Raw genomic sequence first — 57,671 nt, forward strand, 5'->3', positions numbered from 1 at the left:
ATGGACCGTGTTCATGAACTATTAAACACAGTTGGTTTAAATAAAGAGCACGCAAACCGTTTCCCACACGAATTCTCAGGTGGACAACGTCAGCGTATCGGTATCGCTCGAGCGCTTGCTGTAGACCCAGAATTTATCATTGCCGATGAGCCGATCTCAGCACTTGACGTATCGATTCAGGCGCAAGTTGTAAACTTACTGAAAAAGTTACAAAAAGAAAAAGGTTTAACATACTTATTCATCGCCCATGATTTATCAATGGTAAAATACATTAGTGACCGTATTGGTGTAATGTACCGTGGCCAAATCGTTGAGTTAACAACAAGTGATGAATTATATGCGAATCCAATTCATCCATATACGAAATCACTATTATCAGCGATTCCACTTCCAGATCCAGATTATGAGCGCAATCGTAAACGTATCGTATATGATCCATCACAGCATAATTATGGTAGTGAAGCACCAACAATGCGTGAAATTCGCCCAGGACATTTCGTACTATGTTCGGAAGCGGAGTACAAGAAATATAAAGAGATTTATCAATAAGAAAAAGAGCCATTCTTCTGTTATGGAAGGATGGCTCTTTTTCTACTATATAAAAGAATTGTATACATTTGTCGGTCAGTCGATATATTTAAAGAATCGCCGATATAAATCTCATGTATCATTAGTGATATCCATATGCAAAATTACTGAACTTGAACAGAAACATTCTCCTCTTGTTCTTCAGGTTTAACAAGCGCATAACGCTCCCATGCTCTACTTTTCCAGCGGAAGAACATAATAATGGCACGTGTCCATTCATCGATGGCGATTGCTAGCCAAATACCAACGAGCCCCATATCTAAATGAAAGGCGAAAAAGTAACCTAGTGGTAAACTCATTAACACCATAGAGAATGCACCGATTAAAACAGGATATTTTGCATCACCAGCTGCACGAAGCGAATTAATGATGACGATGTTCATCGTACGTCCCGTTTCAAGTAGTACACTTAGTAAAAGAACACTTGCGCCTAACCCGATAATGTGCGGATTATCTGTAAACAGTCCCATTAATTGTGTACGGAATGTAATAACGAGAGCGACCATACATAAAGTTACACCAATTGCCCATTTTACACTTTTCCATAAGCGTTCGTATGCTTCATCTTTTTCGCCACCACCAACGAGGCGGCCAATAATAATGGCTGTTCCCATACCAATTGCAATTGCAAATAAATAAGTGAACATGGAAATGTTAGTAGCGTATTGTCTAGCAGCTAATGATTCCGTTCCTAAGTACGTTGCGTAATAAAGGAAGACGATTTGACAAGCTTGATACATCACTTGTTCAAATGCAGATGGAATGCCAATTTTTAAAATTTTCCCAATGTATTCTTTGGATAAAGTGAAGTAATATTGTAATTTCACACGATATTCCATAACGCGGTATAGTAACCAGAAGAAAACAATAAGTGCGATCAATCGACTGATAGCGGAAGAAATTGCAGCCCCTTGTACACCGAGCTCAGGGAAACCAAATTTCCCGAAAATGAGTACGTAGTTTCCAGCGATATGAATCATATTCATTCCGAGTGAAATAAACATCGCTTGCTTTGTAAAACCGTGTACACGGATAATTGCGGCTAATGAGTTAATAATAGCTTGTAGGAAGATGGCTCCTCCGACGATAGATAAGTAGTTTTGCGCATACGTTAGTACATCGCCTTGTAAGTTCATTGCGAGCATCATATGTTTCGAAAATAAAAGAAAACCAGCGCTTATAACGAGCCCAACTATTAAATTTAATGTGACGGCTAATGCTGATATTTTAGATGCTTCCATAAAGCGTTTGGAACCGAGGTATTGAGATACAACGATAGCAGCGCCGTTCCCGATGACTTCTAATACCAAAATCGCAATATGAAGATATTGATTCGCTGCACCAACCCCAGATACAGCATCGTCTGATAATGCACTTAACATGAAAGTATCAGCGATCCCCATTAACATAAAAAGAAAAACTTCTAGAAAAATAGGCCATGTTAATAAGAATAAACTTAATTTCTCAGTAGGCCCGTTTTTTGCCTGAATTGCTGCCATGTCCGTCCCCTCTTTACCGATATCTATTTTTAGCAAAATGTATCGTAACATACTTTCTTAACCTTTGCACTCATTTTAGCCTACATATTTTTATTATGAAGAGAGTGCTATTTTATGATAAAAACAAAAGGATAATTATACATAAAATATTATGAGATATAAAATTCATTTTTCTCTGATAATTTAGAAAAGTATAAAAAATATTATTTTTAACACTTTAGTATGAATAATCAGCAATATGAAACGTTTACAAAGGTATATTTTTTAACGAAAAATTTTAATGAAATAGAAATATAAATATACAAAAAATATATTTGTGTGTATAATATGAATTATTAGAACATATATATATTTCTTTTTGTTTGAAAATGAAAGGGTTAACATTTTTTTGGAGGGTGGAAGTATGAAAAAAAAGATACCAGTTTTTGTAGCATCAACAGTAGCGATGAGCATGATGTTAGGGGCATGTAGCTATCAAAAAGATGAATCGCAAGCAAACGCTAAAGGGGATAGCGGAAAAAGCGGCGCGAAGCAAGTTATTAACTTAATTGAAACACAAGAAATTCCAACGATGGATCCAGCGTTATCAGCTGATGCAGTTTCTTCAAGAGTAATGACTAATACGATGGAAGGCTTATACAGTTTAGGAAAAGATGATAAGCTAGTTCCTGGTGTAGCGAAGGAATTCAAAAAATCAGAAGATGGTAAAAAATATACATTTAAATTACGTGAAGACGCAAAATGGTCAAATGGTGAGCCTGTGACGGCAAAAGATTTCGTATATGCATGGCAAAGAGCGATTAACCCAGATACAGCTGCGAAATCAGCGTACATTATGTATGATATAAAAAATGCAGAGAAAATTAATAAAAAAGAGATGAGTCCGGATCAATTAGGGGTAAAGGCGATTGATGACTATACATTAGAAGTGGAATTAGATAATTCAATTCCATACCTTGTAGATTTAATGGTATATCCAATCTTCTATCCTGTGAATGAAAAGTTTGTGAAAGAGCAAGGTACGAAGTTTGGTTTGGAAGCGAATACAACGCTTTATAACGGGCCATTTACATTAAGTGATTGGCAACATGAACGTAGCTTTAAAATGACAAAGAGCGCGTCATATTGGGACAATAAAGAAGTGAAGATTGAAGAAGTAAACTTTAATATTGTAAAAGATACATCTACGCCAATTAACTTATATGAAACAAATGCAATTGATCGAGCGTCGTTATTAGCGGAGTTTATTGATAAATATAAAGGAAAACCAGATTTCCAAACAGTAGAAGATACATCTGTATTCTTCCTTCGTTTAAATCAAAAAGATCCAGCTTTAGCAAATAAAAATATTCGTAAAGCAATTTCACTTGCTTTTGACCGTAAGCCATTCGTGGATACATTATTAAATAACGGTTCTAAGCCAGCGACAGGATTAATTCCTGATAACTTCATTAAAGGACCAGATAAAAAAGATTTCCGTGCTGTAAACGGGGATATTGTAAAACCAAACGTGAAAGAAGCGAAGAAATATTGGGAAGCTGGTAAAAAAGAACTTGGTAAAAATGAAATCGAATTAGAATTATTAAATGAAGATGTAGAGTTATCAAAGAAAACTGGTGAATATTTAAAAGGTGAATTAGAAAAGAATTTACCAGGTTTAACAGTAAAAATTAAACAACAACCATTCGCACAAAAACTAAAATTAGAAGATGCGGGCGATTATGTCATGTCATTCTCTGGATGGAGTGCGGACTTCCCAGATCCAATTACATATCTTGATATGTTTGTAACAGATGGGTCACAAAATAAGATGAAGTACTCTAATCCAAAATACGATGAAATCATTATGAAGGCGAAAAAAGATGGAAGCGATGTAAATGCTCGTTGGAAGAACTTATTAGAAGCAGAAAAAATGTTACTTGATGATGCTGCGATCGTTCCAGTATATCAACGTGGTAGAGCATATTTACAAAGAGATTCAATTAAAAATATGTATAACCATAAATATGGCGGCGATTTAAGCTTTAAATGGGCGTCAGTAGAGAAATAAGAAAAAAAGCAGGTGATCACCTGCTTTTTTTAATACGTTCGTTTCTTATAAATGCCTTTTCCGCCAACTTGGTTCCAGCCAGATTGTACATCCAAACTTTTGTTAACAAACTTCATTTTTTCTTTTCCACCAAAGAGCTTTTCGCCGATGCTATTTGTAATGACACCAATCAATGCTGTTATTCCGATGATGAGGGCAGCAACCGTAATAAAATCAATAAAAAAAGCAATCATTTGAAAACTCCCCCTTTGCCTGTCTGTATGTTTATTGTATGAGATAAAAAATGAAAAAGAAAGAAATGTCAGAAAAATATTTAATTTACTTTAGAAATCATGTAGACAGGAGGGAGGATATTTGTTAAAATAAGAACAAATGTTCCTTTTTATTCTCATTTGTATAGTCTTACATTTCTTAATTGATTTATCAAGAAAAAGTAAGAAAACGTTCTCTTTTTCATAGGGAAGATTATAGATAAATAACTATATATTATATGAAAAATCTATGGGAAGTGAGTAGTAAAAGGGTTGAAAGTTATTGTTAAAGTACAGCTGAAATGAGCGTAATCATGTTACATAGCAGTGAAATACACGGGAGAGTTTTCTCAACTAGCAGGAAATTTACTGTATATTTCTTGCAAAATCTATTGTATAATGATTATAGAAGTTACTTATTAAAAGTAATTGTTGTTTATTATAAGTTGTTGCTTACATGAAATGTGATTTTTGTACTTTTCAATAAGACAAGTTATCACGAAAAATTGCTGAAGTTAGAAATTAAAACTGTATTTAGTACAGAATTTGTACTCTTTAAGGAGAGTGAGCTTTGTATGGTAACATTATATAGTTCTCCAAGCTGTACGTCTTGTAGAAAGGCGAAATTATGGCTAGAGGAAAATCATATTCCCTATACAGAACGTAATATTTTCTCAGATCCATTAACGATTGAGGAAATTAAAGAGATTTTACGTATGACAGAAAGCGGAACGGATGAGATTATTTCTACTCGTTCGAAAGTTTTCCAAGAATTGAATGTAAACTTAGAGTCTTTACCACTTCAAGATTTATATAAGATGATTCGTGACTATCCAGGGATTTTACGTCGTCCAATTATGATTGACGAGAAACGCCTTCAAGTTGGTTACAACGAAGACGAAATTCGTCGTTTCTTACCACGTACAGTAAGAACGTTCCAATTACGTGAAGCACAACGTCTTGTAAATTAATTATAATAATATGAAAACCTTCTACCTATTATATAGTAGAAGGTTTTTTTTAATGTTTCACATTGCGTAATCGAACTTGTTGTACAATAAAGCCGATGCATAAAATAGTGAAAATGAACAAATAAGGAATGCTTGCAGTGAAACTTGGATTGTTATGAAAAAAGGTTGCAAGTCTGTCTTCATGTGTAACCATTTTTCCTGCAGTATAGGCAAGAATTGCTGCACCGCAATAAATGAGGAATGGAAATCGCTCCATAAGTATTAAAATAAGTTTGCTGCCCCAAATAATAATCGGGATAGAAATGAGTAAGCCGATTATGACGAGTAAAAATCTCCCGTGAGCTGCACCTGCAATGGCAATAACATTATCAAACCCCATAACGAGATCCGCGAAAACAATTGTCCGCACAGCTTGAAATAAAGTTGTTTTTCCTTGAATAGAAGAAAGATCGTTGCTATTATCGGTTAATAAATTGACTGCAATTAATGTAAGTAAAACCCCGCCAATCAATTGTAGAAATGGAATGTCGAGTAAATAGACAGCTAGTATAGTAAGGACAATTCTTAGTACAATCGCTAAAAGAGTACCGATCAAAATAGCCTTATTTCGTTTCGATTCAGGTAAATTTCGGCTAGCTAGTGCGATGACGATTGCATTGTCACCACCTAATACAACATCGATACCGACAATCATTAGTACGGATGTTAAAAACTCTAAGTCCATTCGTCTGCCTCCATTTATGATGTTTTAATAAGCGAACTATATGTATGTGATGAAGAAAGTTGTTGTTAAATAATCTCTTCTAATAGAAGTTTCACTTTATTACAGTGTACGGGGGAATGTGGAAATGTATGTCCAAATTTTTTGTAAGTAAGAAATCGCTATAATAATATATTTACGTAGTTGATCGAGTAAAGATAGGCATATAACTATTTTTGTAAAATAAATCGATTTTATTTCCATTCTGGAGAATCTTATCATAAAATGAGAGTACAAGAATCTATTGATTTGTCATATGAGTGGGGAATCCCTTCATAACAATTCTAAGCAGGAAGGGAGAGTTGTATTTTGGATATTGAAAGAATTAATGATCATACGATGAAATTTTTTATTACGTACATTGATATAGAGGATAGAGGATTTAATCGTGAAGAGATTTGGTATGATCGCGAACGAAGTGAAGAGCTCTTTTGGGAGATGATGGACGAAGCTCGTGATCATGACGATTTCTTTATTGATGGACCGTTATGGATTCAAGTGCAAGCAGTCGATAAAGGGATTGAAGTACTTGTCACGAAAGCAGAGCTTTCAAAAGACGGGCAAAAGCTGGAACTACCGATAGGGGTAGACAAAATTATAGATATTCCTCTAGATGAAGGCATCGAATCATTATTCCAACAAGAATTAGTCGAAGAGGTAGAAGAACAAACAGGAACAAACTTTAATGAAGATGGTACGTTTGGCTTTTTAATTAAGTTTAATGATTTTGAAGATGTCATTTCATTAAGTCATCGTCTTATCTTTGAAGATATAAAAGATGAGCTGTATTCATTTGAGAACCGCTATTATGTATATGTGGAATTCGATGAAGTGCTACATGATGAAGAAGAAATCGATCGTATTTTAAGTATTATTTTAGAATATGGGGAAGAATCAACTTTAACAATTCATCGTGTAAGTGAGTATGGAAAACAAATTGTGAAAGAGCATGCTCTTGAAACGATTCGCAATAATTTTCCTGCTAAAACGTAGGCCGATTTCTGTAGTATGAAATCGGCTTTTTATATGAAGAATAGGAAAGCTTTCTTAGTTAGGAGGTAAGAGATGAAAAATACGTTAAAGCTGATTTTCTTTATACTGCTATTGTTCGCATTATTTGTTTCGTTACGTATGTTTATTGATGTAGCATTTTATTCAGATGTGATTGGGATAAAAGATGTTTCGATTTTAGGTATTATCAGTATTTTATTTACAGTATCTGCGTTTTTAATTGGTTGCGTTATTTTCTTAGAAAATCGACATCCATCTAAAACACTTACATGGTTAATTGTTTTAGGAATTTTTCCGGTATTTGGATTCTTCGCTTATTTATTATTCGGACAAAATTTTCGGAGAAAAAGAATGTTCCAAAAGAAGGCGTTACTTGATGAACAAGCGTTTTTACAATATAAGGGGCATGAAGATTACGAAGAACGGATTTTACGCAATCATAAGCATCAAGAGCTGTTATTTCGTTTAGCGGATCGATTAGGTGCTTTAAATATTTCATTTCAAACTGAAACGAGGACATTAACAAATGGAGATGAAACGTTTCGGGCTATTTTAAATGGGTTAAAACGAGCGAAACATCACATTCATATGGAATATTACATTGTGCGTGATGATAAGTTAGGAACAGAAATTAAAGATATTTTAATACAAAAATCGAAAGAGGGCGTAGTCGTTCGTTTTTTGTATGATGCGGTTGGAAGTTTTAAATTATCAAAATCGTATATTGAAGAATTAAACGATGCAGGAGTCGAAATGATTCCGTTCTTCCCTGTACGCTTTCCGATTTTAAACGATAAAATTAATTATCGAAATCATCGAAAAATCGTTATTATTGATGGAAATGAAGGCTTTGTAGGTGGATTAAATATTGGTGATGAATATTTAGGGAAGGATAAGTACTTCGGCTTTTGGCGAGACACACATTTATATTTGCGTGGTGAAGCTGTACAAAGTTTGCAGCTTATTTTCCTTCAAGATTGGTTTTATATGACTGGTGAGGCTGTGCTAGCCCCTGAATATTTACAAGCAAAAGCAGTTGAGGGTGATCATTGGGGAGGAGTGCAGCTAGTTGCAGGTGGCCCCGATAATAAGTGGGAAACGATTAAGCATTTATATTTTGCAATGATCGCTTCTGCTCGAAAATCTATTTGGATTGCAACGCCGTATTTTATTCCGGATGATGATATTTTATCCGCATTAAAGGTTGCTGCACTTGCTGGTATTGATGTTCGTTTATTAATGCCGAGTAAACCGGATAAGCGGACTGTCTTTTACGCATCGAGATCGTACTTCCCAGAGCTTTTAGATGCAGGTGTAAAGATATATGAATATGAAAAAGGTTTTCTTCATAGTAAAGTTGTCATCGTCGATTCTGATTTAGCTTCAATTGGGACAGCTAATATGGATATGAGAAGTTTTCATTTGAATTTTGAAGTAAATGCCTTTTTATATGATACAGAGAGCATTAGAAGACTTGTTCAAGACTTTAAAGATGATTTAGAAGAATCAAGTGAAATTCATGTTGATCATTTTCATAAAAGACGTCTTCATAGACGAATTGTTGAATCAACGTACCGCTTATTATCACCTTTATTATAAAAAGAGATGTCCGAAATTGGGACATCTCTTTTTTTAAAAGGAATTTGTAACAAATTGTAGAATATAAGGAGCTGAAAGGGTGTGATTACGATATTTATCGCTAAAAGAGAAAACGGAGAAAAAATTCATTTACTCTATAATTGTAATGAAGAGCTTTTGCGCCGTATACGTCAACAAGAACGATTCTTTTGTGTAGCTTGTGGAAAGGAAGTGCAAATGAAATTAGGGAAACAAAAAAGTTGGCATTTTGCTCATAAAAAAGTGAATGCATGTCTTGCCTTTTATGAAGCGGAATCAACGTATCATATGCATGGTAAAGAATTGTTATATAGATGGTTTAAGCGTCAAAACTTTCAGGTGGATATAGAGTACTACCTTCCAGAAATTAAGCAACGACCAGATGTTTTTGTAGAGAGGGCGGGCAGAAAAATTGCAATTGAATACCAATGTGCAAACCTCGCTATAGAGCAGCTGTACAAAAGAACATATTCGTATTGGCAAGCTGGTATACAGGTCATTTGGATCGTTGGTGGAAATCAATTAAAAAGGCAATCTGCATATTGGATGAAATTTTCCTCACTTATGGCTTTCTCCTTACAATCTTATCCTCAGCCACTTCTTATTTTCTTCTGTCCGAAACAAAAATCATTTATGAAATGTGCATTTGTCACTCCCTTTTCTACAAATGTCTTTTTCTCGCATACTATATATTTACCAACTGATACGACTACTTTTGAAATTCTTTTTTCTCCCGTGCCTTTCGGGAAAGAAAGATTGGGTGAAGAGTGGAAGAAGAGAAAGAACTACTTCCGCAAAAATGCCCTGCCGATTTGGAATTATAATTATAAGTCATTATTACGCCTCTTATATCAATTTAAATGTACCCCAGCAAGCTTTCCTTCTGAAATTGGTGTTCCACTCCCTTCTGCATTTGCTTTACAAACAAACCCATTTATATGGCAAGCTTTCCTATATATGAAGTGTGTAGGGGAGCTTGCAGTAGGAGAGTGTATTTCTCTTCAATACGTGTGTAGTTATGTAAAAAGGTATACGAAAAGGCGGATACTTCCGTACTTTTCAAAGCACATATGGAAAGTGGCAGTTACTGAATATATGACATTTTTATGCTATATAGGTGTTTTGCGTAAAGTGGGAACTTATACATACCGGAAAATAAGGGATATCGTGATGTTAAAAACAGAGGAGGAAATTATGAAACATGATGAGATTTGCTTAATACATGCGCTATCTTTATTTGAGGTGAATTTTAACATGAGAGGAGGAAAAGGGGATATAATAAAGAATGATTGTGAAGGAATTACATAAGAAAAAAACGAATTGTACTTAAGTAGAGATATTTAAAGGAGGGCTTAAAGAATGTCTGAACAAAACAAAGCGAAAGCATTACCAGATCGCAACGAGATTGAAGAAGCAAGTACGTGGCGATTAGAAGATATTTTCCAAACGGATGCAGAATGGGAAAAAGAATTCCAAGCTATTAAAGAGCTATTGCCGAAGTTAACTGAATTTAAAGGGAAACTTGGTGACTCTGCGGACAATTTACTTGAGGCATTGCAATATGAAGATGAAATTTCAATGCGATTAGGTAAGTTATATACATATGCTCATATGCGTTACGATCAAGATACAACAAACTCTGTATATCAAGCATTAAATGATCGCGCAACAAATTTATATTCACAAGTATCTAGCAGCACAGCGTATATTGTGCCTGAAATTTTATCGATTTCAGAAGATACACTGCAAACATTCTTGAAGGAAAATAGAGATTTAAGTGTATATGAACATGCATTAGAAGAAATTACACGTCAACGCCCGCACGTATTATCAGAAGCTGAGGAAGCTTTATTAGCGGAAGCATCTGAAGTAATGAGTTCATCAAGCAATACATTCGGTATGTTGAATAACGCGGATTTAAAATTCCCATCTATTAAAGGGGAAGACGGAGAAGAAATAGAAATTACACATGGCCGTTACATTCAGTTTTTAGAAAGTGATGATCCTCGTGTTCGCAAAGATGCATTTAAAGCTGTATATGAAACGTACGGAAAATTTAAAAACACATTCGCGAGTACGTTAAGCGGAGCAGTAAAACGTAATAACTTCAATGCGCGTGTTCGTAAATATGATTCTGCTCGCCAAGCTGCACTGAGCAATAATAATATTCCGGAAGCAGTATACGATCAACTCGTTGAAACAGTAAATGACAACTTACATTTATTACACCGTTACATCGATATTCGTAAGCGTGCACTAGGACTTGATGAGCTTCATATGTATGATTTATATACACCACTTGTACCAGAAGTGAAAATGAATGTGAAATACGAAGAAGCGCAAGACCTTTTATTAAAATCTTTAAACGTACTTGGTGATGAATATGTTGATATTTTGAAAGAGGCATATGAAAATCGCTGGGTAGATGTGTATGAGAATAAAGGAAAACGAAGCGGTGCATATTCATCTGGTGCATATGGAACAAATCCGTATATTTTAATGAACTGGCATGATAATGTAAATAATTTATTTACACTTGCTCATGAGTTTGGTCATTCGGTGCATAGTTACTATACAAGAAAAACACAACCGCACGTATATGGTGATTATTCCATCTTCGTAGCAGAAGTGGCATCTACTTGTAATGAAGCGCTTCTAAATGATTATTTATTAAAAACGACAGAAGATAAGAAAGAGCGTCTATATTTATTAAATCATTATTTAGAAGGGTTCCGTGGTACTGTATTCCGTCAAACGATGTTTGCAGAGTTTGAACATATTATTCATAAGAAAGTACAAGAAGGACATGCTGTTACGCCAGACATGCTAACGGAAATTTACTACGATTTAAATAAGAAATATTTCGGTGACGCTTTAGTAATCGACGAAGAGATTGGTTTAGAATGGTCTCGTATTCCACACTTCTACTACAACTATTACGTATATCAATACGCAACAGGATTTAGTGCAGCGACAGCTCTATCTAAACAGATTTTAGAAGAAGGACAACCAGCAGTAGAACGTTATATTAACGAGTTCTTAAAAGCAGGAAGCTCTGATTATCCAATTGAAGTGCTGAAAAAAGCAGGAGTAGATATGGCATCTCCTGAACCAGTAAAAGAGGCGCTACAAGTATTTGAAGAGAAATTAAATGAATTAGAAGCATTATTATTTGAAGAAAAGTAATGAAAAAAGACGAGGGATTGTATCCTCGTCTTTTTTGTTGAATAGATTTAATGTCGATATTTGTTGAAGAGAAAGGTGGATTTCTTTGTTTTTTCTAACTGAAAGGATAGCTTTACGGCTGATTTTTGAAATTAAAACCCTTTGAATCGTTTTTTATAATTGAAATAAGAGAGTGTGATAACGATGATTCCGAATAAAAGAGGTAAGGCAATAATTTTAGGAAAAGCTTGTAGTAGAGAGAGGATGTACAAGGAAAAAGAAACGATGACAGCTAGAAAGAGAAGAGCAATATAAGATTTTTTCATAAATAAACCCCCTAAATGACCTTTTTTATAGCTTATTCAAAAATGAAAACGTTTAGAATGTGACAAAAGTGTGAAATTCGACAAAAGGGGTTGTCATCTGACGTCGAATCTTGTAATATAATAAGCGTGAACGAATTCACATACAAACATATACCCCTTTGTTTGAACGTGAAAATTTCTCCCATCCCCTTTAATATTTTTATAAGCCGTAAAGAAAAAGACCTGGTGTTTACACCGGGTCTTTTTCTTTTGCTATCCATTTCCAATAACGTTCGCATTTTACTTCTATCATTTGTACTTTTCGTTTCAGTTGTAATTTTTTTAGTTCGCGTTCAATTTCTTGTTGCGGACAGTCATAAATAAATGCTACTTCTTTTGAAGATATAAATTGTGTTGCTTCTAGTAGCACTTCTAAAGGTGGTAATGGTTCTGGCTCAATTTCACATTTTACAAGTTCTTTCAATAATTGTACGTATACATCGTAGGAATAATTTCCAGCGATTTTAATACCTTCTTCATCTGAGTTCGCATGAAAAAAGACGAGGGAAGGTATTTCTGTAATATGCATTTCATTCGTGAATTTCAAGTCACATTGGAAAGCTTTTTTTGCACTAGCAGAATGTAGATCTTTTTTAAATTCTTCTACATCAATATTGCTATCTCTCGCACATGCAAGTAATAGTTCGCAGTCAGGGTTTGATACATTTTCAAGGAAAATGTATTCTTGGAGTTTTCGCAAAAACTTCGAACCTGCTTTTCGGCCTTGCAACTCCGCTGCCTTAATTGCCATCGAAACTAAATATGGTGTTGACGATGCTTCTTGCATATGTACCTTTCCATCACATGAAAAACCTTGTAAACTGGTTGTCTTTTCCCACACAAATCGAATATTAGCAGGTTTATTCCATTTGTGTGAGGAAGCGTTCGTTCCATCCACTTTTCCTGTTACGATATGACGAATAGAGAAGTATTTTCCGTATTCAAGCCATAGTTTAATAATAAAAGGCTCAATTTCCCAGCAATCTTTACAAAGTGGATCAATAAATAAATATGCTTCTACAGACTTATGCTCACATGCGGAAGGAGATGGCATATTTATATGCTTTGCTTCCTGCTTATCCATTACACTTCACCTGTTTCGTTTGGAGTATTAACCATATGCTGAGCGGTTAATGCTAAACGTTCAAAAACAAACTCTCTTATATGACCATGCACTCCAGTATCATCCATTGCTTGCTCCATACATGATAGCCAAGCCTCTGCTCGTTTCGGGGTAATCTCAAACGGGAGATGGCGCGCTCTTAACATAGGATGACCATGTTCTTCAGTGTACAAATTAGGACCACCTAAATATTGTGTTAAAAATTGCTTCTGCTTCCTAGCGGTTTCTGTTAAATCTTCCGGGAAGATGGGAGATAAGTCAGGGTGTTTACTGACATAGGAATAAAATGTATCTACTAATATTGCAATGCATTGTTCACCGCCAATTGCTTCAAATGGTGTCATCGGTTGCTTGCTCATCCTTTATAAACTCCTTTTTCCATGAAATGTATATCTATTGTAGCAATGGAATGTTCGAGAGGGCAAATAAACAGCCTTCTCAAAGACTCTTTGCTTATTCTACGGGTGTAAACTTTTTTAGTGAGATGTATCCACTAGTGAAACATATTCACTAGTGGAATTTTCACTTTAGCGTGCTTTGTTTTGTTTGGCAAGGAAAAAGCGTTTTACTTTGTTATTTGTATGGCGAATAGGTATGTTATGTTGCGTTAATAAATCAATAAATGCAGCTTTTCCTGTTTCTTCATCTTGCACTTCAAATTCAATTTCATAATCATCGTGATTGTAATAGAAACTATGATCAAAGACAAGCGTTCCGCCTTTAAATAATGTTTCTGCTCTTTCTGTTGTTAAACTACCCATATATGTTAAAGCAGAAACAGGAATTTGTAATTTGTGTAATTGATCTACTACTGCTCCTTGAATGATTGTGTTTGTTTCCATCATCATTTTTGCTTCGTCTTCTGTTAAGACTTGATGCGTTTCTAATAAACCGATTTCTGCAGGTTGTTTCAACGTTAACGTATAAGTTTCTCCTTTATGACGAATACGAAGTGCAGAGCCAGCTTCTTTTAACGAGAAGTCAGGTGTTTCAAAGTAGTGATTCACTTGTTTTGTAAATGCTTCAATAGAAAACGATTTACATAATGTATCGAATTCTTCTTTTGTAACGATATTTTTGAATTCAATTTCAATTTCTTGTGTCATTGTATAATCTCCTTTTGAAAAATAATTCTTTACACATTATCGCTTTTTCATAAATTTGGTTCAATGTTTTATTTGTTTGCGTCCATGTTATGATACAATAATACTGTTAAGTAAGACAGGAAGTTGAGATGGAGGAGTTAGAGCATGCAAAATAAAATCCAAGTTAAGAGCGTAGAAAAGAGAGAGAATGCTCTTATTTTTTGTGCGGAAAATAGTGAAATAGAGGTAAAGGAGTTAAGTGCGCGTAATCACGTACTTGTAGACTCAGACAATTTATCATTTTTATATATCTTAGAAAATGAATCATCTTTCATTTATGTAAGTATTCCGCACACATGCTGGGAAGCAATGCATGAAGCGATGAATAACGATGTGGTTATGTTCGTTCGCGTGAATGACATTGAAATGGAATTAGAAGGATTAAAAGAAGAAGTAGAATATTTAGTTGAAAATATTGAAGGTAATGCAAATTACGGAGAAGAACTAGTAACTGCTGTAGAAAAAGTATTTCTATAAGCAAATGGATTGATTTTGGTGGTGGTTGAAATGAATCGAAATTGGGAAGAATTTTTAGCACCTTACCACCAAGCGGTGGCAGAGCTGAAAGTGAAACTAAAAGGAATGCGTACTCAATTTGCAATGTTAACAGAGCATTCTCCAATTGAGTTTGTAACAGGAAGGGTAAAGTCGGTTGCAAGTATTATTGATAAAGCGGAGAAGAGAAATGTACCGCTAGACCGATTGAGAGAAGATATGCAGGATATTGCTGGGCTTAGAATGATGTGTCAATTTGTTGATGAGATTAAGCCTGTTGTAGAATATCTTCGAAAACGAAATGACTTTGAAATCGTGGAAGAACGTGATTATGTTACGCAAAAGAAAGATAGCGGTTATCGTTCTTATCATGTTGTCATTAGTTATCCTGTTCAAACGATTCAGGGTGAACAAAAAGTATTGGTAGAAATCCAAATACGCACGCTAGCAATGAACTTTTGGGCAACAATTGAGCATTCTTTAAATTATAAATATAGTGGACGTTTTCCTGAAGATATTAAAATAAGGTTGCAACGTGCAGCTGAAGCGGCGTTTTTATTAGATGAAGAAATGTCTTCTATTCGTCTTGAAATTCAAGAAGCGCAAAAGGCTTTTTCAAGAAAGCAAGAAACGAAAGATTCTGAATCATAAACTAAAGGGTGTTGGGCGATGAAATTTACAATTATGTCAAAGGGAGATCAATCATCAGATACACTGGCAAGCACGATGAAAGAGTACTTGCTAGATTTTGGATTTATAATGGATGAAAAGGAACCCGATATTGTAATTTCTGTTGGGGGAGATGGAACGCTTTTATATGCGTTTCATCGTTATTATAATCGATTGGATGAAACAGCATTTGTTGGTGTACATACAGGACATCTAGGTTTCTATGCAGATTGGTTACCGACAGAAGTAGAGAAATTAGTAATTGCAATTGCGAAAACACCATTCCAAGTGGTGGAATATCCGCTTTTAGAAGTTATTATTCGCTATGTGAATGGAAGTAAAGAGTCACAGTATTTAGCGATGAATGAGGCGACTGTAAAAAGTGCAGAAGGTACATTAGTAACAGAAGTAGAAATACGCGGAGAATATTTTGAAACATTCCGCGGAGACGGCCTTTGTATCTCTACTCCTTCAGGAAGTACCGCGTATAATAAAGCGCTTGGCGGAGCGATTATTCACCCATCTATTGAAGCGATTCAAATTGCAGAAATGGCGTCCATTAACAATCGTGTATTTCGTACTGTAGGATCGCCACTTGTATTGCCGAAGCATCATACATGTGTGTTAAAGCCAGCTGCAGGAATGAACTTACAAATCACAGTGGATCATTTAACGATGGTTCATCAAGATGTGAAATCAATCCAGTATCGCGTTGCAAACGAGAAAGTACGATTTGTTCGTTTCCGTCCATTCCCGTTCTGGAAACGAGTTCGTGACTCGTTTGTTGCAGATAAATAGAAAGGGTTATATATTTGAACAGATTTACATTGAAATGGGATATAGGGCCGGCTGAAGAGGGAACTTTAGTTAGGGAATTTTTGAAAACGAAAGGTATTTCTAAAGCCGCTTTAACGGATATAAAGTTTCACGGTGGGGCAATTGAAGTAAATGGTCACCATGCGAGTGTTCGTCATCAGTTGCGTGCTGGTGAAGAATTACGTGTCTTTTTTCCAGTTGAGGAAAGAAGTGAAGGGATGATGGCAGAAGATATCCCTTTAAGCATTGTATATGAAGATGACGCGGTTCTTATCATTAATAAAGAGGCGAACATGTCAACGATTCCGTCTAGAGAACATCCGACAAGGAGTGTTGCCAATGCGCTTTTATCTCATTATGATAAGCAGCACCTTGCAAGTACAGTGCACATCGTAACACGTTTAGATCGTGATACTTCGGGGCTTATGCTTATTGCAAAAAATCGTTTCGTGCATCATCTTTTATCGAAGCAGCATCAACAAAAAGCTGTGAAACGAACGTATGAAGCAATTGTTCACGGAAAGATTGTAGAACGAGAAGGAATGATTGATGCACCAATTGGTCGAAAATCTGATAGCATTATTGAGCGAACGGTTTGTGAGGATGGACAAAGGGCAGTTACTCATTTTAAGGTAATTGATAGTACATATCATAAGACACATGTAGCGCTTGAGCTTGAGACAGGAAGAACGCATCAAATTCGTGTGCATATGGCTCATATAGGACATCCGTTACTTGGTGATAGCTTATATGGAGGGGGAAGGGATGAAATGAAACGGCAAGCACTTCATAGTAAATCTTTGACGTTTTATCATCCTATTTTAGAGAAAGAGATGTCTTTCACTATAAAGCTTCCAAGCGATATGCAAGAAGTGTTGCGGCATACTTAAAAAGGGAACAAAATTCTTATATTATAAAGAATTTTGTTCCCTTTTTTCTTAGCGGAATAATATTAAAATTTGATTTTCACCCGTACGCTTTATAACGAAAAATCCATTTTCGGCTTTTGTAGCAATGCCATTGTCATTTGGACGACAATATCCATGTGCTTCGCAAGTGCCGTCATCACGTACTAACATTTGTCCAATTAATCCGACAGGAAGCCACTCGGCGCGATCCTTTCTTGCTACATATTTGCAAGTTGGATCCCATTCTGTATTTAAAAGAGGTTGTATTTCTTCGGCTTCCGTCCATACATATTGGCGTTTTCCAAAGTTATCTGTTTTATAACGTTTTTGCCAACTTAAAGCCCCGCTATTTCCTATAAGGGCAGGGGTTGCACTAGATATTCCTAAAATGAACGAATCGTGTGAAGTAGCTATCCGAATTTTTTCTTCGCTACTAAATGTAACGAAATAACCGACATCAATAGGTTTATGACCTTCGGTTTCAAACATTTGTGCAAAATCCGTTCCGCTTGCATTGTAAGACGCGCCCTCAATGTACATTTCTCCATTATGAGCAAGCCATTTAGCCCCGATATTATGGTCGGTGTCGCTTACACCATTTGCAATAAACCAAGAATAAGCTTCTTCTGCAGTGCCGAAGCGCCCCATAATATGGCTACCTGCAAAATGAGCTGTTGATGTATGATGACCTTCCGCATGAGAAGAGGATCCGTTAGCGATAGTTGCGGTTCCTTCTGCGTGTGCTGCTTCGCCTAAAGCAATCGTCTGTTTACCCTCCGCATGAGAATAAGCCCCGCCTGCTGTCGTTTCACTTCCCTCACTATGTGAACTATGTCCAGTTGCTTTTGAGTTTGATCCTTCTGCATGAGAGAAAGAACCTTTTGCGTGTGTTAATAAGCCTTCCGCATGTGCTGCCATGCCCTCCGCATGAGAGTGAAGCCCCTCTGCATATGCATATCGGCCGCCCCTTTTAACTTTTGTATTTTCAGGTGTAGGTGTCTCAATTATGAGTGGTTTTTCAATTTGTATATCATTTGATGAAGCTAATGCTTCTTTTATTTTTTTTACTTTGTTTATAATAGCAGCTGGAATTTCTGGTTCCACTTTTTTATTCATTGCTACAGAAATATTTTCTTCCGTCTTTTCTTCTGTTTGGTTAGAATGTAGTATCTGTTCATCTTGATTTGAAAGCTGTTTATTTTTTTGTTGCATCTTTATTTTTCTGCGATCGATTATGCGGCTCATCACAGCATTTTCTAAAGAGACATATGTTGGTTTTACTTTGCTTTTTTTTGATGACTCTTGTTCTTCCAGTTCTTCTATCGCTGCAGCCCGAATACTACACCAGTTGTTAATTCCGTACATGGGCAGATATAAAGGGGGGAATTTTCTTTTTTGTTTAGAAGATTTTTTCTTCATTCTGTCACCTCCTGCGACATTATATGTAGGGTAATTAAAAAAAGATGCACTTTATTGCATCTTTTTTTAATTACTTTACCTAGTTTTATATGAAATCTGCCTAAATAATGCTAAGTAAGGTAGTTATGAAATTGGACGGAATTTCTCAGCGACAAAAGGTAAAGAAGAAGGGACAGAGATAGTCTCCATTTCAGGATAACGTAATCCGGTTAATTTGCCACCAAATACAGCACCAGTATCAATATTGACTGTCTGATTGACGAATCGAGGTTCTGCTACTGGTGTATGTCCATATACAATCCAAGCTTGTCCCTTGTATTCTTGCGCCCAATCGCGACGGACCGGTGAGCCATCGGCATGCTTTTCTCCTGTAATATCGCCATATAATACAAAGGTTTGTACTTTTTTATCTCGTCTTCCTATGTAATCTTGCCGAATCCCAGCGTGACATACGATTACTCTTTTTTCGTCTAGTATGTGGTAGAGTGGTGATTGTTCATAAAGAGTGATAAACTTTTCTTTTATAATGTTTTGCTTATGAGAAGGAAGTGCCTCATATTCAGCAACAGTTGTTTCAAGTCCGTGAGCGACTGTTACATTACGCCCAAGGAAAAATCGATATAGTTTATTACAGTGATTTCCAGGAGCGTAATAAGCTTCTTTTTTATGTATGACAAGTTCCCATACAATTTCAATCATACGTAATGAATGAGGACCACGGTCTGTAATATCGCCAACGAATGCAAGTTTGCGTTGGTCAGGGTGAACCGGTAGACCGCTACTCCAGTTATATCCTAGCTTCTCTGTTAAATTTTGAAACTCTTGGAAACATCCATGAATATCTCCTATAATGTCATATTTCATATTTAAACCTCCATCGTATTTTTCATTAGTATATCTAAAAAAGGATAGAGATAAAAATATAGCGTTTTTGTGTTGTTCATTTAAACATAAAGATTTTCGTTCTTGAGCGAACATTTAAAATGAACCCAATCGCAATCATATATGTAAGCAGTGAACTTCCTCCGTAGCTCATAAGAGGTAATGTTATCCCTGTAATGGGAAGTAATCCGATTGTCATCCCGATATTTTGGAATACTTGGAAAGTAAACATTCCGATTGTACCAGCGCAAATGTAACTACCAAAAGGGTCATTACTTTCTAAAGCAATATGAATCATTCGAAAAATGAGTAAGAAAAAAAGAGAAATAATGACACTTGCGCCTAGAAATCCAAATTGTTCAGCGACATTAGTGAAAATAAAATCTGTATGTGGTTCTGGAAAATATACTTGTCCATTTTCCCACCCTTTTCCTTGCATTTCTCCGGATCCAGTCGCTAAGAATGCTTGTCTTAATTGATATCCTTGTGCATCATATTTGTAAGGTGCTAACCATCCGTAGAAGCGATTTAATTGATATTCTTTTAAAATATGTGCTTTAAAGAAATCTGTGTGAGTAAAAAAAATATATATTAATGTAGATCCAGCCACGAAAGTAGCTGAAACTAATCCGAAAATAAAACGCCATCGTATGCCAGAAACTAGTATCATTGCTGCAAGCATCGCTGAAATGACCATTGTATTTCCTAAATCTGGTTCCTTTGCGATGAGTAGTAGTGGTGGCAAACTTGTTGCAAATATTTTTCCAAGTAGTAAAAAATCGTCATGTATTGTTTGGAGAAAATATTTCTCATTATGGTTTGCTATAATTCGTCCAATGACGATAATTAAAAATAATTTCATAATTTCAGAAGGCTGAAAATTTCCGATGCCTGGGAGCCTGTACCAAGCTGTAGCGCCTTTAATTGTAACGGCACCTGGTACTTGAAGTTCTAGTCCAATAAGTAGTACCATTGCAAAGCTGTACAAATACCAAGCGATTTTTTGATAACGGTCGAAATCGATAATCATAATAACACCAATGGCTATAAATCCAATGAAATACCATTGGATTTGTTTTAGTACAAAATTGACGTTTTGTAAAAATGGCGGTAAAGAGGCTTGCGCACTTGCAATAGCACAACAACTAACAATCCCAATGGCAAATAAAATAAATAGTAATACGTAGTCTATTTGATATTGAGAATTTGGATCTTTCAATGTAGGTATTCCTTTCTACTGCTCTTTATAGTAATGGATTTTATCCCGCATTAATGGGCAGTAAGACCCCCACCTCAAAATTCAGCGAAAGCGAAGAAGTTCGGTGGGGGATCAACTGCCCGTAAAAGCCCGATTGGTGAGAGCTGATTAAAGTTTCACTTTATAGTATGAGAAAGAATGTATGAACTATACAAATAATTCACATATAGTCCATACACTTTTGATTTTGCAGAGTAGTTTAATTGTTTAACTCTTTAATAATTATATCCAAACAATGGGAAAGACGTACATGTGCGTCAGGAAAAATATCTAGTTGATGAAGATAGTATTTTAAGGAACTTTTACACCATTGGTAAGCACTAAGTAGAGCTGCTCTATAGTCTGTAGTATTTTGTAAAAAGCCATATTCTTTTGCTGTTATAACGAGGTGTGTGAAATCTTCACAACCTTGAAGGAGCTTATTGTGTATTTGTTGTCCAGCATGGTAGCGAAATTGACTTAAAGGCTCAGAAATGTATATTGCATTTCCTTTAGAAAGTAAAGAAATCCATGAGGCCATATCAACACTACAAGAATATTGTCGCTCTTTAAGGGTGCCAAAAGGTTCAGTGAGCAATTCCTTTCGGAACAAGGTAGTTGTAGGCTCACCGATAATGTTGTGTCCACCCTTTAACATCCAATTACCTAAAAATATCCCGTTTAATGGGGTGTCTTCACTATATAACCTTTGTGTTGGATGGGAATCACCTATTAGATTTCCATGATCATCAATGCGTACTCGATAAGAAGTAACAAGAGCAAGATTTTTATTGGGATCTTGCTCAAAATAGGTCATCATTTTTTGTATTTTATGCTTATAAAACACGTCATCGTCCATTAAAAAATTTATATACTCACCATTTGATTTTTCTATGAGCATAAGGTCATTGTGAAATTGTCCTAGAGTAGGGATATTTCGAATGTATGTTATATTTTTATAATTTGGTAAGTATTGTTCGCGTATTAAAGTTGCTGTTTCATCATTTGTACTATCATCTCCGATGATGATTTCAATATTAGAATAAGTTTGTGCCAATGCACTTTCTAGAGCAATTTTGAAATAATGAGGCCGATTATAAGTGGGAATAAGGATGGAAACGAGAGGTGGATTTTTTTCATTCATCATACATAACTTCCTTTCAGAAGCTTTTTTTTGTAAGAACAATATCTTGGTAACTTGTATATTCATGTCTGCCGCACCATAAACCGTAATGCGGCTTATTGATTATTTCTAGGCCGTACTTATTCAATAGATTGCAAATATCTGTCTCAGGATAAGCAACTGCGAAATTCGGAATATCTTTATTTACAACGTAGCAATTTTCGATTCGATGATAAAAACCTAATGTACTTTGTCCTGCATTTAAATAATAGGACGATTCAGGATTTATAAGAAAGAATGTAATGAAACATCTCCCGTCTTTTTTTAATACACGTACAATTTCAGATACGTAATGTTCTAATTCTTTTGGGAGAAGATGCGTAAATACAGAAGTTAAAAAGATAAAATCGAATGTCCCGTCTTCATAGGGAAAACGATATTGAGAGGCATCTTCTTTTCCTTCTGGATTATAGAATTGATTGTATATGTCAACATGTTCAAAGTGAAAATTATTACGCATAGTTGAAATGTTATTTTGACACCAAGTAATTCCATCTTTAAACAAATCAAATCCATAATACGCTCCATCATCATGTAAGTAATTCAATAATGGTACAGCCATTCGGCCGACGCCGCAGCCTACATCTAATACTTTTTCATTTGGTTTTAAAGCGCCAATTTGAATAAAATGCTTTAGGAACTCTTTTCCAACTTTTTTGAAGTCGCCACCTACATATTGGACGAGTTCAGGAGGGGGGAGTAAAGTCATTTCTTTGTTAAGTTCGCTCATGAGTATACCCCTTTCTTGTATGAGAAGATGCAGTAAATCTATTAATAAAATTTTCAATTTGTAGTGAGAGAACACAGGAAAACAATTGTTATATGTAGGGAGATTCCGAAAAAGAATACTTAATTGGATTAGAAGTAAGAGAAGAATGAGTGAAAATGGAATCTCCTATAGATTAAATCTTTTTTATTCTTTTCTCCAATAAACACCAAATACATCAATTTTAGTAATAGGGGCTTTTAAATTCCGTTGATTTCTAAAGTCTGTCACAGCCTCAGCGCATGGTGGTAGCCCGTAGTCATCGATAATTATATAGCCACCTTTAGAAACTTTATCATATAAGTTCACGAGACCATCCATTGTGGATTCATACATATCACCATCAAGCCGTGCAATTGCAATTTTTTCAATTGGTGCTGTTGGTAAAGTATCTTTAAACCAGCCTTTTAAAAATTTCACTTGATCATTTAGTAAATCATATTTTTTGAAATTCTCTTGTACTTGTTCTAAAGAGACGCGTAAGTAATCGAATGTGTGTAAATAATCACCGTAATCTTTTGGATATTGTTCTAGATTCGGTGCTGGCAAACCTTCAAATGAATCTGCAACCCACACATTACGATCCGTAATGTTGTTTGCTTGTAAAAAACCATTCATAAAAATGCATGATCCTCCGCGCCATACACCTGTTTCAATAAAATCACCTTCTATATTTTCACGAACAACGGTTTCCATCGCCTCTTGTAATTGGTTCATACGTTCTCGACCAATCATGCTATGTGCTGCTCTTGGCCAATCCATTCCATCATGGCGTTCAATTTTTGAAACATTTGGTTTTACAATTTTTAAGTTATGGTTTTCAGCATATTGCTTAATGAATAAAGGGAGGGGGACTGTAACTGGTTCGAATTCTAGCTCTTTCGAAATATGTAGAGATGCGGGTAAGTATGCCTCATATTCTAACCATATTTCAAATAAAATTGTCTTTTTTAGCAATTCGAGGTAAAGCTGAACAGCAGATTTACTTTCCATATTTGTGCCTCCTGCAAAATGTCATACAACAATATGATTATGTACATAATGAACGTTTCATGATTGAATTTGAAATTGAAAAAGCAGTAAAACTGATATCAGTTTTACTGCTAAGTAAAAAATTAAGCAATTTTTTCAATAATAATGGATGCACTCGTGCCAAGAGCTAATGATAACCCAAGTCCTGTAACAATTACTTCAACTAATGATGGAGTTGTCGTAATTTGCGTAATGGCTTGAACAACGATAGGTGATCCAACTGAAATTAAACTCGTTCCAGTACCTGGTACAGGTACTCCGTTCACTTGGATTGTAAGACCTCCTAATAGACTTACTGCTGCAGTGTATACGATAACAGTAATTTTATAGAATCCAGTTTCACTAATTACGAAAGTATCAGCATCTAATTGAGAAATTGCTGTACCAAACTGAGATCCAACAGTATTAAATGGTACTGGAGCATTAAGTCCAAGATCCAAAGAAATCCCAGCGGAGTTAAATGCATATAGTCCTGCTGGAAGTCCTAGTCCTGATGGTCCAGTAGGTCCCGTAGGTCCAGTAGCCCCAGTTGGTCCAGTAGCCCCAGTGTCACCAGTCGGCCCCGTAAGTCCAGTAGCCCCAGTGTCACCAGTCGGCCCCGTAGGTCCAGTAGCCCCAGTGTCACCAGTCGGCCCCGTAGGTCCAGTAGCCCCAGTGTCACCAGTCGGCCCCGTAGGTCCAGTAGCCCCGGTGTCACCAGTCGGCCCCGTAGGTCCAGTAGTCCCAGTGTCACCAGTCGGTCCCGTAGGTCCAGTTGGCCCAGTCGGCCCAGTCGGTCCCGTAGGTACAGTCGGCCCAGTCGGTCCGGTCGGTCCCGTAGGCCCGGTCGGCCCAGTCGGAAGGGTAAACGGTGGTATCGGTGGTAATGTAGGTCCTACAAGATTAGGGTCAAATGCACTAGCTGATAAAGATTCATCGGGATTTAATCCATTTGAATAATTATTATTTGACATAAATTCACCTCCATAAAGCGTTCATTATATAGTAGATGCAAAACCGAAAGAAAATGACACGGACATTTGAATTATTGAAAAGAAATCTTAAACTACTTGAACAATTTAAAAAAATGGAAAGTTTAGTATATGTATAACATATGATTGATTTGGAAGAGGGTGATTATGTTGAACAAGCAAGGAATTACAATTAGTTTATGTATGATTGTTCGAGATGAGGAGGAGACAATAGCCCGTTGTTTAGACACAGTTGAAAAAATTGTGGATGAAATTATAGTGGTTGATACAGGCTCCGTCGATCGAACGAAAGAAATCGTAGAGAAATACACTTCTAACATATATGATTTCCAGTGGATTGATGATTTTGCAGCAGCAAGAAATTTTTCTTTTTCAAAAGCGACGCAAGAGTATATATTGTGGCTAGATGCAGATGACGTCTTATTAGAAGATGCTCAAGAAGCATTGAAACTTTTAAAAAGAGAATTAGATCCTAAAATTGATGCTGTTTCGATGCCTTATCACCTTGCAATGGATTCTAACGGGAAACCTTTATATTGTACAAAAAGAAATCGACTTGTAAAGCGTGAAAAACAATTTCAATGGTTTGGAAAGGTTCATGAGTATTTAGCTATTTCTGGTGAGGTTTTTAGTAGTAATGTTGCTATTACACATAAAAAAGAAAAAAAAGTAACAAATCGTAATTTGAAAATTTTTCAAAATACTGTAGCGGCAGGTGAAGAATTAAGTCCGAGAGATTTATTTTATTACGCAAATGAATCTACGGATAACCAAAAATATGATGATGCAGTTCTTCTATATGAAACATTTCTTAATCAAGACGAAGGATGGTATGAAGAGAAAATTTATGCATGTGGTAAGTTAGGAGATTGCTATGCAAAGCTCGGAATGTGGGAGAAGGCAATCGAATCTTGTGTGAAGTCGTTTCGGTATGACGTCCCTAGAGGAGAGAATTGTACAAGAATAGGATATATATATATGGAACAAGAAAAATATAATGAAGCGATATTTTGGTTTAAACTTGCTACGGAAGTACCAATGGCAACGGAAAGTCCTTTCCATAGTCCAGCTAGCTACACATGGCTACCCTATTTACAAATGTGTATTTGTTATAGCAGGTTAGGAGAGCAGGATAAAGCATATTATTACAATGAATTAGCAGCTTCTTATGTTCCGAATAATGCTGCAATTGAATATAACCGTAAATATTTTCGTGGAGTTTTTGATAAACCATATAAAGCGTAATAGGTTTCGTTTTTTGTAGAAATGATTTATCGTTATTCTAACTCTAATAGATTGGTTATATATTAGAGTATCAGTAACGTAACCAATATAGATAAAAAATTTTATACTGCTATTTGCGGACTAATAATCAATGGGGAGGAACAAAAACTGCACTTTATAGAATTCATATGAGATTTATATTTCTAATTCAATTTGCATAAGGAGTGTGTGAAATGAATCGCGAAAAAAGTTCTTTATATGAAGAAAAATCCGAACATTATTATAATGCAGCGAATCCGAATTTATTAAAGCATATAAAAAAGGAATGGAAAGAAGTTCTTGATATTGGTTGCTCGAGCGGTGCATTGGGAGCGGCTATTAAAGAAAATGGTACACGTGTATCAGGAATTGAGGCGTTTCCAGAGGCGGCAGAAAAAGCGAAAGAAAGACTAGATCATGTTATTTTAGGGGATATAGAAAAAATAGATCTTCCTTATGAGGAGGGGCAATTTGATTGCGTCATATTTGGGGATGTATTAGAGCATTTATTTGATCCGTGGGCTGTAATAGAAAAAGTAAAGCCATATATAAAGCAAAATGGTGTGATTTTAGCAAGTATACCAAACGTTGCTCATATTTCAGTATTAGCTCCCTTACTTGCTGGAAATTGGACGTATACAGAATATGGTTTATTAGATAAAACACATATTCGTTTCTTTACATTTAATGAAATGCTAAGAATGTTTTTAAAAGCAGGATATGTTATTAGTAAAGTAGATCGTGTATATGTTGATCATAAAATGTATGAACCGCTTATTGAGGAGTTATATGGAATTTGTAAAAAATATCGTCTTGGAAGTGGCTTCATGGCTGAGACAGTTGTATTTCAGTATATTATTGAAGCTGAAAAATCACAATTATGAGTGCTGCAGACAAAACAATATTATTTGTTACATGTATAAATGATCGGAAATTGTATGCAAACTGCGTGCGTCATATATTGCAATTGTTAGTACCGCCAGGGTATATTGTACAATTTATGCCGATTCGAAATGCGAAAAGTATGACGAGTGGATACAATCAAGCCATTTCGCATCCAGCGAAGTATAAAGTTTATTTACATCAAGATGTTTTTATTATAAATAGGGCTTTTTTATACGGATTACTTCAATTATTTGAGGAACATGAACACCTTGGGATGATTGGGATGGTTGGAGCGCAATATGTTCCTCCGACTGGCGTATGGAACGAAGGGCGTGGAATTGTAGGAAAGGTCATTGGTTATATGAATGATTTGTTTTATATGGCAAGTTTAGAACAACCGTATCATGAATCAAAAACATTTATTCCTGTAGAATGTATTGACGGTTTATTAATGGCGACACAATATGATGTTCCGTGGCGAGAAGATTTATTTGACGGATTTGATTTTTATGATGTATCTCAATCATTTGAATTTAAAAAAGCAGGATATACAGTCGGTGTACCTGTACAGCGCGATGCTTGGTGTATCCATTATCATTTTGATGTGAATATGACGAACTATGAAAAGTATCGGAAAATATTTGTGGAACACTATATGTCAGATGTAAATAAGGAAGAATAAAAGGGGGGACAAAAATGAAAGATCATACAATATTAGTCGTTGTTTGTGTAAATAATGAGGAGCTTTTCAAACAATGTGAGAGCCAAATAAGAAACATTTTTGTTCCCCCAGGTTACACAGTACAAATTTTTCCGATACGAGATGCACAAAGTATGGCAAGTGCTTACAACCGAGCCCTTTCATATCCAGCGAAATACAAAGTGTATATACACCAAGATACATATCTTATTAATCGAGACATGTTTTCTACACTTATATCTCTTTTTAAAGAAAATGAAAAGCTTGGTTTAATAGGAGTCGCTGGGGCTCAGTTTTTACCGAATAACGGGATATGGTGGGAAGGGAAAAATTTAGTAGGGAAAGTGATTGAGTATAGAAGACGGAATTATCAATTATTAAATTTAGATCAGGTTTTTTATGGTAATCAACCATTTTTGTCAGTTCAGGCAATTGATGGTTTATTCATGGCAACGCAGTATGATATTCCATGGCGAGAAGATTTGTTTCAAGGGTTTCACTTTTATGATGTGTCACAGTCTTTAGAGTTTCAAAGGGCTGGTTATTTAATCGGTATCCCAAATCAAGCAAATTTATGGTGTATTCATTACAACGGGGATGAGTTTGATGCGGATACATATGAGAAGTACCGGAAAGTGTTTGTAGAACATTACAAAGATATATTATCTCCATCATAAAGGAGAGATGCAAAGTGAAAGGAATTATTTTAGCAGGTGGTACTGGATCGAGATTATATCCAATAACGAAAGTAACGAATAAACATTTACTTCCTGTTGGTCGGTATCCGATGATTTATCATGCGGTATATAAGCTAAAACAATGCGATATTACAGATATTATGATTATTACAGGTAAAGAGCATATGGGGGATGTTGTTAGCTTTTTAGGGAGTGGTCATGAATTTGGAGTGTCCTTTACGTATCGTGTGCAAGATAAAGCGGGCGGGATCGCACAGGCGTTAGGGCTTTGTGAAGATTTCGTCGGGAATGATCGTATGGTAGTTATATTAGGGGATAATATTTTTTCAGATGATATTCTTCCGTATGTTGAAGAGTTTGCAAACCAAAAAGAAGGTGCGAAAGTGCTATTGCAATCTGTAGAAGATCCCGAAAGATTTGGCGTAGCACATATTCAAAACCGAAAAATAGTTGAAATTGAAGAAAAGCCGAAAGAGCCGAAAAGTTCTTATGCGGTTACGGGAATTTATTTGTATGATTCGAAAGTCTTTTCTTATATTAAAGAATTAAAACCTTCTGCACGGGGAGAACTTGAAATTACAGATATAAATAATTGGTATTTAAAGCGAGGGGTACTTACTTATAATGAAATGAGAGGCTGGTGGACTGATGCGGGAACTCATGCTTCGCTTCAAAAGGCGAATACGTTAGCACGGGATATTAATTTTGGGAAACAGTTTAACGGAGAATAGGTGAGAATATGAAAGTTGTAGAAACAAATTTTACCGATGCAAAATTGTTAGAACCGAGGTTGTTTGGAGACGATCGTGGCTTTTTTTCAGAGAGCTATAATAAGCAGGTGCTAGAAACATTAGGGATAACGTATTCATTTGTACAGGATAACGTATCTTATTCGGCTAAGGCAGGAACGATTCGGGGACTACACTTTCAAAAAAATCCGAAAGCACAAACGAAACTCATTCAAGTTATGCAAGGGGCAATTTATGATGTTATCGTTGATTTACGAAAAAAATCACCGACATTTAAACAATGGAAAGGATATATTTTAAGTGCAGATAACCATCGGCAATTACTAGTGCCAAAAGGGTTTGCACATGGATTTTGCACGCTTGTCCCGCATACTATCGTTATGTATAAAGTAGATGAATATTATAGCGCAGAGCATGACTCAGGATTACTTTGGGAAGATAAAGATTTAGCAATTCCTTGGCCAGTAACCGATCCTATATTGTCCGATAAGGATCAGATATTACCATTACTAGAGGAATATGAAGATAGTTTTTAAGTAGGAGAGTTGTTTATGAATATATTAGTAACAGGTGGGGCTGGATTTATTGGAAGTAATTTCGTTCATTACATGCTACAAAGTTATGAAACATATAAAATTATTAATTACGATGCATTAACATATAGTGGGAATTTAAATAACGTAAAATCTCTTCAGGATCACCCGAATTACTCTTTTGTAAAAGGAGAAATTCAAAATGGAGAGCTATTAGAACACGTTATAAAAGAGCGAGACGTACAAGTGATTGTAAATTTTGCAGCTGAATCACATGTGGACCGTAGTATTGAAAATCCGATTCCTTTTTATGATACAAATGTAATTGGAACGGTCACTTTATTAGAACTAGTTAAAAAATATTCGCATATAAAACTTGTGCAAGTGTCAACGGATGAAGTGTATGGCTCTTTAGGAAAAACAGGGAAGTTTACAGAGAAAACACCGTTAGCTCCAAATAGTCCATATTCTTCAAGTAAGGCGAGCGCGGACATGATAGCTCTATCTTACTATAAAACATATCAATTACCGGTTATAGTAACGCGTTGTTCTAACAATTATGGACCGTACCAGTATCCTGAAAAATTAATTCCATTAATGGTTACGAATGCACTAGAAGGAAAAAAACTACCGCTATATGGTGATGGTTTAAATGTAAGAGATTGGTTACATGTAACGGATCATTGCAGTGCGATTGATGTTGTTCTGCATAAGGGACGTGTCGGAGAAGTATATAATATAGGTGGAAATAATGAAAAAACAAATGTAGAAGTTGTGGAACAAATTATTACTCTTTTAGGAAAAACAAAAAAAGACATTGAATATGTTACAGATCGTTTAGGGCACGATCGTCGTTATGCGATTGATGCAGAGAAAATGAAGAATGAATTTGATTGGGAACCGAAATACACGTTTGAACAAGGATTACAAGAGACGGTGAAATGGTATGAAAAGAATAAGGAATGGTGGAAACCACTAAAAGACCAGTAAGGGGCATGTTAAATGAAAGAGAGGGTTATCATAACAGGAGCAAACGGTCAATTAGGAAAGCAACTATTTGAAGAGTTAGACTCTGAAGAATATGATATATATCCATTTGATAAAAAGTTATTAGATGTGACAAATATATCCCGAATACAACAAGTGGTACAAGAAATAAAACCACATATAATTATTCATTGTGCTGCCTATACGAAAGTAGATCATGCGGAGAAAGAACAGGATTTTGCGTATAGAATAAATGCAATCGGAGCTCGAAATGTAGCGGTTGCTTCACAATTAGTAGGGGCGAAGCTAGTTTATATTAGTACTGATTATGTATTTCAAGGTGCCAGACCAGATGGATACGACGAATTTCATAGTCCAGCGCCGATAAATATATATGGGGCCTCTAAGTATGCGGGGGAGCAGTTCGTCAAAGAGTTACATAATAAATATTTTATCGTTCGCACATCGTGGCTATATGGTAAATATGGAAATAATTTCGTGAAAACGATGATGCGATTAGGAAAAGAAAGAGATGAAATATCCGTTGTAGCGGATCAAGTTGGCTCTCCTACGTATGTGGCGGATTTAAATATGGTTATTAATAAGCTCATTCATACTTCTTTATACGGTACATACCACGTATCAAACAGTGGTTCATGCTCTTGGTTTGAATTTGCACAAAAGATATTTTCGTACGCCAATATGAAAGTGAATGTATTACCTGTTTCAACGGAAGAATTCGGGGCTGCAGCTGCGAGACCCAAATATTCTGTTTTTCAACATAACATGCTACGATTAAATGGTTTTTCACAAATGCCGTCTTGGGAAGAAGGATTAGAGCGCTTTTTTATAGAAACCAAAAGTCATTAACAAATTTCTGTTAATGACTTTTTTGTTTGCCTTTAAGCGGTTTTATGTTACTATAATTATAGTATCAGGTACTAATAACAAGTATAAGTATTTCTGGGAGGATATATCATGGAACTATTACAAGGGAAAACATTTGTTGTTATGGGCGTTGCGAACCAAAGAAGTATTGCATGGGGAATTGCTCGCTCTTTGCATAATGCAGGTGCAAAATTAATATTCACATATGCAGGAGAACGTTTAGAAAGAAACGTTCGTGAATTAGCGGACACATTAGAAGGACAAGAATCACTTGTATTACCTTGTGATGTAACGAATGATGAGGAACTTACAGCTTGCTTTGAAACAATTAAACAAGAAGTAGGTACTATTCACGGTGTAGCACATTGTATTGCTTTTGCAAATCGCGATGACTTAAAAGGTGAGTTTGTAGATACTTCTCGCGATGGATTTTTACTTGCACAAAATATTAGCGCATTCTCTTTAACAGCTGTAGCAAGAGAAGCAAAAAAAGTAATGACAGAAGGCGGAAATATTTTAACGTTAACATACCTTGGCGGCGAGCGTGTTGTGAAAAATTATAACGTTATGGGTGTTGCGAAAGCTTCATTAGAAGCGAGCGTGAAATATTTAGCGAACGATTTAGGTCAACATGGTATTCGCGTTAACGCTATTTCTGCAGGACCAATTCGTACGTTATCTGCAAAAGGTGTAGGTGATTTCAATTCAATCTTAAGAGAAATTGAGGAGCGCGCACCACTTCGTCGTACAACAACGCAAGAAGAAGTTGGCGATACAGCAGTATTCCTATTCAGTGATTTAGCACGCGGTGTAACAGGAGAAAACATTCACGTTGATTCAGGGTATCATATCCTAGGATAAATATAATATTAATTTTTAAAGGACAATCTCTAAATGCTGAGATTGTCCTTTTTATTTGTTCTGAGAAAGAACGATTTTTAACGAAAGTTCTTACTACGTGATGAATATAACTATAATAGTACACGATTTATTTAGCTACGTATGGAAGTGGGAGGGACGAGTGTGAAGAATAAAAATAAAAGTTCAACAGTTGGAAAACCGTTGTTATATATCACGCAAGTAAGTTTAGAACTTGCTGCACCGAAAATAAAAAGAATTATCCTGACAAACTTTGAAAATGAAGATCAAAAAGAGCAAAGTAATAAACAAGAAAATATTGTAAGTAGTGCTGTGGAAGAGGTAATAGAACAAGAACAACAAGAAGAGCAGCAAGTGGAAGAAAAAATAGAAGAAGAAAAAGAAGAACACATAGAACAAGAAGAGCAAGAACCAGAACCAGTAAGAACTGTCCCGTATAATAAATCATTTAAGGATATGAATAATGATGAAAAAATTCATTTTTTACTAAACCGCCCTCATTACATTCCGAAAGTAAGATGCAGAATAAAAACAGCTACAGTTTCTTATGTTGGATCAATCATATCGTATCGTAATGGCATTGTATCTATTATGCCGCAAAATAGTATGAGAGATATTAGGTTGTCTATAGATGATATCCAATCGATTAGTATGGCCGGCTTTTAAATATGTAAAGGTGGTAGAAAGCTTCTACCACCCCAATAGTTTTTAGTTTACTTTACGATAGAAACGTCGCGTAAGCATTGAATCGCACAGAAACAGCTTAAATCAACAGTAATGCAAGTAGTTGTCGATATTAATCTTGCATTTGGTACAGCTAAAAACGTACAAATTGGATCGTCACCAGGTGGTACCGGAGAACTGTCACCTAATACTACAGTTAATACACGTAGCACAGCACAGCTATCATCATCTACACTTTCCACACGGAAAATTGGAGATCGGCAGCTAGTAAGGCTTGCTGATGGTGCGAATGCTTCAAAAGGTTCTCCAGTTTTTGTGTATAAAATAAAAGGGCGTGTATTTGCTACTGATGCAGTATTGTGTGCACCTAAAAATGGGATTTCACAACCAGATCCACATGTTGTTGTAGAACAATCTTGTAATTCATTGATGAATTTTACAACGTCAACTACACAATGAGAAGAGCCATGGTGTTTATTTTCGTTACAACTCATTAATGTCACTCCTTATCTTCTTGTTTGTATTTACATTAATAAGATATTGGAGTCGAGGAGATTTGGTCACAATCTCAAGACCTTTTTTTTTAAATAGGCGAAAGAGGATAAGGGAAGGTGAAATTATGCTGTTTACAAGCTGGCTTTTATTTTTTATTTTCGCGTTAGCAGCTTTTAGGCTCACTCGTTTAATTGTATATGATAAAATAACAGCCTTTTTGCGAAGACCATTTATTGATGAATTAGAGATTACGGAGCCGGATGGAAGTGTATCAACGTTTACAAAAGTGAAAGGTAAAGGATTAAGAAAGTGGATTGGCGAATTATTAAGCTGTTATTGGTGTACAGGTGTATGGGTTAGTGCTTTTTTATTAGTTTTATATAATTGGATCCCTATCGTTGCGGAGCCGTTACTTGCATTATTAGCTATTGCAGGTGCAGCAGCAATCATTGAAACGATTACAGGATATTTTATGGGAGAATAATATATTTTCATAATACGAGAAAAAGCGGAGTTTAAAAGAATGAGGGAACGGAAATAAAAAGTTGTTCATATAGTAAATAGACAGAATTGACAGTAGAGGAGATGTTTGCTGTGAGCAATAATCCAAGGCAAAATTCATATGACCTGCAGCAGTGGTATCAAATACAGCAACAACACCAAGCACAACAACAGGCATATCAAGAACAATTACAACAACAAGGATTTGTGAAGAAAAAGGGATGCAATTGCGGGAAAAAGAAGAACACAATAAAACAATATGAAGAATGAAACACTCATGCTACTGTGAGTGTTTTTTATTATGTATAAAAAGCGGTATTTCTGTATTAGAAATACCGCTTTTTACTAGCTAATTTGTGCAACTGTTAATGCTGCCGCACGGATGTCTACAGTTCCAATTAACTCAACTGGCACAATTTGAATTAAGTCACCAGGATTTAAGTTAATAAGAATGACACCACTGGATACATCTACTTCACCAGTACCAATAACGTTAGAACGAACTGCTGTACCTGATCCAGGAATAATATTAGCTGGTGTATTTAATGATAAGAAGAAACGACCAGCTTCTGGTGCAGTAGGTACGTTATCAAGACTAATTGTTAATGTATAACTAATTTGATAAATACCAGCTCGTAGAATTCGAATGCCATCTCCGACACTTACTGTATCGTTGATTACAGGAACAGTAATATTTGGGTTTGGACTTACACTAGGTAATAGTAGTGGTGTAAATAGTGAAGCGAACTGAGGTGCAGAAGCATTGAAAGCAAAACCAAAGGCAGGTAGTGTACTAGCTGGTTTTGCCTCGCAATCGATTTTAGTAAATTCGCAATCAGAAGAGAACATGTTTTTCACTCCTTTATCTGTTTCTACTTTCAGTTAATGAAAAGGACAGGTTCTATGTTCTAGACAAGTTCCCAATTTTAAGAAATTTACATAAGAATACTCTTTAAGCATGGATTGGGTGGCAGAATTATCTGCCACCCAATCCATGCTTAACTCATTATTTAGTTTTAAATAGAAACATCACGTAAGCATTGAATAGCGCAGAAGCAACTTAAATCAACAGTAATGCAAGTGGAGGTTGATATTAGTCTTGCATTTGGTACAGCTAAAAACGTACAGATTGGGTCGTCACCAGGTGGTACAGCGGTACCATCACCTAAAACTACAGTTAATACACGCAATACAGCACAGTCGTCATCATCTATACTTTCTACGCGGAAAATGGGAGATCGGCAACTAGTAAGGCTTGAAGATGGTGCAAATGCTTCGAAAGGTTCTCCGGTTTTTGTGTATAAAATAAAAGGACGTGTATTCGCTACTGATGCATTGTTATGTGCACCTAAAAATGGAACTTCGCAACCAGATCCACATGTTGTCGTTGCACATTCTTGTAGTTCATGTATAAAACGAACGACATTCGATACACAGTTGAAATCACACTCATGTTGATGATCTTCATTACAATTGCAGCTCATTATGTTCACTCCTTCTCGTGAGTTCTGACATACACTATTACAATATGAGTGGGATATGGCTGATATTACGTTAATTCTCACGATAAAAACAAGGAATTTATATAGGAGGGATGTACATAGCGTGATATAAAAAAAGACATCCTTATTTAGTGGATGTCTTTTCAGGTAAATCTTTTCGCACAGTATATAAAAAACGAGATATATCTAATTTCTTTCCTCTGAAAAATTGCGGAGAAGAAATGTAAAGTTCTTCTTTCGCACGTGTAATGGCGACATACAGTAACCGGCGTTCTTCTTCTAACGCTTCAGAAGTTTCCGTAACACGATCATTTGCATCTTTTAAAGAAGAAGTATGGGGCAGGATTCCATCACTCGCTCCAAGTAAAAAGACACATGGAAATTCAAGGCCTTTTGCGTTATGAATTGACATAAGTGAAACGGCATCTTTTTGCGGCATTGTTTTTAATGCTTCCATTTCTTTTTGACCTTGAATCGCCTCGTCGATAAATTGTAAATAAGCTGGAATATCGGTGAAACGAGTGGCAGACTCCATTAATTCTTCCAACATTTCTTCTTGTATGTCTTTATGCATTGTAAAGGAAGAACGATCGTTACTTTGCAAGTACTCTAAATATTTTCCTTTACCATGAATGATTTCTTTTAATGCTTTTTTCGGTTCTAATTCTTTAATAAACTTAATAAAATCGATGCGCTCATTTACCTTTTTCACTTGAAAAGGTTTTAAGCTTGGATTTAATAGTAAGAAATGAAGAAGAGAAGGGAAGCGCCCCTCACCATATTTCCATTGTTCACGTTCAATAAATGAAATACAATCATCACGTCCGATATACATCGTCGGCAATATGTTTGAAAGGGATTCTAGTCGAAACGGCTCAATCACGAGTCTTAAATGATCTAATACAGGCTTAATTAAAGAATGTTCATAAAATGATTGGCTCGCCCCGTGTTTAATAAACGGGATTTTATGAATGGTAAGCTGATCAAGTAACGAACGACTTACAGAATGTGTGCGATACAGTAAACAAAAATCTTTATAGTTTCGTTCACCGCTATCTACTTTTTCTTGAATGAGCTGTAAAATTTGATTTGCTTCATCAAGAGTCGTAGCAGGTCTTGAATAAAAAGGTTGTACACCTTCCTCACGAACGGAGTATAGCTCTTTATCAAAACGTTCTTGATTTAATTTTATAACTTCATTTCCAAGCCCGACGATAAAGGGATTGGATCGATAATTCGTATTTAGTGCAATGATTGTTGTGTTATCAAATTCTTTTGGAAAAGATAAAATAATTTGGTGACTTGCTCCTCGCCAGCCGTATATCGCCTGGTCGTCATCACCTGCGATAAATAAATTATTTCTTGGCGTGGCTAACAATTTTACAATTTCATATTGTGCATAGGATGTATCTTGAAACTCATCTACTTCAATGTAGTGAAAACGTTGTTGTAATTGAGTTAGTAAAGGAGCATTATTTTCTAACATATAATATGTTTCCAATAAGATGTCATCGAAATCAATATAATTGTATCTTTGTTTTACCTCTTCAAAACGTTCGTATACTTCTTTAAATTCTTGTTCGACTGGTGTTTTCGCTTTTACATCTTTCGGACGATTTAATTTGTTTTTCTCAAGTGAAATCATCGCGAGCATCGTTTCCGCATCGTAATCGTCTTTTAAACGCAATTCTTTTAAAATTTTTTTTATCATAATTTGTTTATGTTTTTCATTTGCTAAAATTTGCTGATTATACCCTTGACTACGAAGCAATTTTAAGAAAACAGAGTGGAATGTACCAGCAACAACGTAGCTACTTGCTGCATGATTCATACCTGGTAACTTCGCAACACGACTTCGGATTTCTTCAGCTGCTTTTTGTGTAAATGTAAGTAATAAAATATTTCGTGGATGAACTTGTTTTACATTTACTAAATAACCAACGCGAGTTGTTAAAACAGATGTTTTCCCGCTTCCGGCACCAGCTAGTGTAAGAACAGGACCTTCTGTTGTGCGCACGGCTTCTAATTGTTTTTCGTTTAAAAAAACATTTTGTTGCTCGAGAGCGCGGAAATAAGCCGCATCTACATCTTCTTCCATAATTAAATGGGTAGATGTTTTTGGAATATGAAATGTCGCACGCGGAATATCAGCGTGTGTTAACGATTTTTGTGAAAATTTTTCTTGTGTCATATGTTCACCTTCAAAACTATAGCATCAACATTTAACTTTAGCGGAAGAAAAAGAAAATAGCAATGTAAAAAAACAGGAGGGGTCACCTCCTGCTTTCAAATTACAATTCTTTTATCATTACGACGTGCGGGATATTTGCTTCCATAAATACATCAGAACTTGTTACATATCCAAGTTTTTTATAGAAATCTTCAGCATGTGTTTGAGCGTGAAGTTTCAATTTCGGTAGCGAATTTTCTTTTGCATACGCTTCAAGCGAATCCATAACAATTTTTCCGATGCCTTTTTTACGATGGGAATTTAGCACGCAAATGCGTTCCATTTTTCCGATACCATCAAGGGTGCGAAAACGTCCAGCACCAACTGGAACATCATTGTCATATATAACAACGTGTGTTGAAGTTTCTTCAAACTCATCGTACTCTTCTTCAGCAGAGACACGTTGTTCATTTACAAACACTTGTTTACGTACAGAGAATGCATCTCTTAGTTGTTCGTCCGTTTGTACAATCTGTGCGTGCAAATTAGTTGTTCCCCTTTCCAAGACGGAATGTTTCGTGTACAGTCCATGTTCCATTTTCTAATTGATATAGAAGATGGAAACGATCAATTGGTTGTTCGTAATAGAAATCTTTCATACGTAATCGGCCCAACACATCAGCATGCTCTGCATCTGATAAGCCTTGTCCGATTGTTAAATGAGGTACGAAAGCATATTCGCGTTCTTGCGTGAATAACCCGCTATGCATTTCTTCATTTAAGAAAGTAAGTTCAGGTGTTTTTTCTACTTTAAAGTAAAGGACGTTATTAACAGGTGCGAATGAACCAACTTTCCCAACATGAAGGGTGAAAGGGTTCGTTTTACTTGCGATTGTATGTAACTCGTTTACAATCGACTCTAATTGTTCATCTTGCGCCTCAAAGGGTGTTTTCAATGTAATATGTGGCGGAACTAATGCGTAGTGCGGGTCATAACGTTTACGCAATCCGTTCGCTTTATCTTGAATCATTTTAGATGGAAAAATTACAATGCCTAATTTCATGTTCCAATTCCTCCCTTTGTAAGTCTAGTTAGATTTTGAGATAAATAAATCTCTTTATCTATTATATCAAATTATTCTGAATACTGCTCTCTATTATTTCATTGATAGAATATGAGAGAAGGCTTTCGGTAAATCAGTCTGCCAATATTTCCAAGTATGATTGCCTTCAAATTCCTCGTAATGCGTGATGAAGTTTCTAGCTGTAAGAAGCGTATTTAACTCACGGTTCGGCCCTACGAAATCAGATACTTGTCCATCAGTACGCTTTACAGCCGTTTCTTCTGTACCGATGACGTGATACAGTTCTAATGCCTGTGGATCTTTGAATTCTTTTGCTAAGTTCATCACTGTCTCATCCACAAATGGTGATTGCATAACGACTTTACCGAATGTATGCGGATACATAATTGCAGTCATAAAGGAAACTGTTCCGCCAAGAGAATCACCAATTAACACACGACCTTTCCCCATTTGGTACGTTGGATAATTTTCATCAATATATGGTGCAAGCTCGTGAGCAAGGAAACGAATATATGCAGCATTTTTTACTTCATTTGGGAAATATTTTTCTTTACGATCATGTACATTTTTATATGGAATACCGACAATAATTGTACGGTCAATTTCTTCGGTTTCACGAAGGCGCTCAATTACACGGTGCGCTTTACCGAGCTGAAAATAATCTCTACCATCTTGTGCAATTACAACTGTATGTTTGTGCAGTGGTGTGTAATTTACTGGTAAATAAACGAGAAGTGTAACGTCTTCTTGAAGTGATGCGCTATAAAATGAAATTTCTTCAATTCTCCCTATTGTTTGACTCATGTAGATCCCCCTAAATAAAAATTTACTGTAACGATTGTAAGAGCGACGCTTGTAGTGAAAAGGAAAGAAATATTCACTAATTGGTGCCTTAATTTCTATTTTACCATAATGGTACGAAGAATCTAAAAAATTAGTATTTAAGTTACGAAAGAAAACGGATATAATGAAGTGGGATTTTTGACAGGTGAGAGGGGAGACAGGATTTGAAACAAGAAAAATCAATCGCACTACCATTGGCTATTTCTATAATTGCCATTTCCTTTGCAGCAGTTTTTGTAAAGATGTCCTCAGCACCATCTTCAATATTAAGTATGTACCGCTTATGGATTATCGTACTTATTATGCTGCCTATCGTATGGAAAAAAAGAGAGGAATTTAATAAGATTCAAATGAAAGATTGGGGCTTTTTAATTGGATCTGGTTTCTTTTTAGCACTTCATTTTCTTTTATGGTTTGAATCTTTAAAGCATACAACAGTTGCTAGTTCAACAATTATTTTGGCACTTCAACCGATCGTATCTTTAGTTGGAGGTTTTTTTCTATTTAAAGAAAGAACAACATATTCAGCCATTGCAACGATGGGAATCGCTATTTTAGGAGTAATGTGCATTGGTTGGGGAGATTTAGGTTTAAGTAAGCAAGCAATTTATGGTGACATATTATCCTTTCTAAGTGTAATAGCAGTTGTCGGTTATTTATTTATCGGGCAAACGACAGTGAAGAAAGTATCACACTGGATTTATAGCTTTACAGTCTTTGCGTGCGCAGGTCTTTTTATGGGGATTTATAATGTCATATTACAAGTACCCTTTACAGGTTATACGAAGTGGGATTGGACTGTTTTTCTTTTACTTGCGGTTGTGCCGACAGTGTCACATGTAATTAATAATTGGCTGTTAAATTATGTGAATGCAACGACAATTTCAATGAGTATTTTAGGAGAACCTGTTGGAGCATCTATACTTGCGTTCTTCTTACTTGGAGAAAAATTAAATGCAATGCAAATTATCGGTAGCATGCTCGTATTGTTTGGTGTATCTGTTTTCTTACTGCAGCAACAAAAGCGAATAGCAAAAAATGTCGTAAACGAGCCGGTGTATACACAGGAATTATAATGTTGGAGAAGAAAAGAGAAGTTATGATACTTCTCTTTTTGTTTTATAGAAATGCGGGCGTAGAAGGGGGAGGAAAATGGAAGAGATGTTAAAGAAGTATATGAATAGATTTACAACACTAAGTGAAGAAGAGTAGCAAATGATCCTCAGTGAATTACAAATTGAAGAATATAAAAAAGGAACAGTATTCCTAAGACAAGGAAATGTTCCGTTAAAATGTTATTTTGTATTAAAAGGATGCGTTAGGCAACATAGTATAGATCAAGCAGGGAAAGAAGTTACATCAAATTTTTATACAGAAGAACAGGCAATTTCGAATTTCAACCATCATAAACAAGATAAATCTTCATCTTTTTTTATTAATCTTGTAAAAAGTAAAAACTCAAATATTGAAATCAAGTAAAAGAGTGGCTACGAAGCCACTCTTTTACTTTGGATTTGTCATATAAGGTTGTACATGAATGACACATAGGTCACGGAATTTGCCTTCAGCAGTTGTGACAATTACGACTGCTTTACCTGCACTTTTTCCAGTAATCGTTACGGTGTCATCTTTTGGATATATGGTGATGATATCAGAATTCATATTTGACCAAATAAGCTCTTTATTCGTTGCTTGTATTGGTAAAATGGAAGCTGATAACACAATGTTTTGTCCCGTTTTTATTTTTAATTTATGTTTTTCCATATGAACACCGATGACTGAAATAACAGAAGGAGCAATTGAAATTTTAGGCGGATTAGGTTGCATGTTTAAACAAGACGCAGAAGTATTTGTGATAGGTGAAAATTTTCGTGTTTGTTGTTGCTGGAAAGCTGCTAACATGTTGAAGTCCCCTTTCTGTATAAGTGCTGATACTCATACTATAAAGGAGTAGTGTTATGTTAAATTTAACGAAACATAAAGAATTTGTTAAATTTGATAAGAAGATTGTCGAACTGTAAAAAATCTCTGCTGTTATGATAACAGCAGAGATTTTTTTATAAATTATGAAGATGTTGTTTTTCGAAATCCTCAAATTGCTCTTCAACTTCTTTTGAAGGTTGTGTTAGTAAACTAACAATTACGATGGCTAGTAAACTAATAGCGAAGCCTGGAATCATTTCATATAAGAAATCTTTTAAGAATTTGAATTGAGTCCATATAATAACAGTAGCGGCACCAGAAATCATACCGGCAAGTGCGCCCCATTTCGTCATACGTTTCCAATATAAGCTTAATAAAATAGCAGGTCCAAATGAAGAACCGAACCCAGCCCAAGCGTATCCAACAAGAGCTAAAATTGTATCATTTTGTTTAAACGCTAAAGCGCATCCAACTAATGCAATAACAAGTACAGCCATACGACCGACAAATACAAGCTCTTTATCAGAGGCAGAGCGTTTAAAGAATGTACGATATAAGTCTTCCGTTACTGCACTTGAAGTAACGAGTAACTGAGATGAGATTGTACTCATAATCGCTGCTAAAATAGCGGCTAATAAGAATCCAGTAATAAGTGGATGGAATAAAATTTTTCCTAGTTCAAGGAAAATTGTTTCCGGGTTAGATAATGTTAACTCTTGTTGTGAATAGTAAGCAATACCGATAAGACCAGTAAACATAGCTCCGACAACAGAGAAAATCATCCAGCTCATACCAATTCTTCGTGCGCTTTTCAGTTCTTTTACGGACGAAATCGCCATAAAGCGTACGATAATATGAGGTTGTCCAACATAACCAAGCCCCCATGCGAATAAAGAAATCATTCCTAAAGTAGAGGCACCTTTAAAAATATCTAAACGTGTTGGATCTACAGAGCGGATTGTATCAAATGCAGGTCCAAGTCCATTCGAATTCATAATTGTTACGATAGGAACAAGAATAAGAGCGACTACCATAATGATTCCTTGCACGAAGTCTGTCCAACTTACTGCTAAGAACCCACCAAATAATGTGTAAGCTACAACAACGCCTGCAACAATGAATAATCCAACGTGGTAGTTCATACCAAATGAATTTTCAAATAATACAGCGCCTGAAACTAATCCTGAAGCTACATAGAAAGTAAAGAAAATCATAATAACAAGTCCAGATACTAAACGTAGCATATGAGATTTGTCGTGGAAACGGTGTTCCAAAAATTCTGGAATAGTAATAGAGTTATTTGCAATTTCTGAGTAGGTACGTAAGCGAGGAGCAACATAAAGCCAGTTTGCGTATGCGCCTAGTGTTAGGCCGATCGCAATCCAACTACTACTTAATCCAACGCTAAACATTGCACCTGGTAATCCCATTAAAAGCCAACCGCTCATATCGGATGCTCCAGCACTTAATGCCGTTACTGCGGGGCCTAGTGTACGCCCGCCAAGCATATAATCTGTTAAGTTGGACGTTCGTTTATAGGCGAAATAGCCGATTACTAACATCCCGAGCATGTAAATAGAGATTGAAGTTAAAGTTAACATCTGCGTACTCATGAAGTTCCCCTTCCTTTTGTCATGTCTTTTGATGCGTTAATACCTGATTGATTAAAGTTTCACTTTATAATCTATCATGATTATTCTGAAAAATCCATATAGAAATACGAATTTTCAGAAATGTAAGCGTTTTTTGATGTTATTTTACTTTTTTAATATATAATATTCATACAAAAAACCTTATTTTTAATAGAGTATTTATTATATTTACATAAAAAGAGGTTGTTTTGTCAATATAATATTGAAAGGAAAGAAAAATAAAATTTTTAAAAAAGTATTGACTTGTAAAAAAAGTCAGGTCTATAATGAGTGCAACTTAAAAAAATGCAAGCGTTGATGAAGAAGAGTACACATGATGAACATGTCAGAGAGCTGATGGTTGGTGCGAATCAGTATGGAATTGATGTGGAATGGGCTTCGGAGCTTCCAAACCGAAACGAAAGAAGTAGGCTTTGGCGACATGATCTCATCGATACAAGAGACACGTATTGTTTTTGATACGGTAAAGTGCGTTACATTTGTAACGAATTAAGGTGGCACCACGGGAGTACCCGTCCTTTCTATAGGATGAGTACTCCCTTTTTGTGTATAAAAAATTAAATAAATGAAATCGTTTAAGTAAGAAGAGTACGTATATTGGAGACGTTACAGAGAGCCGGGAATAGGTGGGAGCCCGGTACGGTGCCATATACGGAATGGGCTTACGAGAGGTATGCTGAACAATTATTTTCAGTAGGCAACCCGGGTTCCGCCGTTACAAGGATAAGGTATAAATTTTGTACCTGAACAAAGCGGGATGCTTTTGCATCCAACACGAGGTGGTACCGCGGTATATTTATCGTCCTCTACATATTTTCGATATGTAGGGGACTTTTTTATTTTTCAGAGTGAGGTGAAGGACATGATGACGAAAGAAGAATTTATAAAACAAAAAAGAGCGAGAAAGACATTTTTAGTAATCACTGAAGAAGAAGGAGATAGCATTACGCCAATTTCTTTATATAGACGTATGAAAGGGAAGAAGAAATTTTTATTAGAAAGTTCACAGCTTCATCAAGATAAAGGGCGTTATTCTTACTTAGGATGTAATCCTTATGGAGAAGTAAAAAGCGTTGGTACGGAAGTGGAACGAACGATTTACGGCCGGGCAGAAAAGTTACAAGGTAACGTACTACAAGTGTTAGAAGAAGTAATCGCACCATCACAAGTAGACAGCCCATTTCCATTTTGCGGAGGAGCAGTTGGTTATATTGGATATGATGTCATTCGGCAGTATGAAAACATTGGAGCGGATTTACACGACCCATTAAATATTCCGGAAGTACACCTTGTACTATATCGTGAGTTTATCGTTTACGATCATTTACGCCAAAAGTTGTCGTTTGTATATGTATGCAGGGAAGATGATTCAGCAGATTATGAGGAAGTATACGAAAGGCTACGAGTATACAAAGAGGAAGTGCTACAAGGAGAAGAAGCTGAAGTAAATGCAATACAATCCACATTATCATTCACTTCTTCTATAACGGAAAAAGAGTTTTGTGAGATGGTAGAAATTGCGAAAGAATATATAAGAGCGGGAGACATATTCCAAGTCGTACTATCACAGCGTTTACAAAGTGAATGTATTGGGGATCCATTCTGGTTATACCGAAAACTTCGAATTGCAAATCCATCACCATATATGTTCTATATCGATTTTCAAGATTATGTTGTACTCGGTTCTTCGCCGGAAAGTTTACTATCAGTAAGGGAGGATAAAGTGATGACGAATCCAATTGCTGGTACAAGGCCGAGGGGGAAAACGAAGAGGGAAGACGAGGAAATCGCAAAAGAACTGTTAGGCAATGAGAAAGAGCGAGCAGAGCATATGATGCTTGTAGATCTTGGGCGAAACGATATTGGTAGAGTGAGCGAAATCGGCTCGGTTACGATAGATAAATATATGAAAGTAGAAAAATACTCTCACGTTATGCACATTGTATCTGAAGTTTACGGAACATTGCGAAAACAAATGGGCGGATTTGATGCGTTAGCGTATTGCTTACCAGCAGGAACGGTTTCTGGAGCTCCGAAAATTAGAGCGATGGAAATTATAAATGAACTAGAGAATGAAAAAAGAAATGTATACGCTGGTGCAGTTGGATACGTTAGTTTTTCAGGAAATCTTGATATGGCGCTCGCTATTCGAACGATGGTCGTAAAGGATGAAAAAGCATACGTTCAGGCAGGAGCAGGAGTCGTTTACGATTCAGATCCAGTAGCTGAATATGAAGAAACATTAAATAAAGCGAGAGCGCTTTTGGAGGTAATGAAATGATTGTACTTATCGATAATTACGATTCGTTCACATATAACTTGTATCAACTGTTAGGCGAACATGAAGAAGAAATTGTAGTTGTAAGAAATGATGAAATAACGATAGAACAGTTAGAAGAGATGAATCCAAGAGGAATTGTACTTTCACCAGGACCAGGAAAACCAGAGGATGCTGGCATTTGTATCGACGTCATCCGTCATTTTTATAAGAACGTTCCCATATTAGGGATTTGTCTTGGTCACCAAGCGATCATAGCTGCATTTGGAGGAGACATTGTTAGAGCAGAACGTATTAAACATGGAAAAACATCGCGTGTGAAACATAACGGAATGTCAATCTTTTCATACGCTACACAGCCGTTAACGGCAATGCGCTATCATTCCCTTGTTGCAGAGCAAACGAGCTTGCCAGAGTGTTTTGACATATTAGCGACAGCGATGGACGACGGAGAGATAATGGCAGTCCGTCACAATTATTATCCGCTCTTCGGATTACAGTTTCATCCGGAATCAATCGCAACAGAAGAAGGCGGAAAGTTAATACGTGCCTTTTTAACAGAAGTAAAAGAGGAGGAAAGAGTATGAATAACTATCTTCGTAAATTAGTGGAGGGTCAACATTTAACAGAAGAGGAAATGTATAAAGCAGGACTACTTTTATTAAGTGAAAACATATTAGAAAGTGAAATTGCAGCTTTCTTAGTCTTACTGAAAGCGAAAGGTGAAAATGCAGAAGAAATATACGGTCTCGTTCGAGCTCTTCGCGAAAAGGCACTACCATTTTCGAACCATATACAAGGAGCAATGGACAATTGCGGGACGGGTGGTGACGGTGCTCAAACGTTTAATATTAGCACAACATCAGCATTCGTACTGGCAGGAGCTGGCGTAAAGGTTGCAAAACATGGTAATCGTGCTGTTTCTAGTAAAACAGGAAGTGCAGACTTATTAGAAGAACTAGGTGTAAATATTAGTAGTACGCCAAACGAAATTGATTATTTACTAGAGCATGTGGGCATTGCATTTTTATTTGCACCAGTGATGCATCCAGCACTAAGGCGCATTATGAAAATAAGAAAAGAGTTAAACGTGCCGACGATCTTTAATTTAATTGGTCCTTTAACAAATCCAGTGAATTTAGAAACACAATTTGTCGGTATTTATAAACGAGATATGTTATTACCAGTTGCACAAGTATTACAAAAGTTAGGCCGGAAACAAGCGCTTGTCGTAAATGGAAGTGGTTTTTTAGATGAAGCGTCATTACAAGGGGAAAATCACGTAGTCATTTTAAAAGATAATGAAATAGTAGAAATGAGTATTGATCCAGAAAAGTATGGTTTTTCAAGAGTGAAAAATGAAGAAATTAGAGGGGGGAATTCAAAAGAAAATGCAAAGATTACAGTCGGCGTATTGAGCGGAGAAAAGAGTGTTTATCGTGATACCGTTTTATTAAATGCAGGTCTAGCTCTTTTCGCAAATGGAAAAACGGAAACGATTGAAGAAGGAATTAAACTCGCGACACATAGCATCGACTCTGGAAAAGCATTAACCAAATTAAACTTATTAATTGCAGCAAGCAACGAAAAATTAGAAAGGGTGAACTAAAGTGGGGACGATTTTAGATAAAATTGTAGAACAGAAGAAAAAGGAAGTTACGGAGTTATATGAAATATATACACCAGTAAAAGCAAAAAGAAAGACACATTCACTTGTAGAAGCGTTACAGCAGTTTACTATCATTGCAGAAGTAAAGCGAGCATCACCATCAAAAGGAGATATCAATTTACACGTTGATGTACGAAAACAAGTGGGAACATATGAGGAATGTGGTGCAGGAGCAGTTTCTGTTTTAACAGATGGTCAATTTTTTAAAGGATCGTTTCACGATTTACAAACAGCACGAGAAGAAAGTAACATTCCGCTTTTATGTAAAGATTTCATAATAGATAAGATTCAAATCGATAGAGCATATGAAGCGGGAGCCGATATTATTTTACTAATTGTAGCAGCGTTAACGAAAGAGAAGTTAAAAGAGTTGTATAGCTACGTGTTAGAAAAAGGATTGGAAGCGATTGTTGAAGTTCATGATGTACAGGAATTAGAAACTGCGATTGTATTAAATCCGCACGTTATTGGCATTAATAATCGTAATTTAAAAACGTTCGAAGTAGATTTAAGCCAAACTGAAAAGCTTGGAAAAAGATTGAATGAGGAGAAACTACTTTGGATTAGTGAAAGTGGCATTCATTCAAAAGAAGATATTATTCGTGTTAAAAGAGCTGGAGCAAAAGGTGTATTAGTTGGAGAGGCGCTTATGACATCATCTTCTATTAGTAGTTTTTTTGAAGATTGTAAGGTGAATATATGAAAGTGAAAATTTGCGGCATCACTGATATGGAAACAGCAAAACGTGCGTGCGAATACGGCGCAGATGCACTCGGATTTGTTTTTGCAGAAAGTAAGCGGAAAATCACTCCAAAGAGAGCGGAAGAAATCATTGAGGAGCTTCCAGCCAACGTGTTAAAAATCGGTGTTTTCGTAAATGAATCAGTAGAAGTGATCCGGAAAATTGCAGATGAGTGCGGGTTAACACATGTACAACTACATGGGGATGAAGACAATCATCAAATTAGAAGATTGAATATTCCGTCTATAAAGTCGCTAGGAGTAACTTCAGAGAGTGATATGAAAAACGCTCAAAGGTATGAAACGGATTATATATTATTTGATAGCCCGAAAGAAAAGTTTCATGGAGGAAATGGAAAGACATTTTCATGGGAACTACTTGGGCATATGCCAAAAGAATTGCGAAAGAAAACGATATTAGCTGGTGGATTAAACGCTCTTAATATAGAAGAAGCAATTCGAACTGTTCGGCCTTATATGGTTGATGTGAGCAGCGGAGTAGAGACAGAAGGAAAGAAAGATGTAGAGAAAATAAAACAATTTATTATAAAAGCGAAGGAGTGTTCCAAATGAACTATGCATATCCAGATGAAAAAGGACATTACGGTATATACGGAGGACGATACGTTCCAGAAACGTTAATGCAATCTGTACTAGAACTAGAAGAAGCATATAAAGAAGCGATGCAAGATGAAGCATTTCAAAAGGAATTAAATCATTATTTAAAAACGTACGTCGGAAGAGAAACACCGCTATATTATGCTGAAAATATGACGAAGTATTGCGGTGGTGCAAAGATTTATTTAAAACGTGAAGATTTGAACCATACAGGAGCTCATAAAATTAACAATACAATCGGTCAGGCACTACTTGCAGTGCGAATGGGCAAGAAAAAAGTTGTCGCTGAAACAGGAGCTGGACAACACGGAGTTGCAACAGCTACTGTATGTGCTCTTCTCGGATTAGAATGCGTCATTTTTATGGGAGAAGAAGATGTAAGACGTCAAAAATTAAATGTGTTCCGAATGGAATTACTCGGAGCGAAAGTAGAAAGTGTAGCGGCAGGTAGCGGTACATTAAAAGATGCGGTAAACGAGGCGCTTCGTTACTGGGTTTCACATGTGCATGATACGCACTACATTATGGGATCTGTTCTCGGACCACATCCATTCCCGCAAATTGTACGTGATTTCCAAAGTGTAATTGGGAATGAGACGAAGAAACAATATGAAGAATTAGAGGGGAAATTACCAGAAGCAGTTGTTGCTTGCATTGGTGGTGGGAGTAACGCGATGGGAATATTTTATCCATTTGTACATGATGAAGAAGTTGCTCTTTACGGCGTAGAAGCAGCTGGAAAAGGCGTTCATACAGAAAAGCATGCAGCAACTTTAACGAAAGGAAGCGTCGGTGTCCTGCACGGATCAATGATGTATCTTCTGCAAAATGAAGAAGGGCAAATTCAAGAAGCACACTCTATTTCAGCAGGACTTGATTATCCAGGTGTTGGTCCAGAACATAGTTTGCTAAAAGATATTGGCCGCGTTTCTTATCAGTCGATAACAGACGAAGAAGCATTAGAAGCATTTCAATTATTAACGAAAAAAGAAGGCATTATCCCGGCGTTAGAAAGTTCACATGCTGTCGCATACGCATTAAAATTAGCGCCGCAAATGAAGACAGACGAAGGGCTTGTCATTTGTTTATCAGGCCGCGGGGATAAAGATGTAGAGAGTATAAAACGTTATATGGAAGAGGTGTAAAAAATGGGAGTAGAAAAAATTAAAGCAGCGTTTGAAAATGGCAAGAAAGCATTTATTCCGTATGTAATGGGCGGAGATGGCGGCCTTGAAAAATTAAAAGAAAGAATTCGTTTTCTAGATGAAGCTGGAGCAAGCATCGTTGAAATTGGTATTCCGTTTTCGGATCCAGTTGCAGATGGGCCAACGATTCAAAGAGCAGGAAAGCGAGCGCTAGATAGCGGCGTAACATTAAAAGGCATTTTTCAAGCGTTAGCAGAGGTAAGGAAAGAAGTACAAATGCCCTTTGTTCTTATGACATATTTAAATCCTGTACTTGCATTCGGAAAAGAGAGATTCATCGAGAACTGTATAGAAGCAGGTGTAGACGGCATCATCGTTCCAGACTTACCGTATGAAGAACAAAATATTATTACGCCGTTACTTCGAGAGGCAAACATTGCGCTCATTCCACTCGTTACCGTAACGAGTCCTATTGAAAGAATTGAAAAAATTACGAGTGAATCAGAAGGGTTCGTTTATGCTGTTACAGTAGCGGGCGTAACGGGAGTACGTCAAAACTTTAAAGAGGAGATTCATAGTTACTTAGAAAAAGTAAAATCACACGTCAACTTACCAGTAGTCGCAGGATTTGGTATTTCAACAAAGGAACATGTAGAAGAAATGATTACAATATGCGACGGAGTTGTCGTTGGAAGTAAGATCATTGAGCTTTTAGAAAATGAAAAGCAAGAAGAAATATGTGAATTAATATATGCAACAAAACAAAAAGAAGAGGCGTAGTCTCTTCTTTTTGTTTTGCGTAATAAATGTTAAAATATACAGAAAATACATATAATTTAGAGGGTGAGAAGGCATGCTAAGACGTAAACTACTATATCTATTTTTAACTGTACCGCTATACGCTTGGCTTATTAGCATGACGAAAATAGAGTTAATGGCTCTATTTTTAGGGTATGTATTCATCTTTTCCAATTTAAATCGCATTCAAGAACAGTCTATTTTAGAAATATGTCTATTTTCGATTAGTATAGAATTATTTAGTATCGTTTCGATTGTATTATTAAACGAATTATTTCTACGGATTCATTCATTTGCATTAATGAAATTTTGGAATATTATATTGCAAGCAATATGTACTTACATTGTGTTTGTTGTGTTGAAAGAAATAGTCGGAAAGCAGACAGTTTTTCAGGATAATAGAAAATGGGAGTGAATAAAAAGGAGCCGTTGGGTTCCTTTTTTGAATCTGTTGTAAAAACAATTGAAAATTATGACATCTGTTATATAATAGTTAAAAATTGTATTTTTAATGAAAAGAGATGATAACATGGCCATATTGTTGGCACTTATCCCAATTATGATGATTTTCATTTGTTTATTTTTATTTAAACAAACGTCATTAAGGTCCTCGTTAATTTCTTATGCTGTGTCTGTTGGAATCGTTTTACTCTCGCCAATGTTTCAATTAGGGATAAGTGAAACTGTGCACGCAACGATTAAAGGATGGTTAATTTGTTTTATTGTAGGGTACGTTTTATTTTTCGGTATTTTTTTATTTCACCTCATGAACAAAATGGGGTACATCGATCAAGTAGCACGTTTTCTAGAAGAAGTTACTCAGGATCGCTTATTACAAATGCTGCTTATGTGTTTTGGCATTTGCCCGCTTATTGAATCAGTAAGTGGATTCGGGATTGGCTTCATGGTTGCAGCACCTATTTTTCTTTCACTAGGATATAAACCATTTCAAGCTGTACTACTCTCATTCATCGGCTTACTAGCTAGTTCATGGGGCGCAATGGCAACTGGTACGATTATCGGTTCGCAGCTAATAAATATGCCTCTTACAACACTTGGCACAAATACAGCGCTATTAAGTATTCCGATGTTTGCTTACTTCGTTATTCTTTCTTTACACGTTGTTGGCGGCTGGCAAGCGGTTATAGAAAAGTGGAAAGAAGGAGTAGGGTTCTTTCTATTATTTTCTCTCGGAATCTATCTTTCTAATGCGTACGTAAGTGTTGAACTAGCCGGGATATTAAGTTCTATCGTTACGATTACCTTTGGCTTTTTTATCATTAAATTAAAAGGTAAAAGTGGGCAAAATCTTATAACAGAACATGCGGCTGCAACGGAGAGAGAAGTATCCATTATAAAAATTATTAGCCCTTATATATTTCTAACAGTTTGTATTTTACTTTCTCGCCTTGTTCCAGCATTACATGATTCGTTCAGATCATATGCGGTTCTTGATTTGAAATCATATTCTTACAAACTAGAGTTACTATATTCACCAGGATTTTGGCTCGGTATGACTTGCTTATTTACTATTATTTTCTTCCGCATCCCGTCTAATATTATTAAACAATCACTCTCACAAACGATTAAACAATGGATTCCATTTGCTATTACGACGACAATGTTTATCGCCATTTCAGAACTAATGGGTGCATCAGGCATGCATTCATTACTCGCAAAGACAGCTGGTGAAACATTTGGAACCTTTTTCGTTTTCGTTGCTCCGTTTATTGGCGCTATTGGTGGATTTTTAACAGGTAGTAACGCAGGATCAAATGCAATGTTTATAAAACTACAAATGCAAACCGCACAAAACGTAGCACTCCCGTGGCAATATGTCACAACACTTCAAAACACCGCATCATCAGTAGCGACAATCGCTTGTCCATCACGGATTACACTAGGTGCTTACTTATGTAATATCCCTTACCGTGAAAATGAACTATTAAAGAAGACGACGTTAATGATCTTTGGTGCGGTTTTGCTTGTAGTGGTAGAAGTTATTGTTTGGTATATGTTGAGAAATTAAAAATCCTCCTAACATAGGAGGATTTTTTTTATGAATGGATAATGTTTTAAATATGAAAAGCTTCTACTAAGTCAACAACCCGCCACTTAACACCCTTACGGGTCGTTTGAAGTGGGGGCTTGCGTCTGTCGGAGTTCGACAGTGCTTCTACCCTCATAGAGAGCAACTACGCTTATTCCTACCCAGTAGTACGAACGAGCAATGTTCTCCTACCTTAGTATGGTGGAGCATAAGGACGGTTGACTTCGCCCCTACCACAAGAGCTATACTCCTGTGGTAACTACACTGATATGCTTAATTCCCTTACGGTGTAGATTCATCGCACCAATACGGTCATCATTTGATTGGTATTGGCAATTTTTACACTTAAAAGTGTGTAGCTTTTTATTACGATTCGCTTTTTCAATGTTTCCGCACTTAGGGCAAGTTTGAGAAGTATATTTGGGGTCTACCACAATTACCTTTTGTCCATTCAATTCAGCTTTATACTCAAGCATTTGACGGAACTGATAGAAAGCCCAAGATACAGAAACATAGCGGTTTTTCACTCGTACTTTCTCTGTCGCAGAACGAACCCCTGTTAAGTCTTCTAAAACAAACATAGTACCTCTAGGGTATGCCTCAACGAGTGCCTTTGTAATTTGATGGTTTACATCAGTTACATAACGGTTTTCTCTTGAGCCAATTTGTTTTATTTTCTTACGAGAAGATGGTGTTTGTCGTGTTTGTAATTGCTTACGAGTAGCTTTAAATTTACCACGCTTATGTTTAACAATATTTCCGTTGTAGAAGGTTGTTTTGCCCTGACTATCATAAGTGGTTGCAAGGAAGTTGATTCCTAAATCAACACCAACGATGTTGTTTACATCTGCGAAATCTAATGTTTGGTACTCTTTTGTCATCGGGATATGTAAGAACCACTTTTTGTACTTATGCACTAATTTAGCAGTACCAAATTTCCAAGTGCTGTTGAAGTATTTCTTCATAGCCTTACGCTCATAATTTAGTTTTAGGCGACCTTCAAGCGTGTTTACACTAAATTGGTTTTTGGTTAGTGAATAATCTCGATTCCAGACTAAATCATATTCTGCAAGTTTGAAGTCAATCAAAGACCATTCATGTCCATTTGATTTAGCCGACTTGTAACGAGCAATTACAGTTTTCATCACAGATTGAGCCATTTGACTTTTTAACCTAAATTGATTTCGCAAATCAGAATAATATAAGTTATTGAGATTTACTTGATTAAGGTTCTTTGTTTCAAATATGTGTTTTGATAACCAATTACAAGCCTTGCGGTAAGCGTTAGTTGTTATCTTTAGACTTTCAGCTTGATTATCGGAAACATGGATTTGTATTTTTGCAGTAATTGTAGGCATTATTTTCACCGCCTTTCACTAATTAAATTGTAACAGATTTTTAGTGAAAGCAAACAACTTAAGTAGAGAAAGTAGGAGGCAAGGTGGAAGTTTCAGATACTTGATATGGTACAGAATCTTAGGATTTTTAACGTACCATACCGTATCTGCCGGCAATTCCTCCCCCACTTATCGTTGGGCTATCGCCCTTCACACGATTGAAGTAGGGGGTTATCCTTGCCGATTTTAGATGAATAGGAGATGAAATGTATGCCCCTAAAAAACTACGGTGTGTTAAAAGGTACAGTTATACAATCAAAGATTGGAAAAGGGAAAACACCTCATTATCAAGTTCATTTACAGGGCGAGACAGGAGTAGATTATCGTATTGCAATTAACGTAAAGTCGCAAAGTTATCCATCAGAAGTTTTATATTTTGCGAGTAACAATATTAAGTCAGAGGCGATTCATATTTTACCGACATTACCATTCGGTTTTACAGAAATAAAAAACAATGAACCGAAAGTAGCTTTAGATTATGTAAGAGGAAATCTATTTGACTCAAATCAAATGATTCCTTTACCTCCCGAAAAAGCAGGAACAGATAATGATTTAAATGAAAAAATAGAACGTTATATAAAACGAGCAATAGAAGAAAAAGCAATTATTTACGCGTTTGGTGAAAGATGGGGACCAGAAGAAAATACACCAGATTCCTATTTTCATTTCAAACCAGGAAACGGTATACATGATATTCATATGAATCAAGGGAATGTAGAAAAATGGCAAGGTGATGATGGCATATGGCAAGACGGAGGAATACTCATTCACTTTGAAAAGGAAGAAGAATGGATTGGTATCTTTCTTGCATTCCAATCACAGTCATGGTGTACCGATGAAGAAGGGCATGCTCGCGTTCCGGTTGAGCATTGTGATTATAAGGGGAATAATTAATAAGAAGAGGGCGTTTAAAAAGAACGCCCTCTTCTTATTTTATAAAACGAAAAACTAACAAGTGTAGAAATACAAGAGAAAAGCAGTGCTACACTAGAAAACGCAATGAGATACATATTATATTTCATAACCTGTCCAATTAGCTGGTTACTGTCGTATTGAAACAGTCCTGCGATGATGTTGAATAAAAATAAAACGATAAACATGACGATAACTCCGTCTATTGATCCTTTAATGTCTGGTTTACTTAAAGCGATATGTGCGGAAATGCAAATGGCGATAAATAAAAATAACCAAAAGGAAGGATTCAATAAATTGCCGATTGTAAATAAGCTTTTCAATAATACAAACGTCGACAAGAGCATGTTTTGGATCATTTCTACATTAATAGAAGTAGAAGCAATCGTTTTTTCGAGAGTTGTATTAAATAAAAAATATGATTCTGGTACGAAATAGCGCATTAAAAGGATTAGTGCAGTAATACCAGAAATAATAGGCCCAATGCCGATGAAGAAATTCCCAATCCGTTGATACACACTTTTTTGATTGTATTGATGTTGTACGTAACCTAAAGCCCCTTGACTTGTATCTGTCGGGAAGAACTGTGTTGCTACAATCTTATGACGGAACAGCACGCACATAATGGCATGTCCAAGTTCGTGAATAGGAACACCAATCCAAGCCGTTAATAGGAATCCTTTTCTTCCAAAAGCTCTCGACCAATACATGCGTGTGAGAGATTCTAAATAGCCTAATAGAAATCCAATTACAATGATAACGCCAATTAAAGATAATAATTGGATTACGCTTGTAAGGAGTATTTGAAAAATTGAGTTTACCAATTCCATTGCCAGTCATCCAATCTGTTAAAAATATTATTTATTCTGTTTCATAATAGCATTTTTTTCAAGATTGCTAGTACATATATTTCTTTCGAAAGAAGGATTTCAGAATCTTTTTCTTGTAGTCATGTTTTATGTACAAATTCATATATTGAATTTGTAACACCCTATACGGTATATCCTTAAGGAGGGATAAGAGAATGAAATGTCCGTCATGTCATACAGAAAATGCATCAGAGGCAAAGTTTTGCGGGAATTGTGGACATTCGTTAACGGAAGAAGTAGTGGCAAGTAGTGGCCAAGAAGAAGGGCCGGAACAAGCACGTGCGGCACAAGCAAAGGAAGCTCGGCCAAATGAAACGGTAGAGCAAGCGAAGCGGTTTGCGAGCGGCTATTTTCAATTTTTTAAACATGCATTACAAGCACCGACAGCGATTATGAAAAGTGGCGCTATTGAAGTGCGAAATGGAATTGTAAGTCTTGTTCTTATTTGTTTTTTAGGAGCATGTATTTTTTATAGAATGATGAGTGCAGCATCAGCAGTTACGAGAACATTTGCACCAGATATATCTACTCCCACGTTTTTTGGAGAATCTATAACGGTCTTTTTCTTTTTATTAATTTTAACTTTATTTGTCGGATTTATTATTTTTGTAAGTGGTAAGATGATGAAATCATCTTTTTCATTTCTTGAAGTATTCGGTATATGGGGAACGATAGCGACGCCGGCTATTGTCATATTAGTCCTTTCTTTTCTTTTTAGTTTCTTATTAATTTTTTTCTTACCGATATTATTATCGGTAGCTGCAACTTATATAGGGATTAGTATAACTGTAGCCGTATTAAAGCTAGACAATGGCGGATTAGATCTTGTTTACACACTTATTATTGCAAATGTTTTAATTGGAATTGCAACATTCATTGTACTTTGGTCTTACATTAGCACGATAATTCAAGCCTTAACACAGGGAATAACTGGCTTCTAATGAAAAGGTGGTTGACTGGATGAATGTATGTACAAAGTGCGGAATTCAGTTTGAAGATGGTGTGCAATTTTGTCAAAACTGCGGGACGAAGAGGGGACGTTCTGTAGTAAAGAAGAACATGAGCGGTGGTGCAAAAGTTGGCATTACACTGTTAGCGCTATTTGTTATAGCAATTATTGGATTGTATTTGTACGGATCGTCGTATTATACGCAGGTGGCACAAGTAGACCGGATAATTACGATTTTACAAGAGAGGGACGGAGAGAAATTAGCTGAGATCGTTACGGCAGATGATCCATCGGTTATGATAACGAGAGAGAGTGTAACGCCTCTATTTTCATATATAAAAGAAAATCCATCTTACGTAAATGAATTAAAACAATATTTGAGACAAGGTGAAAAACAACGGGACGGAATAGAAAAAGCTGATTTTTCATTAACGAAAGACGGAAAGTATTTCTTTATATTTGATCGATATAAATTGAAAGCAAAGACGTACTATACAACTTTGCTTACAAATGAAAAAGACGTATCGTTAAAAATGAACGGAAAAGAAATTGATAAGACAGATGACAAAAAGTTTGAGAAGCAATATGGGCCATTTCTTCCGGGAAATCAAGTGTTTCAATCAGAGTATAAAAATGACTACGTAAAATTATCTCGTGAGGAAAAGGTTGTACTTATGAAACAAAGCCAAAATAACGTAACGATAGATTTAACGTTGCAAGGTCAATATATTACAGTTCAAACGAACGCGCCTGGTGCAACATTGTATGTAAATCAAAAACCGGTTACAGCGCTGGCAGGAGAAGAAATTACATGGGGGCCTGTAGCGACTGATGGAAGTGCGACGGTTTATTTAGAACGAAATGGAGAAAGTGGACGAGAAACGA

General features: G+C 36.1%; 60 protein-coding genes, 2 pseudogenes and 2 other annotated features (2 of these 64 cut by a window edge). Of the genes and pseudogenes, 37 read left to right on the forward strand and 25 right to left on the reverse strand.

The window, feature by feature from the left end; all coding sequences use genetic code 11:
- Nucleotides 1-549 carry the 3' portion of an ABC transporter ATP-binding protein gene (locus tag MKY21_RS06110; RefSeq protein ID WP_000166348.1) on the forward strand. It extends 387 nt beyond the left edge of the window, so only the last 549 of its 936 coding nucleotides appear in the window; its start codon lies beyond the left edge, outside the window; its stop codon occupies nucleotides 547-549.
- 143 nt (nucleotides 550-692) lie between these two features.
- On the opposite strand, the gene MKY21_RS06115 is transcribed toward MKY21_RS06110, so the two are convergent.
- Nucleotides 693-2,138, reverse strand: coding sequence for an MATE family efflux transporter (locus MKY21_RS06115; RefSeq protein ID WP_009327244.1), 1,446 nt, complete (start codon nucleotides 2,136-2,138; stop codon nucleotides 693-695).
- A 352-nt stretch (nucleotides 2,139-2,490) separates the two neighbouring features.
- Here MKY21_RS06115 and MKY21_RS06120 point away from each other — a divergent pair, with 352 nt between their 5' ends.
- Nucleotides 2,491-4,137, forward strand: coding sequence for a peptide ABC transporter substrate-binding protein (locus MKY21_RS06120; RefSeq protein WP_000727250.1), 1,647 nt, complete (start codon nucleotides 2,491-2,493; stop codon nucleotides 4,135-4,137).
- Nucleotides 4,138-4,166: 29 nt separating this feature from the next.
- Here the strand turns inward: MKY21_RS06120 and MKY21_RS06125 are convergent, their stop codons facing one another.
- Nucleotides 4,167-4,370, reverse strand: a complete 204-nt coding sequence (locus MKY21_RS06125) for a hypothetical protein (protein WP_000559971.1) — start codon at nucleotides 4,368-4,370, stop codon at nucleotides 4,167-4,169.
- Between the two features lie 593 nt (nucleotides 4,371-4,963).
- Here MKY21_RS06125 and spx point away from each other — a divergent pair.
- The gene (spx, locus tag MKY21_RS06130; protein ID WP_000258267.1) at nucleotides 4,964-5,359 is read left to right on the forward strand and encodes a transcriptional regulator Spx; all 396 of its coding nucleotides are present in this window, start codon (nucleotides 4,964-4,966) and stop codon (nucleotides 5,357-5,359) included.
- A 49-nt stretch (nucleotides 5,360-5,408) separates the two neighbouring features.
- Here the strand turns inward: spx and MKY21_RS06135 are convergent, their stop codons facing one another.
- Entirely contained in the window at nucleotides 5,409-6,083 is a 675-nt protein-coding gene (locus tag MKY21_RS06135) for a TerC family protein (RefSeq protein WP_000362615.1), read from the reverse strand.
- Between the two features lie 345 nt (nucleotides 6,084-6,428).
- On the opposite strand from MKY21_RS06135, the gene mecA reads away from it, so the two are divergent.
- The 4 genes from mecA to pepF all read left to right on the forward strand — a co-directional run bounded on the left by mecA (nucleotide 6,429) and on the right by pepF (nucleotide 11,933).
- Nucleotides 6,429-7,112, forward strand: coding sequence for an adaptor protein MecA (mecA, locus tag MKY21_RS06140; protein WP_000350716.1), 684 nt, complete (start codon nucleotides 6,429-6,431; stop codon nucleotides 7,110-7,112).
- 72 nt (nucleotides 7,113-7,184) lie between these two features.
- Entirely contained in the window at nucleotides 7,185-8,729 is a 1,545-nt protein-coding gene (locus tag MKY21_RS06145; RefSeq protein WP_341075735.1) for a cardiolipin synthase, read from the forward strand.
- An 81-nt stretch (nucleotides 8,730-8,810) separates the two neighbouring features.
- Complete coding sequence (locus MKY21_RS06150) at nucleotides 8,811-10,055, forward strand: competence protein CoiA (RefSeq protein WP_341075737.1); 1,245 nt, start codon at nucleotides 8,811-8,813, stop codon at nucleotides 10,053-10,055.
- A gap of 51 nt (nucleotides 10,056-10,106) precedes the next feature.
- Entirely contained in the window at nucleotides 10,107-11,933 is a 1,827-nt protein-coding gene (gene pepF / locus MKY21_RS06155; RefSeq protein ID WP_000003348.1) for an oligoendopeptidase F, read from the forward strand.
- Between the two features lie 131 nt (nucleotides 11,934-12,064).
- Here pepF and MKY21_RS06160 read toward each other — a convergent pair whose 3' ends face one another.
- The 4 genes from MKY21_RS06160 to MKY21_RS06175 form a co-directional block, all read right to left on the reverse strand.
- Nucleotides 12,065-12,238, reverse strand: coding sequence for a hypothetical protein (locus MKY21_RS06160; protein WP_341075739.1), 174 nt, complete (start codon nucleotides 12,236-12,238; stop codon nucleotides 12,065-12,067).
- Nucleotides 12,239-12,467: 229 nt separating this feature from the next.
- A complete protein-coding gene (locus tag MKY21_RS06165) occupies nucleotides 12,468-13,361 on the reverse strand; it encodes a ClpXP adapter SpxH family protein (protein ID WP_341075741.1) in 894 nt (297 codons plus the stop codon).
- Nucleotides 13,361-13,759 (reverse strand): globin domain-containing protein, encoded by a 399-nt coding sequence (locus tag MKY21_RS06170; protein ID WP_000043386.1) that lies wholly within the window; start codon nucleotides 13,757-13,759, stop codon nucleotides 13,361-13,363. The genes MKY21_RS06165 and MKY21_RS06170 overlap by 1 nt, the downstream gene beginning before the upstream one ends.
- Before the next feature lie 168 nt (nucleotides 13,760-13,927).
- Entirely contained in the window at nucleotides 13,928-14,506 is a 579-nt protein-coding gene (locus MKY21_RS06175) for a CYTH domain-containing protein (RefSeq protein WP_341075744.1), read from the reverse strand.
- Nucleotides 14,507-14,650: 144 nt separating this feature from the next.
- Between MKY21_RS06175 and MKY21_RS06180 the strand changes: the two genes are divergently transcribed.
- Genes MKY21_RS06180 through MKY21_RS06195 form a run of 4 tightly spaced genes read left to right on the forward strand, consistent with a single transcriptional unit; the run spans nucleotide 14,651 to nucleotide 17,415 of the window.
- Complete coding sequence (locus MKY21_RS06180) at nucleotides 14,651-15,022, forward strand: UPF0738 family protein (RefSeq protein WP_001180003.1); 372 nt, start codon at nucleotides 14,651-14,653, stop codon at nucleotides 15,020-15,022.
- A gap of 30 nt (nucleotides 15,023-15,052) precedes the next feature.
- A complete protein-coding gene (locus MKY21_RS06185; protein ID WP_001081482.1) occupies nucleotides 15,053-15,691 on the forward strand; it encodes a GTP pyrophosphokinase in 639 nt (212 codons plus the stop codon).
- A gap of 18 nt (nucleotides 15,692-15,709) precedes the next feature.
- The gene (locus MKY21_RS06190; protein WP_000673190.1) at nucleotides 15,710-16,507 is read left to right on the forward strand and encodes an NAD kinase; all 798 of its coding nucleotides are present in this window, start codon (nucleotides 15,710-15,712) and stop codon (nucleotides 16,505-16,507) included.
- Nucleotides 16,508-16,521: 14 nt separating this feature from the next.
- Nucleotides 16,522-17,415: an RluA family pseudouridine synthase gene (locus MKY21_RS06195; protein ID WP_098616866.1), complete on the forward strand. Its 894-nt coding sequence runs from the start codon at nucleotides 16,522-16,524 to the stop codon at nucleotides 17,413-17,415.
- Between the two features lie 48 nt (nucleotides 17,416-17,463).
- On the opposite strand, the gene MKY21_RS06200 is transcribed toward MKY21_RS06195, so the two are convergent.
- From MKY21_RS06200 to MKY21_RS06230, 7 genes are all read right to left on the reverse strand, one after another.
- The gene (locus tag MKY21_RS06200) at nucleotides 17,464-18,852 is read right to left on the reverse strand and encodes a peptidase G2 autoproteolytic cleavage domain-containing protein (RefSeq protein WP_044795511.1); all 1,389 of its coding nucleotides are present in this window, start codon (nucleotides 18,850-18,852) and stop codon (nucleotides 17,464-17,466) included.
- A 123-nt stretch (nucleotides 18,853-18,975) separates the two neighbouring features.
- The gene (prpE, locus tag MKY21_RS06205; RefSeq protein WP_000872698.1) at nucleotides 18,976-19,716 is read right to left on the reverse strand and encodes a bis(5'-nucleosyl)-tetraphosphatase PrpE; all 741 of its coding nucleotides are present in this window, start codon (nucleotides 19,714-19,716) and stop codon (nucleotides 18,976-18,978) included.
- A 76-nt stretch (nucleotides 19,717-19,792) separates the two neighbouring features.
- Nucleotides 19,793-20,953 carry an FtsW/RodA/SpoVE family cell cycle protein gene (locus tag MKY21_RS06210; protein WP_000654697.1) on the reverse strand — a complete coding sequence of 387 codons (1,161 nt, stop codon included), beginning with the start codon at nucleotides 20,951-20,953 and terminating at the stop codon, nucleotides 19,793-19,795.
- 238 nt (nucleotides 20,954-21,191) lie between these two features.
- Nucleotides 21,192-22,118: a glycosyltransferase family 2 protein gene (locus MKY21_RS06215; protein WP_002004643.1), complete on the reverse strand. Its 927-nt coding sequence runs from the start codon at nucleotides 22,116-22,118 to the stop codon at nucleotides 21,192-21,194.
- Between the two features lie 13 nt (nucleotides 22,119-22,131).
- Nucleotides 22,132-22,884, reverse strand: coding sequence for a class I SAM-dependent methyltransferase (locus tag MKY21_RS06220; RefSeq protein ID WP_001292836.1), 753 nt, complete (start codon nucleotides 22,882-22,884; stop codon nucleotides 22,132-22,134).
- Between the two features lie 183 nt (nucleotides 22,885-23,067).
- Complete coding sequence (locus MKY21_RS06225) at nucleotides 23,068-23,913, reverse strand: TylF/MycF family methyltransferase (protein WP_341075746.1); 846 nt, start codon at nucleotides 23,911-23,913, stop codon at nucleotides 23,068-23,070.
- Nucleotides 23,914-24,035: 122 nt separating this feature from the next.
- Nucleotides 24,036-24,905 carry a BclA C-terminal domain-containing protein gene (locus MKY21_RS06230; RefSeq protein WP_240853213.1) on the reverse strand — a complete coding sequence of 290 codons (870 nt, stop codon included), beginning with the start codon at nucleotides 24,903-24,905 and terminating at the stop codon, nucleotides 24,036-24,038.
- Nucleotides 24,906-25,070: 165 nt separating this feature from the next.
- Here MKY21_RS06230 and MKY21_RS06235 point away from each other — a divergent pair, with 165 nt between their 5' ends.
- The 10 genes from MKY21_RS06235 (at nucleotide 25,071) to MKY21_RS06280 (ending at nucleotide 33,171) form a co-directional block, all read left to right on the forward strand.
- Nucleotides 25,071-26,168, forward strand: coding sequence for a glycosyltransferase (locus MKY21_RS06235; protein WP_000932907.1), 1,098 nt, complete (start codon nucleotides 25,071-25,073; stop codon nucleotides 26,166-26,168).
- A gap of 212 nt (nucleotides 26,169-26,380) precedes the next feature.
- Nucleotides 26,381-27,070 carry a class I SAM-dependent methyltransferase gene (locus tag MKY21_RS06240; protein WP_001078431.1) on the forward strand — a complete coding sequence of 230 codons (690 nt, stop codon included), beginning with the start codon at nucleotides 26,381-26,383 and terminating at the stop codon, nucleotides 27,068-27,070.
- Nucleotides 27,067-27,753: a glycosyltransferase family protein gene (locus tag MKY21_RS06245; RefSeq protein WP_001271183.1), complete on the forward strand. Its 687-nt coding sequence runs from the start codon at nucleotides 27,067-27,069 to the stop codon at nucleotides 27,751-27,753. The genes MKY21_RS06240 and MKY21_RS06245 overlap by 4 nt, the downstream gene beginning before the upstream one ends.
- Before the next feature lie 14 nt (nucleotides 27,754-27,767).
- Nucleotides 27,768-28,448, forward strand: coding sequence for a glycosyltransferase family protein (locus tag MKY21_RS06250; RefSeq protein WP_000651520.1), 681 nt, complete (start codon nucleotides 27,768-27,770; stop codon nucleotides 28,446-28,448).
- Between the two features lie 14 nt (nucleotides 28,449-28,462).
- Nucleotides 28,463-29,200, forward strand: coding sequence for a sugar phosphate nucleotidyltransferase (locus MKY21_RS06255; RefSeq protein ID WP_341075752.1), 738 nt, complete (start codon nucleotides 28,463-28,465; stop codon nucleotides 29,198-29,200).
- A gap of 8 nt (nucleotides 29,201-29,208) precedes the next feature.
- On the forward strand, nucleotides 29,209-29,754 hold the full coding sequence (gene rfbC, locus MKY21_RS06260; protein ID WP_000869413.1) for a dTDP-4-dehydrorhamnose 3,5-epimerase: 546 nt from the start codon (nucleotides 29,209-29,211) through the stop codon (nucleotides 29,752-29,754).
- Nucleotides 29,755-29,769: 15 nt separating this feature from the next.
- A complete protein-coding gene (rfbB, locus tag MKY21_RS06265; protein ID WP_001024171.1) occupies nucleotides 29,770-30,741 on the forward strand; it encodes a dTDP-glucose 4,6-dehydratase in 972 nt (323 codons plus the stop codon).
- Between the two features lie 12 nt (nucleotides 30,742-30,753).
- Nucleotides 30,754-31,608 (forward strand): dTDP-4-dehydrorhamnose reductase, encoded by an 855-nt coding sequence (rfbD, locus tag MKY21_RS06270; protein WP_000664648.1) that lies wholly within the window; start codon nucleotides 30,754-30,756, stop codon nucleotides 31,606-31,608.
- Between the two features lie 108 nt (nucleotides 31,609-31,716).
- Nucleotides 31,717-32,487, forward strand: coding sequence for an enoyl-ACP reductase FabI (gene fabI, locus MKY21_RS06275; RefSeq protein ID WP_000421886.1), 771 nt, complete (start codon nucleotides 31,717-31,719; stop codon nucleotides 32,485-32,487).
- 141 nt (nucleotides 32,488-32,628) lie between these two features.
- Nucleotides 32,629-33,171, forward strand: coding sequence for a spore coat CotO family protein (locus MKY21_RS06280; RefSeq protein WP_098601384.1), 543 nt, complete (start codon nucleotides 32,629-32,631; stop codon nucleotides 33,169-33,171).
- Between the two features lie 47 nt (nucleotides 33,172-33,218).
- On the opposite strand, the gene exsY is transcribed toward MKY21_RS06280, so the two are convergent.
- Nucleotides 33,219-33,683, reverse strand: coding sequence for an exosporium assembly protein ExsY (exsY, locus tag MKY21_RS06285; protein WP_001277740.1), 465 nt, complete (start codon nucleotides 33,681-33,683; stop codon nucleotides 33,219-33,221).
- A 125-nt stretch (nucleotides 33,684-33,808) separates the two neighbouring features.
- On the opposite strand from exsY, the gene MKY21_RS06290 reads away from it, so the two are divergent.
- Nucleotides 33,809-34,168, forward strand: a complete 360-nt coding sequence (locus MKY21_RS06290; RefSeq protein WP_000899662.1) for a DUF1360 domain-containing protein — start codon at nucleotides 33,809-33,811, stop codon at nucleotides 34,166-34,168.
- A gap of 101 nt (nucleotides 34,169-34,269) precedes the next feature.
- Entirely contained in the window at nucleotides 34,270-34,455 is a 186-nt protein-coding gene (locus MKY21_RS06295) for a hypothetical protein (protein ID WP_033682795.1), read from the forward strand.
- Nucleotides 34,456-34,530: 75 nt separating this feature from the next.
- Here MKY21_RS06295 and exsF read toward each other — a convergent pair whose 3' ends face one another.
- The 6 genes from exsF to MKY21_RS06325 form a co-directional block, all read right to left on the reverse strand.
- Nucleotides 34,531-35,034 carry an exosporium protein ExsF gene (gene exsF, locus MKY21_RS06300; protein WP_000492942.1) on the reverse strand — a complete coding sequence of 168 codons (504 nt, stop codon included), beginning with the start codon at nucleotides 35,032-35,034 and terminating at the stop codon, nucleotides 34,531-34,533.
- 167 nt (nucleotides 35,035-35,201) lie between these two features.
- Entirely contained in the window at nucleotides 35,202-35,669 is a 468-nt protein-coding gene (gene cotY / locus MKY21_RS06305) for a spore coat protein CotY (RefSeq protein ID WP_001277719.1), read from the reverse strand.
- A gap of 142 nt (nucleotides 35,670-35,811) precedes the next feature.
- Nucleotides 35,812-37,878: an ATP-dependent helicase gene (locus tag MKY21_RS06310; protein WP_044795499.1), complete on the reverse strand. Its 2,067-nt coding sequence runs from the start codon at nucleotides 37,876-37,878 to the stop codon at nucleotides 35,812-35,814.
- Between the two features lie 100 nt (nucleotides 37,879-37,978).
- Nucleotides 37,979-38,401 (reverse strand): GNAT family N-acetyltransferase, encoded by a 423-nt coding sequence (locus tag MKY21_RS06315; protein ID WP_000543307.1) that lies wholly within the window; start codon nucleotides 38,399-38,401, stop codon nucleotides 37,979-37,981.
- A gap of 1 nt (nucleotide 38,402) precedes the next feature.
- Nucleotides 38,403-38,921 (reverse strand): YjcG family protein, encoded by a 519-nt coding sequence (locus MKY21_RS06320; RefSeq protein WP_000765863.1) that lies wholly within the window; start codon nucleotides 38,919-38,921, stop codon nucleotides 38,403-38,405.
- Between the two features lie 93 nt (nucleotides 38,922-39,014).
- Nucleotides 39,015-39,746: an alpha/beta hydrolase gene (locus MKY21_RS06325; protein ID WP_000084008.1), complete on the reverse strand. Its 732-nt coding sequence runs from the start codon at nucleotides 39,744-39,746 to the stop codon at nucleotides 39,015-39,017.
- A gap of 203 nt (nucleotides 39,747-39,949) precedes the next feature.
- Here MKY21_RS06325 and MKY21_RS06330 point away from each other — a divergent pair, with 203 nt between their 5' ends.
- Nucleotides 39,950-40,861, forward strand: a complete 912-nt coding sequence (locus MKY21_RS06330) for a DMT family transporter (RefSeq protein WP_000806934.1) — start codon at nucleotides 39,950-39,952, stop codon at nucleotides 40,859-40,861.
- A gap of 76 nt (nucleotides 40,862-40,937) precedes the next feature.
- Nucleotides 40,938-41,210, forward strand: a pseudogene (locus MKY21_RS06335) (Crp/Fnr family transcriptional regulator); the annotation flags it as partial.
- 78 nt (nucleotides 41,211-41,288) lie between these two features.
- On the opposite strand, the gene MKY21_RS06340 reads toward MKY21_RS06335, so the two are convergent.
- Nucleotides 41,289-41,687, reverse strand: a complete 399-nt coding sequence (locus tag MKY21_RS06340) for an Ig-like domain-containing protein (protein ID WP_000878733.1) — start codon at nucleotides 41,685-41,687, stop codon at nucleotides 41,289-41,291.
- A 155-nt stretch (nucleotides 41,688-41,842) separates the two neighbouring features.
- Nucleotides 41,843-43,321, reverse strand: coding sequence for a sodium/proline symporter PutP (gene putP, locus MKY21_RS06345; protein ID WP_016117426.1), 1,479 nt, complete (start codon nucleotides 43,319-43,321; stop codon nucleotides 41,843-41,845).
- A 324-nt stretch (nucleotides 43,322-43,645) separates the two neighbouring features.
- Nucleotides 43,646-43,883, forward strand: a binding site (T-box leader).
- 42 nt (nucleotides 43,884-43,925) lie between these two features.
- Nucleotides 43,926-44,170, forward strand: a binding site (T-box leader).
- Between the two features lie 52 nt (nucleotides 44,171-44,222).
- Here putP and trpE point away from each other — a divergent pair.
- The 9 genes from trpE to MKY21_RS06390 all read left to right on the forward strand — a co-directional run bounded on the left by trpE (nucleotide 44,223) and on the right by MKY21_RS06390 (nucleotide 52,638).
- Nucleotides 44,223-45,641 carry an anthranilate synthase component I gene (gene trpE / locus MKY21_RS06350; RefSeq protein ID WP_136986660.1) on the forward strand — a complete coding sequence of 473 codons (1,419 nt, stop codon included), beginning with the start codon at nucleotides 44,223-44,225 and terminating at the stop codon, nucleotides 45,639-45,641.
- Nucleotides 45,638-46,225 (forward strand): aminodeoxychorismate/anthranilate synthase component II, encoded by a 588-nt coding sequence (locus MKY21_RS06355; RefSeq protein ID WP_000636317.1) that lies wholly within the window; start codon nucleotides 45,638-45,640, stop codon nucleotides 46,223-46,225. The genes trpE and MKY21_RS06355 overlap by 4 nt, the downstream gene beginning before the upstream one ends.
- On the forward strand, nucleotides 46,222-47,247 hold the full coding sequence (trpD, locus tag MKY21_RS06360) for an anthranilate phosphoribosyltransferase (RefSeq protein WP_341075760.1): 1,026 nt from the start codon (nucleotides 46,222-46,224) through the stop codon (nucleotides 47,245-47,247). The genes MKY21_RS06355 and trpD overlap by 4 nt, the downstream gene beginning before the upstream one ends.
- A 1-nt stretch (nucleotide 47,248) precedes the next feature.
- Nucleotides 47,249-48,010 (forward strand): indole-3-glycerol phosphate synthase TrpC, encoded by a 762-nt coding sequence (trpC, locus tag MKY21_RS06365; RefSeq protein ID WP_000536714.1) that lies wholly within the window; start codon nucleotides 47,249-47,251, stop codon nucleotides 48,008-48,010.
- The gene (locus MKY21_RS06370; RefSeq protein ID WP_000865114.1) at nucleotides 48,007-48,621 is read left to right on the forward strand and encodes a phosphoribosylanthranilate isomerase; all 615 of its coding nucleotides are present in this window, start codon (nucleotides 48,007-48,009) and stop codon (nucleotides 48,619-48,621) included. The genes trpC and MKY21_RS06370 overlap by 4 nt, the downstream gene beginning before the upstream one ends.
- Nucleotides 48,618-49,811 (forward strand): tryptophan synthase subunit beta, encoded by a 1,194-nt coding sequence (gene trpB / locus MKY21_RS06375; RefSeq protein ID WP_001105037.1) that lies wholly within the window; start codon nucleotides 48,618-48,620, stop codon nucleotides 49,809-49,811. The genes MKY21_RS06370 and trpB overlap by 4 nt, the downstream gene beginning before the upstream one ends.
- A gap of 3 nt (nucleotides 49,812-49,814) precedes the next feature.
- Nucleotides 49,815-50,591 (forward strand): tryptophan synthase subunit alpha, encoded by a 777-nt coding sequence (gene trpA, locus MKY21_RS06380; RefSeq protein ID WP_000537826.1) that lies wholly within the window; start codon nucleotides 49,815-49,817, stop codon nucleotides 50,589-50,591.
- A 73-nt stretch (nucleotides 50,592-50,664) separates the two neighbouring features.
- A complete protein-coding gene (locus tag MKY21_RS06385; protein WP_000946130.1) occupies nucleotides 50,665-51,024 on the forward strand; it encodes a DUF4029 domain-containing protein in 360 nt (119 codons plus the stop codon).
- A gap of 114 nt (nucleotides 51,025-51,138) precedes the next feature.
- The gene (locus MKY21_RS06390; RefSeq protein WP_341075764.1) at nucleotides 51,139-52,638 is read left to right on the forward strand and encodes an L-lactate permease; all 1,500 of its coding nucleotides are present in this window, start codon (nucleotides 51,139-51,141) and stop codon (nucleotides 52,636-52,638) included.
- Nucleotides 52,639-52,901: 263 nt separating this feature from the next.
- Here MKY21_RS06390 and MKY21_RS06395 read toward each other — a convergent pair whose 3' ends face one another.
- Entirely contained in the window at nucleotides 52,902-54,017 is a 1,116-nt protein-coding gene (locus MKY21_RS06395) for an RNA-guided endonuclease InsQ/TnpB family protein (RefSeq protein ID WP_001142359.1), read from the reverse strand.
- A gap of 249 nt (nucleotides 54,018-54,266) precedes the next feature.
- Here MKY21_RS06395 and MKY21_RS06400 point away from each other — a divergent pair, with 249 nt between their 5' ends.
- The gene (locus MKY21_RS06400; protein ID WP_001128606.1) at nucleotides 54,267-54,950 is read left to right on the forward strand and encodes a DUF2278 family protein; all 684 of its coding nucleotides are present in this window, start codon (nucleotides 54,267-54,269) and stop codon (nucleotides 54,948-54,950) included.
- A 14-nt stretch (nucleotides 54,951-54,964) separates the two neighbouring features.
- On the opposite strand, the gene MKY21_RS06405 is transcribed toward MKY21_RS06400, so the two are convergent.
- Nucleotides 54,965-55,798, reverse strand: coding sequence for a hypothetical protein (locus MKY21_RS06405; RefSeq protein ID WP_000424529.1), 834 nt, complete (start codon nucleotides 55,796-55,798; stop codon nucleotides 54,965-54,967).
- A 194-nt stretch (nucleotides 55,799-55,992) separates the two neighbouring features.
- Here MKY21_RS06405 and MKY21_RS06410 point away from each other — a divergent pair, with 194 nt between their 5' ends.
- Together MKY21_RS06410 and MKY21_RS06415 are read left to right on the forward strand one after the other, a co-directional pair.
- Nucleotides 55,993-56,778, forward strand: coding sequence for a zinc ribbon domain-containing protein (locus MKY21_RS06410; protein WP_000650101.1), 786 nt, complete (start codon nucleotides 55,993-55,995; stop codon nucleotides 56,776-56,778).
- 19 nt (nucleotides 56,779-56,797) lie between these two features.
- Nucleotides 56,798-57,671: pseudogene (locus MKY21_RS06415) on the forward strand (TcaA 3rd/4th domain-containing protein) (it continues 334 nt past the right edge of the window).

The sequence above is a fragment of the Bacillus sp. FSL R9-9497 genome (genome assembly GCF_038005805.1).
Taxonomy (GTDB): Bacteria; Bacillota; Bacilli; order Bacillales; family Bacillaceae_G; genus Bacillus_A; species Bacillus_A cereus.

Excerpts from the sequence above, each read along its gene's own strand:
- prpE (WP_000872698.1), bottom strand. The coding sequence starts at position 19,716 with ATGAAATATGACATTATAGGAGATATTCATGGATGTTTCCAAGAGTTT.
- cotY (WP_001277719.1), bottom strand. The coding sequence starts at position 35,669 with ATGAGCTGCAATTGTAATGAAGATCATCAACATGAGTGTGATTTCAAC.
- MKY21_RS06395 (WP_001142359.1), bottom strand. The coding sequence starts at position 54,017 with ATGCCTACAATTACTGCAAAAATACAAATCCATGTTTCCGATAATCAA.
- MKY21_RS06410 (WP_000650101.1), top strand. The coding sequence starts at position 55,993 with ATGAAATGTCCGTCATGTCATACAGAAAATGCATCAGAGGCAAAGTTT.
- MKY21_RS06145 (WP_341075735.1), top strand. The coding sequence starts at position 7,185 with ATGAAAAATACGTTAAAGCTGATTTTCTTTATACTGCTATTGTTCGCA.
- pepF (WP_000003348.1), top strand. The coding sequence starts at position 10,107 with ATGTCTGAACAAAACAAAGCGAAAGCATTACCAGATCGCAACGAGATT.
- MKY21_RS06385 (WP_000946130.1), top strand. The coding sequence starts at position 50,665 with ATGCTAAGACGTAAACTACTATATCTATTTTTAACTGTACCGCTATAC.
- MKY21_RS06190 (WP_000673190.1), top strand. The coding sequence starts at position 15,710 with ATGAAATTTACAATTATGTCAAAGGGAGATCAATCATCAGATACACTG.
- MKY21_RS06135 (WP_000362615.1), bottom strand. The coding sequence starts at position 6,083 with ATGGACTTAGAGTTTTTAACATCCGTACTAATGATTGTCGGTATCGAT.
- MKY21_RS06250 (WP_000651520.1), top strand. The coding sequence starts at position 27,768 with ATGAAAGATCATACAATATTAGTCGTTGTTTGTGTAAATAATGAGGAG.
- MKY21_RS06160 (WP_341075739.1), bottom strand. The coding sequence starts at position 12,238 with ATGAAAAAATCTTATATTGCTCTTCTCTTTCTAGCTGTCATCGTTTCT.
- MKY21_RS06225 (WP_341075746.1), bottom strand. The coding sequence starts at position 23,913 with ATGGAAAGTAAATCTGCTGTTCAGCTTTACCTCGAATTGCTAAAAAAG.
- exsF (WP_000492942.1), bottom strand. The coding sequence starts at position 35,034 with ATGTTCTCTTCTGATTGCGAATTTACTAAAATCGATTGCGAGGCAAAA.
- MKY21_RS06340 (WP_000878733.1), bottom strand. The coding sequence starts at position 41,687 with ATGTTAGCAGCTTTCCAGCAACAACAAACACGAAAATTTTCACCTATC.
- rfbB (WP_001024171.1), top strand. The coding sequence starts at position 29,770 with ATGAATATATTAGTAACAGGTGGGGCTGGATTTATTGGAAGTAATTTC.
- MKY21_RS06165 (WP_341075741.1), bottom strand. The coding sequence starts at position 13,361 with ATGGATAAGCAGGAAGCAAAGCATATAAATATGCCATCTCCTTCCGCA.
- MKY21_RS06120 (WP_000727250.1), top strand. The coding sequence starts at position 2,491 with ATGAAAAAAAAGATACCAGTTTTTGTAGCATCAACAGTAGCGATGAGC.
- MKY21_RS06170 (WP_000043386.1), bottom strand. The coding sequence starts at position 13,759 with ATGAGCAAGCAACCGATGACACCATTTGAAGCAATTGGCGGTGAACAA.
- MKY21_RS06325 (WP_000084008.1), bottom strand. The coding sequence starts at position 39,746 with ATGAGTCAAACAATAGGGAGAATTGAAGAAATTTCATTTTATAGCGCA.
- putP (WP_016117426.1), bottom strand. The coding sequence starts at position 43,321 with ATGAGTACGCAGATGTTAACTTTAACTTCAATCTCTATTTACATGCTC.
- MKY21_RS06400 (WP_001128606.1), top strand. The coding sequence starts at position 54,267 with ATGCCCCTAAAAAACTACGGTGTGTTAAAAGGTACAGTTATACAATCA.
- MKY21_RS06320 (WP_000765863.1), bottom strand. The coding sequence starts at position 38,921 with ATGAAATTAGGCATTGTAATTTTTCCATCTAAAATGATTCAAGATAAA.
- MKY21_RS06180 (WP_001180003.1), top strand. The coding sequence starts at position 14,651 with ATGCAAAATAAAATCCAAGTTAAGAGCGTAGAAAAGAGAGAGAATGCT.
- fabI (WP_000421886.1), top strand. The coding sequence starts at position 31,717 with ATGGAACTATTACAAGGGAAAACATTTGTTGTTATGGGCGTTGCGAAC.
- trpB (WP_001105037.1), top strand. The coding sequence starts at position 48,618 with ATGAACTATGCATATCCAGATGAAAAAGGACATTACGGTATATACGGA.
- rfbC (WP_000869413.1), top strand. The coding sequence starts at position 29,209 with ATGAAAGTTGTAGAAACAAATTTTACCGATGCAAAATTGTTAGAACCG.
- MKY21_RS06115 (WP_009327244.1), bottom strand. The coding sequence starts at position 2,138 with ATGTTACGATACATTTTGCTAAAAATAGATATCGGTAAAGAGGGGACG.
- MKY21_RS06235 (WP_000932907.1), top strand. The coding sequence starts at position 25,071 with ATGTTGAACAAGCAAGGAATTACAATTAGTTTATGTATGATTGTTCGA.
- MKY21_RS06215 (WP_002004643.1), bottom strand. The coding sequence starts at position 22,118 with ATGATGAATGAAAAAAATCCACCTCTCGTTTCCATCCTTATTCCCACT.
- MKY21_RS06355 (WP_000636317.1), top strand. The coding sequence starts at position 45,638 with ATGATTGTACTTATCGATAATTACGATTCGTTCACATATAACTTGTAT.
- MKY21_RS06295 (WP_033682795.1), top strand. The coding sequence starts at position 34,270 with ATGTTTGCTGTGAGCAATAATCCAAGGCAAAATTCATATGACCTGCAG.
- spx (WP_000258267.1), top strand. The coding sequence starts at position 4,964 with ATGGTAACATTATATAGTTCTCCAAGCTGTACGTCTTGTAGAAAGGCG.
- MKY21_RS06240 (WP_001078431.1), top strand. The coding sequence starts at position 26,381 with ATGAATCGCGAAAAAAGTTCTTTATATGAAGAAAAATCCGAACATTAT.
- exsY (WP_001277740.1), bottom strand. The coding sequence starts at position 33,683 with ATGAGTTGTAACGAAAATAAACACCATGGCTCTTCTCATTGTGTAGTT.
- MKY21_RS06290 (WP_000899662.1), top strand. The coding sequence starts at position 33,809 with ATGCTGTTTACAAGCTGGCTTTTATTTTTTATTTTCGCGTTAGCAGCT.
- MKY21_RS06185 (WP_001081482.1), top strand. The coding sequence starts at position 15,053 with ATGAATCGAAATTGGGAAGAATTTTTAGCACCTTACCACCAAGCGGTG.
- trpA (WP_000537826.1), top strand. The coding sequence starts at position 49,815 with ATGGGAGTAGAAAAAATTAAAGCAGCGTTTGAAAATGGCAAGAAAGCA.
- MKY21_RS06245 (WP_001271183.1), top strand. The coding sequence starts at position 27,067 with ATGAGTGCTGCAGACAAAACAATATTATTTGTTACATGTATAAATGAT.
- MKY21_RS06280 (WP_098601384.1), top strand. The coding sequence starts at position 32,629 with ATGGAAGTGGGAGGGACGAGTGTGAAGAATAAAAATAAAAGTTCAACA.
- MKY21_RS06390 (WP_341075764.1), top strand. The coding sequence starts at position 51,139 with ATGGCCATATTGTTGGCACTTATCCCAATTATGATGATTTTCATTTGT.
- trpE (WP_136986660.1), top strand. The coding sequence starts at position 44,223 with ATGATGACGAAAGAAGAATTTATAAAACAAAAAAGAGCGAGAAAGACA.
- MKY21_RS06175 (WP_341075744.1), bottom strand. The coding sequence starts at position 14,506 with ATGACACAAGAAATTGAAATTGAATTCAAAAATATCGTTACAAAAGAA.
- MKY21_RS06405 (WP_000424529.1), bottom strand. The coding sequence starts at position 55,798 with ATGGAATTGGTAAACTCAATTTTTCAAATACTCCTTACAAGCGTAATC.
- MKY21_RS06310 (WP_044795499.1), bottom strand. The coding sequence starts at position 37,878 with ATGACACAAGAAAAATTTTCACAAAAATCGTTAACACACGCTGATATT.
- MKY21_RS06220 (WP_001292836.1), bottom strand. The coding sequence starts at position 22,884 with ATGAGCGAACTTAACAAAGAAATGACTTTACTCCCCCCTCCTGAACTC.
- MKY21_RS06370 (WP_000865114.1), top strand. The coding sequence starts at position 48,007 with ATGAAAGTGAAAATTTGCGGCATCACTGATATGGAAACAGCAAAACGT.
- rfbD (WP_000664648.1), top strand. The coding sequence starts at position 30,754 with ATGAAAGAGAGGGTTATCATAACAGGAGCAAACGGTCAATTAGGAAAG.
- MKY21_RS06125 (WP_000559971.1), bottom strand. The coding sequence starts at position 4,370 with ATGATTGCTTTTTTTATTGATTTTATTACGGTTGCTGCCCTCATCATC.
- MKY21_RS06200 (WP_044795511.1), bottom strand. The coding sequence starts at position 18,852 with ATGAAGAAAAAATCTTCTAAACAAAAAAGAAAATTCCCCCCTTTATAT.
- MKY21_RS06230 (WP_240853213.1), bottom strand. The coding sequence starts at position 24,905 with ATGTCAAATAATAATTATTCAAATGGATTAAATCCCGATGAATCTTTA.
- trpD (WP_341075760.1), top strand. The coding sequence starts at position 46,222 with ATGAATAACTATCTTCGTAAATTAGTGGAGGGTCAACATTTAACAGAA.